At 42.5% G+C, this 57671-nt stretch carries 55 protein-coding genes, 1 tRNA gene and 1 pseudogene (1 of these 57 running past the window's edge); 10 read left to right on the top strand and 47 right to left on the bottom strand.

What is annotated here, in order from left to right; translation table 11 throughout:
- From ACTNBF_RS06565 to rplM, 11 genes are all read right to left on the bottom strand, one after another.
- Positions 1–849, bottom strand: partial view of a M20/M25/M40 family metallo-hydrolase gene (locus ACTNBF_RS06565; RefSeq protein WP_441088918.1) — the 5' portion only. 234 nt of this gene lie to the left of the window's left edge; the window shows 849 of its 1083 coding nt (coding positions 1–849); its start codon is at positions 847–849; its stop codon lies off the left edge, out of view.
- A 24-nt stretch (positions 850–873) separates the two neighbouring features.
- Positions 874–1329, bottom strand: coding sequence for an amino acid ABC transporter ATP-binding protein (locus tag ACTNBF_RS06560; RefSeq protein ID WP_441088917.1), 456 nt, complete (start codon positions 1327–1329; stop codon positions 874–876).
- Entirely contained in the window at positions 1298–1453 is a 156-nt protein-coding gene (locus ACTNBF_RS06555; protein WP_441088916.1) for a hypothetical protein, read from the bottom strand. Before ACTNBF_RS06555 ends, ACTNBF_RS06560 begins: the two co-directional genes overlap by 32 nt.
- Entirely contained in the window at positions 1440–2195 is a 756-nt protein-coding gene (locus ACTNBF_RS06550) for an amino acid ABC transporter permease (protein ID WP_427806974.1), read from the bottom strand. Before ACTNBF_RS06550 ends, ACTNBF_RS06555 begins: the two co-directional genes overlap by 14 nt.
- Before the next feature lie 16 nt (positions 2196–2211).
- A complete protein-coding gene (locus tag ACTNBF_RS06545; protein ID WP_441088915.1) occupies positions 2212–2715 on the bottom strand; it encodes a GNAT family N-acetyltransferase in 504 nt (167 codons plus the stop codon).
- Between the two features lie 12 nt (positions 2716–2727).
- Positions 2728–3618: a transporter substrate-binding domain-containing protein gene (locus ACTNBF_RS06540; protein ID WP_441088914.1), complete on the bottom strand. Its 891-nt coding sequence runs from the start codon at positions 3616–3618 to the stop codon at positions 2728–2730.
- 21 nt (positions 3619–3639) lie between these two features.
- Complete coding sequence (locus tag ACTNBF_RS06535) at positions 3640–4869, bottom strand: glutathione S-transferase C-terminal domain-containing protein (protein WP_441024953.1); 1230 nt, start codon at positions 4867–4869, stop codon at positions 3640–3642.
- Between the two features lie 202 nt (positions 4870–5071).
- Positions 5072–6430, bottom strand: coding sequence for a DUF389 domain-containing protein (locus ACTNBF_RS06530; protein WP_441019109.1), 1359 nt, complete (start codon positions 6428–6430; stop codon positions 5072–5074).
- A 186-nt stretch (positions 6431–6616) separates the two neighbouring features.
- A complete protein-coding gene (locus ACTNBF_RS06525; protein WP_427806970.1) occupies positions 6617–7408 on the bottom strand; it encodes a hypothetical protein in 792 nt (263 codons plus the stop codon).
- A gap of 481 nt (positions 7409–7889) precedes the next feature.
- Positions 7890–8282, bottom strand: a complete 393-nt coding sequence (rpsI, locus tag ACTNBF_RS06520; RefSeq protein WP_427806969.1) for a 30S ribosomal protein S9 — start codon at positions 8280–8282, stop codon at positions 7890–7892.
- A 27-nt stretch (positions 8283–8309) separates the two neighbouring features.
- The gene (rplM, locus tag ACTNBF_RS06515; RefSeq protein WP_427806968.1) at positions 8310–8738 is read right to left on the bottom strand and encodes a 50S ribosomal protein L13; all 429 of its coding nucleotides are present in this window, start codon (positions 8736–8738) and stop codon (positions 8310–8312) included.
- A gap of 306 nt (positions 8739–9044) precedes the next feature.
- On the opposite strand from rplM, the gene ACTNBF_RS06510 reads away from it, so the two are divergent.
- A complete protein-coding gene (locus ACTNBF_RS06510; protein ID WP_427806967.1) occupies positions 9045–10349 on the top strand; it encodes an alpha-amylase family glycosyl hydrolase in 1305 nt (434 codons plus the stop codon).
- 148 nt (positions 10350–10497) lie between these two features.
- On the opposite strand, the gene ACTNBF_RS06505 is transcribed toward ACTNBF_RS06510, so the two are convergent.
- Genes ACTNBF_RS06505 through tyrS form a run of 4 tightly spaced genes read right to left on the bottom strand, consistent with a single transcriptional unit; the run spans position 10498 to position 14610 of the window.
- Positions 10498–12192, bottom strand: a complete 1695-nt coding sequence (locus ACTNBF_RS06505; protein ID WP_441088913.1) for a glycoside hydrolase family 13 protein — start codon at positions 12190–12192, stop codon at positions 10498–10500.
- A gap of 45 nt (positions 12193–12237) precedes the next feature.
- The gene (locus ACTNBF_RS06500) at positions 12238–12843 is read right to left on the bottom strand and encodes a Maf family protein (protein WP_427806965.1); all 606 of its coding nucleotides are present in this window, start codon (positions 12841–12843) and stop codon (positions 12238–12240) included.
- Between the two features lie 4 nt (positions 12844–12847).
- A complete protein-coding gene (locus ACTNBF_RS06495; protein ID WP_441024912.1) occupies positions 12848–13357 on the bottom strand; it encodes a flavin reductase in 510 nt (169 codons plus the stop codon).
- A 26-nt stretch (positions 13358–13383) separates the two neighbouring features.
- Entirely contained in the window at positions 13384–14610 is a 1227-nt protein-coding gene (gene tyrS / locus ACTNBF_RS06490; RefSeq protein WP_441088912.1) for a tyrosine--tRNA ligase, read from the bottom strand.
- 489 nt (positions 14611–15099) lie between these two features.
- Between tyrS and ACTNBF_RS06485 the strand changes: the two genes are divergently transcribed.
- Both ACTNBF_RS06485 and ACTNBF_RS06480 read left to right on the top strand, forming a co-directional pair.
- Positions 15100–16326: a permease gene (locus ACTNBF_RS06485; RefSeq protein ID WP_441088911.1), complete on the top strand. Its 1227-nt coding sequence runs from the start codon at positions 15100–15102 to the stop codon at positions 16324–16326.
- A gap of 19 nt (positions 16327–16345) precedes the next feature.
- A complete protein-coding gene (locus tag ACTNBF_RS06480; protein ID WP_441049426.1) occupies positions 16346–17473 on the top strand; it encodes an ATP-NAD kinase family protein in 1128 nt (375 codons plus the stop codon).
- A 76-nt stretch (positions 17474–17549) separates the two neighbouring features.
- Here ACTNBF_RS06480 and ACTNBF_RS06475 read toward each other — a convergent pair whose 3' ends face one another.
- The 21 genes and pseudogenes from ACTNBF_RS06475 to proC all read right to left on the bottom strand — a co-directional run bounded on the left by ACTNBF_RS06475 (position 17550) and on the right by proC (position 39538).
- Positions 17550–18428: a MerR family transcriptional regulator gene (locus ACTNBF_RS06475; protein WP_441024907.1), complete on the bottom strand. Its 879-nt coding sequence runs from the start codon at positions 18426–18428 to the stop codon at positions 17550–17552.
- Positions 18429–18526: 98 nt separating this feature from the next.
- Entirely contained in the window at positions 18527–19735 is a 1209-nt protein-coding gene (locus ACTNBF_RS06470; RefSeq protein ID WP_441024906.1) for a DUF819 family protein, read from the bottom strand.
- A gap of 28 nt (positions 19736–19763) precedes the next feature.
- A complete protein-coding gene (locus ACTNBF_RS06465; RefSeq protein WP_441024905.1) occupies positions 19764–20747 on the bottom strand; it encodes a dipeptidase in 984 nt (327 codons plus the stop codon).
- A gap of 16 nt (positions 20748–20763) precedes the next feature.
- The gene (gene gcvPB / locus ACTNBF_RS06460; RefSeq protein WP_441024903.1) at positions 20764–22320 is read right to left on the bottom strand and encodes an aminomethyl-transferring glycine dehydrogenase subunit GcvPB; all 1557 of its coding nucleotides are present in this window, start codon (positions 22318–22320) and stop codon (positions 20764–20766) included.
- A complete protein-coding gene (gene gcvPA / locus ACTNBF_RS06455; protein ID WP_441024902.1) occupies positions 22307–23743 on the bottom strand; it encodes an aminomethyl-transferring glycine dehydrogenase subunit GcvPA in 1437 nt (478 codons plus the stop codon). The genes gcvPB and gcvPA overlap by 14 nt, the downstream gene beginning before the upstream one ends.
- Positions 23744–24076: 333 nt before the next feature.
- Positions 24077–24523, bottom strand: a pseudogene (locus ACTNBF_RS06450) (tyrosine-type recombinase/integrase).
- A gap of 174 nt (positions 24524–24697) precedes the next feature.
- Complete coding sequence (locus tag ACTNBF_RS06445; protein ID WP_427806962.1) at positions 24698–25540, bottom strand: carbohydrate ABC transporter permease; 843 nt, start codon at positions 25538–25540, stop codon at positions 24698–24700.
- Positions 25540–26391: a carbohydrate ABC transporter permease gene (locus ACTNBF_RS06440; protein ID WP_427806961.1), complete on the bottom strand. Its 852-nt coding sequence runs from the start codon at positions 26389–26391 to the stop codon at positions 25540–25542. Before ACTNBF_RS06440 ends, ACTNBF_RS06445 begins: the two co-directional genes overlap by 1 nt.
- Positions 26392–26515: 124 nt before the next feature.
- A complete protein-coding gene (locus ACTNBF_RS06435) occupies positions 26516–27829 on the bottom strand; it encodes an ABC transporter substrate-binding protein (protein ID WP_427806960.1) in 1314 nt (437 codons plus the stop codon).
- Between the two features lie 143 nt (positions 27830–27972).
- The gene (locus ACTNBF_RS06430) at positions 27973–29310 is read right to left on the bottom strand and encodes an ABC transporter substrate-binding protein (RefSeq protein WP_441088910.1); all 1338 of its coding nucleotides are present in this window, start codon (positions 29308–29310) and stop codon (positions 27973–27975) included.
- Positions 29249–31030, bottom strand: a complete 1782-nt coding sequence (locus ACTNBF_RS06425; protein WP_441018369.1) for a sensor histidine kinase — start codon at positions 31028–31030, stop codon at positions 29249–29251. Before ACTNBF_RS06425 ends, ACTNBF_RS06430 begins: the two co-directional genes overlap by 62 nt.
- A gap of 9 nt (positions 31031–31039) precedes the next feature.
- Positions 31040–32635 carry a response regulator gene (locus tag ACTNBF_RS06420; RefSeq protein ID WP_427806957.1) on the bottom strand — a complete coding sequence of 532 codons (1596 nt, stop codon included), beginning with the start codon at positions 32633–32635 and terminating at the stop codon, positions 31040–31042.
- Positions 32632–33192: a GNAT family N-acetyltransferase gene (locus tag ACTNBF_RS06415; RefSeq protein WP_427806956.1), complete on the bottom strand. Its 561-nt coding sequence runs from the start codon at positions 33190–33192 to the stop codon at positions 32632–32634. The genes ACTNBF_RS06420 and ACTNBF_RS06415 overlap by 4 nt, the downstream gene beginning before the upstream one ends.
- Entirely contained in the window at positions 33152–33931 is a 780-nt protein-coding gene (gene truA, locus ACTNBF_RS06410; protein ID WP_427819611.1) for a tRNA pseudouridine(38-40) synthase TruA, read from the bottom strand. Before truA ends, ACTNBF_RS06415 begins: the two co-directional genes overlap by 41 nt.
- A gap of 26 nt (positions 33932–33957) precedes the next feature.
- Positions 33958–34782, bottom strand: coding sequence for an energy-coupling factor transporter transmembrane component T family protein (locus tag ACTNBF_RS06405; protein ID WP_441018367.1), 825 nt, complete (start codon positions 34780–34782; stop codon positions 33958–33960).
- Complete coding sequence (locus ACTNBF_RS06400) at positions 34779–35642, bottom strand: energy-coupling factor transporter ATPase (RefSeq protein ID WP_427806952.1); 864 nt, start codon at positions 35640–35642, stop codon at positions 34779–34781. The genes ACTNBF_RS06405 and ACTNBF_RS06400 overlap by 4 nt, the downstream gene beginning before the upstream one ends.
- Positions 35633–36478, bottom strand: coding sequence for an energy-coupling factor transporter ATPase (locus ACTNBF_RS06395; protein ID WP_427819609.1), 846 nt, complete (start codon positions 36476–36478; stop codon positions 35633–35635). The genes ACTNBF_RS06400 and ACTNBF_RS06395 overlap by 10 nt, the downstream gene beginning before the upstream one ends.
- A gap of 63 nt (positions 36479–36541) precedes the next feature.
- Complete coding sequence (locus tag ACTNBF_RS06390; RefSeq protein ID WP_427806950.1) at positions 36542–37060, bottom strand: peptidylprolyl isomerase; 519 nt, start codon at positions 37058–37060, stop codon at positions 36542–36544.
- A 96-nt stretch (positions 37061–37156) separates the two neighbouring features.
- On the bottom strand, positions 37157–38014 hold the full coding sequence (locus tag ACTNBF_RS06385) for a DMT family transporter (protein ID WP_441018365.1): 858 nt from the start codon (positions 38012–38014) through the stop codon (positions 37157–37159).
- Positions 38015–38032: 18 nt separating this feature from the next.
- Positions 38033–38617 carry a TetR/AcrR family transcriptional regulator gene (locus ACTNBF_RS06380; RefSeq protein ID WP_427806948.1) on the bottom strand — a complete coding sequence of 195 codons (585 nt, stop codon included), beginning with the start codon at positions 38615–38617 and terminating at the stop codon, positions 38033–38035.
- 126 nt (positions 38618–38743) lie between these two features.
- The gene (gene proC / locus ACTNBF_RS06375) at positions 38744–39538 is read right to left on the bottom strand and encodes a pyrroline-5-carboxylate reductase (protein ID WP_427806947.1); all 795 of its coding nucleotides are present in this window, start codon (positions 39536–39538) and stop codon (positions 38744–38746) included.
- Positions 39539–39813: 275 nt separating this feature from the next.
- Between proC and ACTNBF_RS06370 the strand changes: the two genes are divergently transcribed.
- Complete coding sequence (locus ACTNBF_RS06370; RefSeq protein ID WP_427806946.1) at positions 39814–40467, top strand: GntR family transcriptional regulator; 654 nt, start codon at positions 39814–39816, stop codon at positions 40465–40467.
- A gap of 104 nt (positions 40468–40571) precedes the next feature.
- Positions 40572–41465, top strand: a complete 894-nt coding sequence (locus ACTNBF_RS06365) for a YitT family protein (RefSeq protein WP_441088909.1) — start codon at positions 40572–40574, stop codon at positions 41463–41465.
- Positions 41466–41536: 71 nt separating this feature from the next.
- Here ACTNBF_RS06365 and ACTNBF_RS06360 read toward each other — a convergent pair whose 3' ends face one another.
- From ACTNBF_RS06360 to ACTNBF_RS06330, 7 genes are all read right to left on the bottom strand, one after another.
- Positions 41537–42784 (bottom strand): aminopeptidase P N-terminal domain-containing protein, encoded by a 1248-nt coding sequence (locus tag ACTNBF_RS06360; protein ID WP_427806944.1) that lies wholly within the window; start codon positions 42782–42784, stop codon positions 41537–41539.
- 108 nt (positions 42785–42892) lie between these two features.
- Entirely contained in the window at positions 42893–45268 is a 2376-nt protein-coding gene (gene hypD / locus ACTNBF_RS06355) for a trans-4-hydroxy-L-proline dehydratase (RefSeq protein ID WP_427806943.1), read from the bottom strand.
- A 4-nt stretch (positions 45269–45272) separates the two neighbouring features.
- Positions 45273–46190, bottom strand: a complete 918-nt coding sequence (locus ACTNBF_RS06350; RefSeq protein WP_427806941.1) for a trans-4-hydroxy-L-proline dehydratase activase — start codon at positions 46188–46190, stop codon at positions 45273–45275.
- Positions 46191–46338: 148 nt separating this feature from the next.
- Entirely contained in the window at positions 46339–46686 is a 348-nt protein-coding gene (locus ACTNBF_RS06345) for a P-II family nitrogen regulator (RefSeq protein WP_441018359.1), read from the bottom strand.
- Positions 46687–47230: 544 nt separating this feature from the next.
- The gene (locus ACTNBF_RS06340) at positions 47231–49111 is read right to left on the bottom strand and encodes a hypothetical protein (RefSeq protein WP_441024896.1); all 1881 of its coding nucleotides are present in this window, start codon (positions 49109–49111) and stop codon (positions 47231–47233) included.
- Positions 49096–50664 carry a tetratricopeptide repeat protein gene (locus ACTNBF_RS06335; protein ID WP_441024895.1) on the bottom strand — a complete coding sequence of 523 codons (1569 nt, stop codon included), beginning with the start codon at positions 50662–50664 and terminating at the stop codon, positions 49096–49098. Before ACTNBF_RS06335 ends, ACTNBF_RS06340 begins: the two co-directional genes overlap by 16 nt.
- Positions 50665–51033: 369 nt before the next feature.
- The gene (locus ACTNBF_RS06330) at positions 51034–52278 is read right to left on the bottom strand and encodes a 6-phosphofructokinase (protein ID WP_427808824.1); all 1245 of its coding nucleotides are present in this window, start codon (positions 52276–52278) and stop codon (positions 51034–51036) included.
- Between the two features lie 204 nt (positions 52279–52482).
- Here ACTNBF_RS06330 and ACTNBF_RS06325 point away from each other — a divergent pair, with 204 nt between their 5' ends.
- The 3 genes from ACTNBF_RS06325 to ACTNBF_RS06315 all read left to right on the top strand — a co-directional run bounded on the left by ACTNBF_RS06325 (position 52483) and on the right by ACTNBF_RS06315 (position 53694).
- A complete protein-coding gene (locus ACTNBF_RS06325) occupies positions 52483–52977 on the top strand; it encodes a DNA-deoxyinosine glycosylase (protein WP_427808823.1) in 495 nt (164 codons plus the stop codon).
- Positions 52978–53093: 116 nt separating this feature from the next.
- Positions 53094–53167 (top strand) — tRNA-Arg (locus ACTNBF_RS06320).
- Positions 53168–53319: 152 nt separating this feature from the next.
- A complete protein-coding gene (locus ACTNBF_RS06315) occupies positions 53320–53694 on the top strand; it encodes a metal-dependent transcriptional regulator (RefSeq protein ID WP_427820864.1) in 375 nt (124 codons plus the stop codon).
- 13 nt (positions 53695–53707) lie between these two features.
- Here the strand turns inward: ACTNBF_RS06315 and ACTNBF_RS06310 are convergent, their stop codons facing one another.
- The 4 genes from ACTNBF_RS06310 to ACTNBF_RS06295 form a co-directional block, all read right to left on the bottom strand.
- A complete protein-coding gene (locus ACTNBF_RS06310) occupies positions 53708–53941 on the bottom strand; it encodes a hypothetical protein (RefSeq protein ID WP_427808821.1) in 234 nt (77 codons plus the stop codon).
- Between the two features lie 128 nt (positions 53942–54069).
- A complete protein-coding gene (locus ACTNBF_RS06305; protein WP_441024894.1) occupies positions 54070–54987 on the bottom strand; it encodes a SufB/SufD family protein in 918 nt (305 codons plus the stop codon).
- A gap of 2 nt (positions 54988–54989) precedes the next feature.
- On the bottom strand, positions 54990–55715 hold the full coding sequence (locus ACTNBF_RS06300; RefSeq protein ID WP_427820863.1) for an ABC transporter ATP-binding protein: 726 nt from the start codon (positions 55713–55715) through the stop codon (positions 54990–54992).
- Between the two features lie 188 nt (positions 55716–55903).
- Entirely contained in the window at positions 55904–56680 is a 777-nt protein-coding gene (locus ACTNBF_RS06295) for a ZIP family metal transporter (RefSeq protein ID WP_441019103.1), read from the bottom strand.
- Positions 56681–56917: 237 nt separating this feature from the next.
- Between ACTNBF_RS06295 and ACTNBF_RS06290 the strand changes: the two genes are divergently transcribed.
- Positions 56918–57253 carry an LPS biosynthesis protein gene (locus tag ACTNBF_RS06290; RefSeq protein ID WP_441024893.1) on the top strand — a complete coding sequence of 112 codons (336 nt, stop codon included), beginning with the start codon at positions 56918–56920 and terminating at the stop codon, positions 57251–57253.
- A 12-nt stretch (positions 57254–57265) separates the two neighbouring features.
- A complete protein-coding gene (locus ACTNBF_RS06285; RefSeq protein WP_427820861.1) occupies positions 57266–57484 on the top strand; it encodes a hypothetical protein in 219 nt (72 codons plus the stop codon).
- The last annotated feature ends 187 nt before the right edge of the window (positions 57485–57671 follow it).

Raw genomic sequence — 57671 nt, 5'->3', positions numbered from 1 at the left:
TTCTAATAAAGTCTCATAGGCCTGAATATGAATTTCCTCCTCCCATGACACAGTTGCTCCAGAAGCGGCTGATTCCTCTTCAAAAATGCATCTGTATTCATCCGCAAGTCTAATTGCATCCTCATGTTGCATACTTCTTATTTCTCCCTGAATCCTTACTTCATCAGGGACAATATTGGTCCCTTTTCCACCTTGTATGATGCCCACATTTCCCGTCACACCTTCCTTCACTTTTCCAAGCTGCAGTTTTCCGATCGCCCTCGACGCAGCCTGAATTGCATGAATTCCTTCTTCCGGATTAAATCCTGCATGTGCCGCTTTTCCGCGAACTACAGCTTCAAACGATAAAATTGTAGGTGCTGCATACGCTGCCCTTCCGACCGGACCACTCAAATCCAGCACATATGCTGTTTTTGCTTTTACCTTACGAAAATCAAATTTCTTAGCACCAACACAGTACCGTTCTTCACCCGTAGTAAATAGAAGTTCTATTGCTTTATGTGGGATATGATTGTCCATAACATATTTTGCCACTTCATAAATTTCCACCAGTCCGGAATAGTCATCAGCGCCCAGAATCGTTGTTCCATCACTGGAAATTATACCGTCTGCGTTTACAACAGCCTTTTTCCCCTTCCCTGGATTCACAGTGTCCATGTGAGCAGACAGCAAAAGGTAATCCCCTTTGCCTTCAATTTCAGCATAGAGATTACCCGAATTGTCTTCTTGAAGATGAATACCTATTTCCTCATATTTTTTCTTTAAAAACTTTATAATCCCATTTTCTTCTCCTGAAGGAGAATCAATTTCAACCAGTTGTAATAATAACTTCTTTATTTCTTCAATCATCGACACATACTCTCTCTTTCCTCATCAAATTACATAATCCGGTTCATTCATCAGATTCATTTTGCGGAAGAATTCTATTGTACGTTCATTCTTTGGATTATCAAACACTTCTTTCGGAGTTCCATCCTCCACAATATGCCCTTTATCCAGGAAAATCACTCGATTAGACACATGTCGCACAAAATTCATTTCATGCGAAACCAGAATCATCGTGTAACCTTTCTCTGCCACCCTCTTGATTACATCCAGGACTTCACCAACAAGCTCGGGATCCAGCGCTGATGTAGGCTCATCAAGAAGAAGAACCTGCGGTTTCATAGCCAGAGCACGTGCAAGAGCCACCCTTTGCTGCTGTCCTCCTGACAAATGTTTTGGATAATGATTTGCCCATTGCGCCATTCCCACATTTACCAATTCCTGCATCGCAATTTTTCTTGCCTCATCTTTTTTAATCTTCTTTACCGTAACAAGACCTTCCATTACATTTTCCAGTTCCCGATGGGCCGATCACTCCCACAACATCACCCTTGTGGATTTCCAGATTCATATCGTCCAACACCACATTATCATGATACTTCTTTGATAAATGTTCAATCTTTATCATATATGCACTCCTTTATACGCGCCGGTGACACCATCGCAACTTGCTCCGGTATACGTATTCGTTTCTCAATAAACTTAATCAATTGTTCAATTATAATCGTAATGACCCAATATATGATAGCAAGTGAGACATATACTTCAAAATAACGATATGTCCTTCCTCCGATGATTTTACCCTGGGCAGTAATCTCTACAACTGCGCAGGTAAATGCCAACGATGTCCCCTTGATAATACTGATCAACGAGTTACCCAATGTAGGAAGCGCCACCTCGAACGCTTCCGGGATAATAATTCTTCTCAAAGCCTGTCCATAGGTCATACCAAGCGCACTGGCGGCCTCTATCTGTCCCGAATTTACTGACTGCAGGGCAGAACGTATTATTTCAGCCATAAACGCCGCCTGATTCAAGCCCAATGCAATCATCGCATACACAAACCCGGGAATATCAGCCACAGCAAGATCAGTTCCCCAGCTGTTGTTGATTGCCGTAAATATCATCGGTATCCCGAAAAATGCGACATAGAGTTGAACAATGACAGGCGTTCCTCGAAGCATTGATATGATAATATTCACAATCTGTGTCAGCACTTTTATATTTTTCATCTTAATAATAGCCATTATGAGCCCTATAACAAGTGCAAGCACCATCGCCAGCAATGCCAGTTCCAGAGTTATAGGAAGCTTTTCCAACAATTCAGGTATTGATGAAAATACCAGTGAAACATCAAATAATTTACCCATTCCCTTTTCCCTTCTATTACACGTATTTTTCTACCAGAACAGTCGAAAATCCCAGATTTATCTTTGGCAGGGAGGCTTCATCTGCCGCCTTTTTCCTCTTTCTTTTCTTATCATACGCATGAGGATCAACTGTAGGATTTGTGATGTATCCCAACTTATGATAGAAACCGGCCGCTCTGTCCTGACTGTTAATAACAATATGTCTGACACCATTCTCAATCAACCATTTTTCCGCTTCCCTGATGAGTATACTGCCATATCCTCCCTTTTGCTTTTCACGAACCACACAGACACGTTCAATTTTCCCGATTCCATCTGCCGGATATGAAATCCGGCATCCGGCAACCGGCTTATGATCTTCCAGTATCACAACACCTTCTAAATCATCTTGAGCTTCTTCCCCCGCAAATTCTAATTCCACAGGGATATTCTGACCAAAGCAGAAGGCATTCGTTCTTACATAATCATATGCTTTCTTTAACCATTCATCCGTTTCTTTATTAATACGATATATTTGCATACCCGTTTCCTCTTAATTAATTGTTTCTTCCAGGTATTTCGGATCTACTGAAGTATCAACTCCCAGATATTTCTTTGTAATTTCCGCAATAGTTCCATCTTCTTTCATTTCCTTCAGAACCTTATCTAAATCCTCACGAATCTGAGCTCCTTTTTCATTTTTTGCGAGAAGGAAATATGTATTATTCTGCGGGAACAGGAAATCTTCTGTCTCTGCATCAATGTCATTGGCCACAAGCTGACCTTCCATTCCAAATTTTGGAAGCAGATTCTCTATGATTGGTCCGTCATCAATCGCAAAATCTGTCGTTCCGTCTACGATATGCTGATAACGAACTTGAAAATCTGTCTCAGAATAAATGATATTGATTTGTTTCTCAGGATGATCTTTATTCCATTTTTCTAATGCATTTCCTGTAAGACTTCCCGCAGGCAGTTCAATCTTGTAGCCTCTTTCAGCCGCATCTTCAAGAGACTCTAACGGCTGATCATCCGCTCTTTGAATATATTTATTAAAGCTTGTCTTGTATGAATATGAAAAATAATAAGATTCGGCTCTCTCATCGGTATATCCATAATTATTAATTGCAATATCATATTGCCCGGAAAGTACACCCTGAAGTGCATCAGCCACCTCGATCTCGAGTTCATACTGTGGGAGTCTGCTAAATGCCTCTTCGGCAATTTCAATATCTACACCGGTAAGTTTGTTATTTTCATCCATATAGAAATAGGGAGCCAGCGAACCACCCGTTACGCCTTTCACCACCGTTACTTCATTTTCCGTCGGTTCTGAACTGTTCTTGTCAGTGTTCTTGCCAGACGATCCACAGCCTGCCAGACTGACCGCCACTACTGTAATACCTAATACTGCTGATAAAAACTTATATCTTAATTTATTCATTTTTGTTTTTTCTCCTTCCTATTATAAAAGTCCCTGAATCGGATTAATTGATGCGTCCACCGAAAGGGTTCCATTCTTCGGATTTCTATCTTCCCAACTTGGGCTGTTCCAGATTGTAGTAGAAATCTCCGATGCATATTCTTCATAGGTTTCTCCCTTTGGATGACGAAGATATACTTCATCCGGGTTCTTGCTAAGTGCTGCTCGTTCTCCGTCATATTTCCAGAATGCATCGAAATCTAATTTTGAAAGAATTCTTTCGTTAAATCCTCTGAAAAGTTTTTCTTTTTTATCTCTCTTTGGTCCTGATAATGCCAGTTCTTTCGCATTGCAATTGTTATGGAATGCAGGAATAGTATTTAATTCTCTAATATATCCCCATAGATTCTTATATTCATATATCGGTTTATGAACTGGACCAATATTATGGTAGTAATTAACATCCCAGCGAACCAGTGTCACATACAGACGAACATCTGCATCCGTGATATAATCACCGAATATAAAACGGTTGGTTTCAAGACGTTTCTCCAGTTTGTCAAGTGATTCATAAAAATCTTCATACGCCTCAAAATATGCTTCCGGCGACTGACAGAAAGCCATTCTGTAATGGGAATTATTGATATGCGGAAATAACCAGTCGTTAAACTCATCGATCTCTTTTCTGAATTTCTTTGGATAAAGATCCGGTGCATCCTCGGGCTGGAATGGTCTGAACTGTACCTCGATGTAATTTGTGAGACGGTGGTAATCATTATTCACTGCCGTTTTATTCACAACATCTACCAGCGTTGGAGTTGTCGCTCTGCCTTTAAAATCCGGATTTGCTCTCTTGTAAAACTCACTTAAGAAATACGCCCCCGTCACCGGATCCCGGTGATCAGGCTGATTTCCAAACCCATGCCCATATACATTCGTTTCCCCAGAGTGAGATACTTTAATATCAGAAATAACATCCTGCAGACCCAGAATATCTCTCACAATTACCGGTCTGTTTGACCAATGGCATCCTGTTGCCCAGTAAATACGATATCTTCCCGCCTCCGCTTTATTGTCACCAGGCTTATCTCCGAATGGTTTTATAAATGCATTAGGCTGTCTGATAAACGCTCCCCTCTCATCAATTTCAACCAATGTTTCATTTGGCCTGGGATCAACACCCACTTCTTTTGCATGAAGCTCTGCCTCAGCGTCTGTGTAAGTGATCCCCTTCTCCTCTTCCTTAGATATATTATTAAATTCACAGCTCATAATACCCTTCCTTTCTTATCTTATAATTCCTATATGTTTGATATGCATTATCTACATAGGCTATTATATAACAAAATGCCGAAAATGCAACCCTTTCATCTATAACAGTTTTTTAGAGCCAATTATAAATACAAACTATGATATTCTGTCAAAAAAAGTCGGGACGCTTTTAGCTTCCCGACGTTTACAATCAATACTAATTCTATTTTTGTTCAATAAACAGCCTTGCCTGTTCTACTTTGCTTTCTTCTTTGAGCCAATTCTCGATCACAGAGATCTCTGAATCAGTCAAATCCTTTTCCGCATCTGCAACAAGAATAATATATTCTCCCGTTTCATCTGCAATAATACCACATTTGCAGTCCGATAAACTTGAAAAAATGCTTTCTGCTTTATTTGACATCTGTTCCAGATCCAGTTTTGCAGTCGCTTTGCTCTCCATTTCCGCCAGCTGCTCCCGCTTCGCTTCCAGTTCTTCCTGAAGCTTGGCAATTGCTTTTTCCTGAACCGCAATAGTCACTTTGTCTGTATTCTCGCTTTCGCTTGCAGAACTAACCGTATTCTGCGTAACATGCAGCGTATATTCCTCCAGATCATATTTCTCCATTTCTCTTTCCAGAAATGAAATCGTCTCCTGATCGATCGGTGTGCCGACCAGCGATACAGAAATCATTTTCGCTGATTGATCGTAACTACTCTGCACCAACTGCGTATCACTGAAAACAAACTCTTCTTTCAAATAATCGGATATTTGGTTTTCTATGTAAGAACTGTACACTGTATATGCTCCGATCAACAAACTCGGAATCACGGTAACCACTGTAATAACTGCCACGATCCGGTTTATTCTCTTCTGTCTGCGTTCATCCATGCTCTGATGTGCAGGGACTCCAAGGAGAACCGTCACGAGTGCTGCCGAAAGTGCAATAAACAATGTATTAATAAAGAACAGATAAAATGCCCCGAGGAGAAATTTCGCCTGCATTGTGGCAATTCCGTAACCAGCGGTACAAAGCGGTGGCATCAGTGCAGTCGCAATCGCTACTCCCGGAATTACATTGCTTTTCTTCTGCCTTGTATTTCCGATAATCCCGGCTATACCACCGAACAAAGCAATCAGTACATCCCAGATTGTGGGGCTTGTACGCGCAATCATCTCTGCCGTAGGCTCTCCAAGCGGAGAAATAGAAAAATAAATTGAAGACGTAATCAAACTGATCACCATCTGTACTCCAAAACTGAGAAGCGCACGCCGCATCAGTTTGAGATCCCTTACAGCAAGAGAATATCCCATCGTCAGTATTCCACTCATAAGAGGGGAAATCAGCATGGCTCCGATAATCACCGCAGTGGAATTGACATTCAGACCGATTGATGCAATCATGATAGCCATCATCAGTATCCACATATTAGAACCGTGAATGTCCGTGTTCTCCTCCATCATCGCATCGATATCCTCATAGCTCATCATATCACCGCGGATATCAAATAAATTTATTAAAAATCTTTTTAGTGAATTCATTTTTCCCTGCTTCTGTTCGTTTATATTATCCTGTATCATATTATTTACTCCAACTTTCTTTTCCCGAATCAATCAAATCACCTCTCTGGCAGCACAAACATTATCAGGAATAATTATAGCATATATCATCGAATCATGACATTTTTCTGAGAAAAAATATGCATAAAATATGCATATCTCAATTCTGTGATTATTCAGTACACCAAAAATAGTCAATTATTATTCTCAAAATTGCAAATATCTGTTTACCAATCCTTCTATCGTTTTTGAATTCAAAATACTCTGTTCTGTTTCAAAAGTGAGAATCAGACGATCCCCCGGATAAATATCATTCTTTTGATAGGACTCTATTTTTCGGACCGCACTTCTTGCATATTCCTGCTTATCCACCATGCCTTCATGTTCCCAGTATATCTCCTTCCCTATTTTCTTCGACAAAAATGTAAAATCAGGATATACAGTACCATATCCTTTCAGATATAAAGGTTTTTCATATTTGTAAAGTATGTTTCTTCGATAAAAGTAATCTGCAAGAATTTTCTCTGACTTCGATCTCACGCGTTCCCCTTTTTCACTCAGAATCACCACAGTTCCTTCCTGAAATCCTTTCCCCTGATATTCTTCCGTATACCATTCATTAAGAAGTTGCTTCCATGTTGCTTCCACAGGCGTAACTAAAGCTTGTCTGTCTGCATGCAAAGATGTAAAAAGTTCCTCGATCTCATCATCTGAATAATCTCTCGTAATTTTCTTAATCTGTTTTAGTCTCGATTCTGCCTTTTTTATCACCGACAAGTTGTAAGTCTTTTGCGCAAGCTTTTGGGGTAAAGATTTGTCTGATTTCGGAATATAGATTCCACTATTATCCTCTGTACAATGGTAATATCTGATTTTATTTTTATCTTTTGAGATTCTTAGATGTCCATCCGGTGCTGTAGACAATCCTTCTTTTGCTTTATTTACAATGTTTTCCAGATATTTCTGCTCCTGTAAAAGCATTTGTTTTAGACCTTGCATATCTTTTCTCCTACTATTGACTTATATCTGATTTCTTGGAATTACAGTCATCCTTCATCGACATCGGAGGTGACTTGTTTTTGATTTCTTAGAATTGCGGTCATCCTTCTTCGACGTCGAGGGTGACTTGTTTTTGATTTCTTGGAATTACAGTCATCCTTCTTCGACGTCGAGGGTGACTTGTTTTTGATTTCTTAGAATTGCGGTCATCCTTCATCGACGTCGGGGGGTGACTTGTTTTTGATTTTTTGAAGTTAAGGTCATTCTGCGACACGGACCGAAGTGACCTGTTTGAAGAATAATTGAATCTACGGTCAATGATCTGACCAAATATGAAGAAATCCCGGAAGCACAATTGCTTCCGGGACAAAATTCTTTTGATATCTTTGAAACAAACTCGAGAAAACTTTGTTTTCTCTTGTTGTCGCTTGAAACAAACTCGAGAAAACTTTGTTTTCTCTCGTTGTCGCTTCGTTCCAAATTAACGCTTGCTGAACTGCGGAGCGCGACGGGCAGCCTTGAGGCCGTATTTCTTACGTTCTTTCATACGTGGATCACGTGTTAAGTATCCAGCTGCTTTCAGAACCGGTCTGTAATCAGCATCTGCTTCAAGCAGAGCTCTTGAAATACCGTGACGGATTGCACCAGCCTGTCCTGTATATCCACCACCGTGTACATTTACTAATACATCAAATTTATCAGCTGTCTCAGTTGCAACCAGCGGCTGACGAACTACAACTTTTAAAGTTTCCAGTCCGAAATATTCGTCGATGTCTCTTTTATTGATTGTGATCTTACCTGTACCCGGTACAAGGTATACTCTTGCGATAGATTTTTTTCTTCTTCCTGTTCCGTAGAATTTAGCATTAGCCATTGTAATATCCTCCTTTCACACCTTCAACTAAAATGTTAAAACTTCCGGCTTCTGTGCCTGCTGTTCATGCTCTGGTCCTGCATATACATGAAGTTTCTTAATCATAGTTCTTCCTAAAGGTCCCTTCGGGAGCATTCCCTTAACAGCCATCTCAATAACTGCTTCCGGCTTCTTAGCCATCATTTCTCTTAATGTAGTTTCTTTCATTCCACCTACATAGTCTGAATGATGATAGTATACTTTCTGGTCTAATTTCTTACCAGTTACTTTTACTTTTGCAGCGTTTACAACTACTACGTAATCGCCTGTATCAATGTGCGGTGTGAATACCGGTTTATTTTTTCCTCTTAAAACTTTTGCGATCTCTGCAGAAAGACGTCCGAGTGTCTGTCCTTCAGCGTCAACTACATACCATTTTCTCTCAATCTTATCTGGATTAGCCATGTAAGTTTTCATTGGTTGACCTCCTATGAATTTCCATTTTTACTAATTATTTTCATTGTAGATTCTATTGGAAAACAATCCACTCCGGGGCTTTGGTGTAAATTGTCTCTTCCTCGTGTCATACTTTATTATTATATTATGGTGCCTTTTCCATGTCAACTGTTTTTTTGATTTATTCCTTATTTTTTTCGACTCCCCGCACAATTCGTTATCGTATATACAATCACAGAAATTTTACGGTAGCCCGGCCATCTGTTCCTATGGTATAATAAGCACATATGAAACCACACAAAAATACAAGAAACGAGGTACTGACACATGTGGGCTTATGAAGGCATTTTTTATCAAATCTATCCGATTGGATTTACCGGAGCGCCGACTTCCAATGACGGCAACGTAGTTCCGAGAATTTTGAAGTTGAAGGAATGGAGCAGTTATCTGCAGGAACTTGGTGTTTCTTCTATATTATTGAACCCGATATTTGAATCGGACAATCATGGATATGATACCCGCGATTTCAAAAAAATCGACTGTCGCCTTGGGACAAACGAGGATTTCGCAGAGGTCTGCAAGGATCTGCATGCACATAATGTGAAGATTGTTCTGGACGGTGTATTCAACCATGTAGGGCGCGGTTTCTGGGCTTTTAAGGATGTGCAGGAGAAGAAATGGGATTCTCCCTACAAAGACTGGTTCTGCATCAATTTTGACGGTAATTCCGCCTATAATGACGGCTTCTGGTATGAAGGCTGGGAAGGGCACTATGAACTGGTCAAACTGAATCTCTACAATCCGGCTGTTGTCGATTACCTTCTGGAATGCGTGAAGGGCTGGGTGGAAGAATTCGATATCGACGGACTGCGGCTCGATGTTGCCTACAGTCTGGAGCGCAATTTTATGAAACGCCTGCGCAGCTTCTGCCAGGAACTGAAACCGGATTTTGCTCTGATCGGCGAGGTATTGTTCGGCGATTATAATCTGATCGTAAATGATGAAATGCTCCACAGTTGTACGAATTATGAGTGCTACAAAGGAATCTACTCCAGTTTCAACAGTATGAATATGTTCGAGATCGCTCATTCTCTGAATCGCCAGTACGGTCCGGAACAGTGGTGCATTTACCGCGGAAAGCATCTGATGTCCTTTGTCGATAATCATGATGTAACACGAATCGCCAGCATTCTGACCAATAAGAACCATCTTCCGCTGGCTTACGGTCTTCTCCTCGGAATGCCTGGAGTTCCGTGTATTTATTATGGCAGCGAATGGGGAGAAGAGGGCGTCAAGGCTCCGAATAATGATTATGCACTTCGTCCATGTTTTGAAGAGCCGAAGCCGAATGAACTGACGGAATTGATCAAGGAATTGATTCATATTCGCACAGGCAGTGATGCGCTTTGTAACGGAACCTATCGCAATGTTGTCCTTACCAACCACCAGCTTGTTTTTGAACGCAAAACGGATTCCGAACGCATGCTGGTTGCAATCAACGCCTCCGATGCACCGTACACCGCACAGAATGGGGAGCTTGGCGGAACGATGACCGATCTGCTGACCGGCGAAGTCATTGAGATGAACGGACATCTGGAGATGCCTCCTTACAGCGTTAAATATCTAAAATAACGAATCCCTTCTTAGCAAAATAGGAATTCAACTCCAAAAGATTCAACAGATCATTTTTGAATATGCATGACAAGATAAAAGGACAGTTGGTGCAAAAACCTTCTGTCCTTCTGTCTGTATTATGTTTTTATAGTCAGCTATTTTCCGGTCAGAGTTCTGCCACAATGAACTGATACGGCTTCAGTGTCAGCAGCCAGCCGTCTTTCACCTTCAGGACTCTTTTCTCGATATTATCCTCCGGATAATTATTGACCAGGATTTTTTTGCTGTCAAACTCCATCGGTATGGTCCGCTCTTCGTTCTGATAGTTGGAAGCTACCAGCAATGTATGGTCTTCATCCTTTCTATAGAAAGCAAAAAGTCTCTTTTCGCCTTCATATGCAGGTATCATCTCTCCATACACAACGGTATTACCATATTCCGGATCTTTGCGGAGACGAATCATTTCTTTATAAAATTCGAGAACAGATCCTTCTCTTCCTTCCTGGTCGGCCACATTGATTTCCTTATAATTCGGATTTTCTTTAAGCCACGGCGTACCATCGGTAAATCCTGCGTGCTCAGTGTCATCCCACTGCATCGGTGTGCGGGCATTATCGCGACTGAATTTCGCAACGATATCCAGTGCTTCCCGCTCGTCATAGCCCTGCTCTCTGGCAAGGCGATATTCTTCGATCGTGCTGATATCATTGATATCGGAAATGCTTTCGAAACGGGTATTTGTCATACCGATTTCCTGTCCCTGATAGAGAAACGGAAGGCCATAAGTCATCATCATAAGTCCTGCCAGCATTTTCTTGCTGATTTCCGTCACTTCTCCTTCCGGAATATAACGGCTTACCCCGCGAGGCTCATCATGATTCTCGATGATATTCGCCATCAGTCCTGTTTTTTGCGACGTAAGTTTACTTCTCATCACCGTATCCCGGTATGCATCCGGGTCCACCGGCTCACAGGCATACCATCCCTTTTGATTTCCGCCAATTAAATGCGGCGCAAAATCAAATATGGATTCAAAACAGCCGTTCTCTCCGATATATTTCTCCATTTCTTCCTCGCGAAAATCAAAAAGCTCTCCTATCGTGAATGCCTGATACGGCGCAAAGGCTTTTTCTTTCATCTCCTGAAGAAATTCATGAACCCCCTGCGCATTTTGGAGCATCAGCGCTGCGCTGCACATTCCTTCTTCACGGTCAGCCGGGAAATCCTGGAAACGAAGATCTTTCTTAATATTGATAATTGCATCCAACCGGAAACCGGCCAAGCCTTTTTCCATCCACCAGCGGATCATTTTATAGATTTCTTCCCGCAGCTTCGGGTTCTCCCAGTTCAGATCCGGCTGTTCTTTCGCGAACATATGAAGATAAAACAGATTCTCATATCCCGGAAGTTTTTCCCAGACACTGCCTCCGAAATAGGAGCGCCAGTTGCAGGGCGGTTGCCCGTCTTTTCCTTCTCTGATATAGAAATATTTTCCGTATTCTCCATACGGATCCTGAAGTGCCTTTTGAAACCATTCATGCTGATCTGAGCAATGATTTACAACCAGATCCATGACGATGTATATATCGCGTTTTTTTGCTTCCTCAAGCAGTTCGTCCATGTCTTCCATCGTTCCAAATGCCGGGTCAATAGCATAATAATCGGATATGTCATATCCCTGATCTACAAACGGAGACTGATAGATCGGGGACAGCCAGATGATATCCACGCCCAGATCTTTCAGATAGTCCAGTTTACCGATAATTCCCCGGATGTCACCGATCCCGTCTCCGTTGCTGTCCATAAAGCTTTTCGGGTAAATCTGATATGCTGTTTTTCCATGCCACCATTTCTTCTTCATCGTATTTTTCTCCTTGTTGCTTACATTTTTCATCCAGTCATACGATCATATTTCCATTTTTTTCAGTTCCTGATACACTCTGGCGATCGGAAGTCCGACAATATTGTTGTAGTCCCCCTCTATTCCCCGAATGTAGATTGCGAAACCGCCCTGAATCCCATACGCGCCTGCTTTATCCATAGGTTCTCCGGTTCCAATATAGTCACGGATTTCTTCCTCCTCCATCGGATACACCGCCACGTGACTGCATTCAAAAAATGTATTCTTCTTCTGTCCTTCATTCGTTTTCGCCAGAAGTGTCACTCCGGTATATACCTGATGCGTCCGGTTCTGGAGCAGGGAGATCATGTGGTATGCGTCTTCCTCACTTTTCGGCTTGCCAAGGATCTCTTTACCGGATGCCACAACGGTATCCGCACCAATCACGACAAATTCTTCATCCGGATGCTCTTTCTCATAGCCTGCGTAGACGTCTTCTGCTTTCTGCGCAGAGAGCTCCATGACAACCTCTTCCGGCACCACAGAGCTGATCGTCTCCTCACAGCTTGATGGGATGACTACATGACGAATCCCCGCCTGTCCCAGAAGTTCCGTTCTTCTGGGTGAAGCAGATGCAAGAACGACCGTGATGTTCTGCTTCCATCTACCCATAGCATTAATCCTCTTTTACGAGTACTTTGACAATTTCGCCCATATACATCGTATGCATATCGCGATCCGGATACCATTTTTCCAGATTCTTGCGATCATCAAAGTTTTCTTCTCCCATTCTCTGATGGAACACCTTACGGCAGACAAAGATCAGACGTGCCTCCGCAATCGCTGACGTTCCGTCTATATAGTACGGAGTCAGTCCCGCATCTTTCATCTTGTCCGTATCTCTTCCGGAAACCTTTCCGCAGAGATTCAGTGCCGGCCTGTATGTTTCCTCAAAAAATGATAAGGTGTAATACTCGCTTCCATCCACAAATTCTTTGGTAAAACGGGAATCACGGATATAGGCTGTCGCAGTCGGTTTTCCCCACATGATTCCGACGCCTCCCCAGCTTGCAGTCATCGTATTGCATTTCGTCTCATCGCCCGCCGTGATCAGCATCCACTGTTTTCCGATCAGATCGAATGGATTTTCTTTCAGTTCTTCCGGTTTTATTTCTCTAAAACTCATCACGTATGCCTCCAGTCCGATATTACTTACGCTTTGTTCACTACTTTACGGAAATTCTTTTTACCGCGTCTCAAGACTTTTCCGTCTCCGTCAAATTCTTCTCTGGCAAATGTTGCTGCGATGTCTGTAACTTTCTCACCGTCCACCGCTGCACCGCCCTGCTGAACGGCACGGCGCGCCTCAGATTTGGAAGGGACCAAACCGCTCTTATGAAGGAGGGTCAGGATGTCGATCTTCCCGTCTGTAAAATCTTCCTCAGTCAGCTCTGCTGTCGGCATATCTGCTGCATTTCCGGAGCTGAACAGCGCACGTGCTCCCTGCTGTGCCTTCTCGGCTTCTTCTTCGCCATGAACCAGTTTTGTCAGTTCATAAGCAAGGATTTCTTTGGCCTTATTCAGCTGGGCGCCTTCCCATTTGTCCATCTCATCAATCTGCTCCAGCGGAAGGAACGTAAGCATACGCAGGCATTTTAACACATCCGCGTCTGCCACATTTCTCCAGTACTGGTAGAATTCAAACGGAGAAGTCTTATTCGGGTCAAGCCAGACTGCACCGGACTGTGTCTTGCCCATCTTCTTGCCTTCGGAATTCAGAAGAAGCGTGATTGTCATGGCGCTTGCATCTTTTCCGAGTTTACGGCGGATCAGCTCCGTACCGCCGAGCATGTTGCTCCACTGGTCATCTCCTCCGAACTGAAGATTACATCCGTATTTCTGGAACAGCATGTAGAAATCATAACTCTGCATGATCATGTAGTTAAATTCCAGGAAGCTCAGTCCGCGTTCCATTCTCTGCTTATAGCATTCCGCAGAAAGCATACGGTTTACGGAGAAATGCGCACCGACTTCACGCAGCACTTCTACATAATTCAGATTCAGAAGCCAGTCCGCATTATTTACCATCAATGCCTTTCCATCCGAGAAATCGATAAAACGGCTCATCTGTTTCTTGAAGCATTCACAATTATGCTGAATCGTTTCCTCCGTCATCATCTGACGCATATCCGTACGTCCTGACGGATCTCCGATCATAGCTGTACCGCCTCCGATCAGAGCGATCGGTCTGTTACCGGCTTCCTGCAGACGTTTCATCAGGCAGAGCGCCATGAAATGCCCTACATGCAGACTGTCTGCAGTCGGATCAAATCCGATGTAAAATGTTGCCTTTCCGTTATTTACCAAATCGCGGATCAGCGGTTCATCAGTTACCTGGGCGATTAGTCCTCTCGCCTGAAGTTCTTCATAAATTCCCATTTTCGTTATCCTCTCTTTCAAAAATTATTTAATCAATTTTTGTTTTTGCGAAAAAAAGCCCCGTCCTTACTTTTTTTCTGTAAGGGCGGGGAATAATCCCGTGGTACCACCTTATTTCACATGCAGCTCGCGCTGTATGCCTCCGTGAGTGACTCTGCCATCGCATCCATCACTGCAGCGGTATAACGTCCGCCATTCCGTCACAGCCTACTTACCTGTTCTCTTCTCTCTGCGTTCGGTGTGATGCTCCAGGATGTATTCATCTCTGACTCTTCCTGCACCTCTCATCAACCGGTAACTTTCTGTTTGAGTCTTGTCAGAAACTACTTCTTCCTATCACAGCATTTAAATATTTCGTCATGGAGTAATACTAACTTATATTTACGGATTTGTCAAGGCGGGTACAATTTCTTTTAGTTATTTTCAAATTATCTATTGACATTCCTCTTCGGGCACCCTTTACCATAAAAAGAAAAGGGGAAATAAGCAATGAATTACCTGAATGCAATTCTTGTTTCTTGCTGCAGCAACTCACTATTTATTGTGTTCGCCATTGCATTCGCCGGATTTATGATCGGCAACATTAAAATAAAAGGAGTTGGTCTGGGTGCTGCCGGTGTTTTCCTTGCAGCCCTCGTATTTGGTCATTTCGGATATGCAGATCAGTCTCTTCTTCATGAAATCGGTCTTATTACTATTGATAATGCAGCCCTGAAGCTCACTATGTCCATGGTCCAGAATATGGGGCTTCTCTGCTTTGTGACTTCAGTCGGCTTCATAGCCGGTCCAAACTTTTTCTGCAATCTGAAGAGAAATGCCAAATCCTATGTTTGTCTCGCCTTTGTGGTCATAGGGATCGGCAGCATCATCTGTATTGCAGTTATCTCTTTGACAAATATTGATTCTGCTATGGCTGTAGGTATTCTTTCTGGTGCTTTAACGACAACACCCGGTTTTGCAGCAGCGCAGGATGTTGTCAGAGCCAATGAAGTGCTTCTGAATGAAGTTACCGTAGGCTATGCCATCGGATATCCTTTTGGAGTAGTTGGTGTTGTCCTTTTTGTCCAACTCATCCCCAAAATTTTGAGGGTAAATCTGGTGGAGGAAAGAGCAAAATTAATTGTCAACTCAGCGAAAGAAAAAGGAAAGGAAAAAAAGAAATACACCGAAATAGACTCTCTCGGTCTATGCGCGTTTACCCTTGCTATTATTTGTGGCATTCTTCTTGGGAAAATCTCCATTCCACTTCCGGGAGGTGCCACCTTCTCACTCGGTAATACCGGCGGTGCTCTTCTTATGGGATTGCTCTTTGGACATTTCGGCCATGCAGGTTCGCTGAGCATGAAGCTTTCTCATGGTTTTTTAGAATCATTTCGTGAATTCGGATTGATGATGTTCCTGATCGGTGCCGGTGTACCCGGTGGTTCCGGATTTGTAGATATCATTCACAAATATGGAATGATATTGTTTATTTACGGAGCACTTATGACGCTTCTGCCTCTCATCATCGGATTTTTATTTGCGAAACATGTTGTAAACTTGTGTCTCCTGGACAATCTGGGTTCTCTCACAGGCGGGATGACAAGCACGCCTGCACTTGGTGTACTGATACGCTCCTCCGGTACGGATGATGTGGCTTCTTCATATGCATCAACCTATCCAGTAGCACTCGTACTAATTGTCCTGGCATCACAGTTCATCGTCACATTCTTATGATAAAAGGAGATTGCGATCTATGAAAGCGAAAATTGGACTTATCATAAATCCAATTGCAGGTCTTGGAGGAAAGGCCGGTTACAAAGGCAGTGACTGCAGGGAGCATTTGGAACACGCACTGCAAAATGGTTATCAAAAATGCTCTGCCATAAGAGCGAGAGAATGTCTGCGGCATATTCTTGATATCAAGCAAGATTGTATACTGTATGCACCGGCAGGAGAAATGGGTGGAAATATTCTTACAGAACTTGGAATCCCATATCAGGAAATCTGTTCTGCAAAACTTATCACTTCACGTTCAGACACACTGGACTGCCTGAAGCTTTTTCTGGAAAATGATGTGGATTTAATCATATTTTGTGGCGGAGATGGCACCGCCAGAGATCTTTGCAATGTGATTGGGCTACAGAAACCGGTAATCGGGATCCCCGCCGGTGTCAAAATGTATTCCGGATGTTTTGCAGTTAATCCTTCTATTGCAGGAGGACTTCTTAGGAACTATATTATAGGGAAACCTTTGAGACAAGAACTGAGAGAAGTTATGGATATTGATGAAATTTTGCTCGGACAACCTCACATCAGCCCTCATCTTTATGGATATCTTCAAATGATTAATGAAGGCCAAAAACTTCAGGGTCCTAAAGCTGCTTTTGTTTCTTTACCTGAAGAAGCAGAAATCCTAGCCGATTATTTTGCCTCTTCAGTAGCCAAAGATACTCTATACATAATAGGTCCGGGAAGTACAACCTACCAAATCAAACAAAGATTATGCGGTGCTGGAACACTTATCGGTGTAGATGCCATTTTGAACGGAAAACTCATCCATAAAGATGCCGATGAAAATGCACTAAAAGATCTCACAGAACATACAGAAAAAATCAGGATTATCGTTACCTGTATCGGTGGTGCCGGTTTTGTATTCGGACGTGGGAACCAACAGATCAGTCCTGTAATTCTTTCCCGCGTGAGAAAAGAGAATATTTGTCTGGCAGTCACCAAGAGTAAACTCATTAGTCTCAAAGGGCGCGCAATGCTAGTGGATACCGGCGATCAGGAAACGGATCACTATCTCTGTGGATATTATAAGATCCACTTCAGCGACACAGAATCCACTGTTTATCGTATTGAAAATATGCCGAACAACTAACCCTCTATAGATCAAAATTTGACACATGGTAGTTTTTAATGTACCATGTGTCAAATTTTATGTTCTTATAGATATATTAAATGATGCTTCCTTTAAGCGGAACATAAACCCGTGTTACATATTTTCTCTGATCATTCGTCATTGTCACTCCGCATATATAATCTTCAAATGAACACTTCTCTACCTCATATCCATTGTCTTTCGCCCATATTTCCAATTCTTCATAGCATTCTTTCAGGCTCGGATAACATCCCACATGCAGTGTTGTAATAGCCTGAAATTCTGGTATATATCTGCAAGATACACAATCTTTGCTGTCAGCGATTCCAAAGAAGACTTCCAGATCTCCATTCATGTCCTCCTCTTTCTCGCTAAACTGTTTCATATAACCGCCATGGAAGATTGCAGTCAAGTTCCCCGTTGTTGTCAGCCGATACTCATCAATCATTCGATACAATTCCGCCCGTCTTCCAATAAACAAGCTGTTCGCATTCCAATAACTGACATATCTTGTATAAGCTACTTTTGTTTTTGGAAATGTCACAACTTCAAACTTGTGCAAATTTTGTTTCGTATAATTCATCCGATCAAGTGCCTCAACCGTTTCGCTTGCCCTCATGAATGTCTGAACCGTCTGATCATATCTGTTCATTGCCTCTAATAAATCTAGCTTTGCCAACTCCATTTGCCGCTCCATCTTTTTCCGGAGCAATGGAATATTTCGTTCTTTTAGAATTTCTGCAATATCAACCAAAGGCAAATCTGTCTTCTTCAGCTCTTTAATCAGTAGAATTTCTTCAATCTGTGTTTCACTGTAATAGCGGTAACCGGTCTGTTCGTCTTTATAGAAAGGGCTCACGATGTCTTTTTCATCGTAATAGCGCAATTGTTTCTTTGTCACATTACATATTTTTGCTATTTCGCCAATACTATATTTACTTTCGTCTCTATCCAATAAGTCATTCTCCTCTTTCTAAGCGGACAATAAACGCACCCCCAAAGCTGTGTTTATTGTCCTTAAGTAACACTATATATCTATTTTTCTACACCCAATTACCTTCCAAGGAAAGTCCCAACAAAAATTCCATAGTAATTACCAATTACGTATCCAAGCGTACCGACCAGAAGAGACGGAACCACCATAGACTGCCATCCTTTTGCAATTGCATAGGCAGCTGCCGTTGTAGGGCCTCCGACATTGGCATTAGAAGCAACACAGATTTCCTCAATACTGAACTTGAAGATCTTACCAAATACAAGTGAGAAAATCATGTTCATACCTACGATGATTGCGCAGAATACAAGCAGCAATGGAGCTTCTGTAATAATAAGATAAATAGAAGCCGGGACTCCGATAACTGTAAAGAAAATATGGATCAGGAATGTACCAATTTCCTGTGCTCCTGCGATTTCTCCGATGAAATCCGGCATTGCAGTTGCCACTATCATTGTAAGAGTTGTCATGATCAGGTATTTATTACCAATTAGCCCATTCAGCAATGCAAGTGCAAAATTTGTTGTCGGGATAACTGAAGAGATAAAATCAGCAAGTGCTGTTGATACTGCAACGATTGCAAATGATACTGCCAGGGCTTCCGCAATATCAAGAAGTGCAACCGGTTTCGCCTTCCAGAAGTTGGCTGCCTGATTCTCATTATCACCTTTCTGAGTTCTTGCTTCAATCTCGTCAATATATGGATGTTTGTATTTCTTCAGGAAGAACTGCATCGTAGGAATTGCAATCAATACAAAGAAATACAATGCCATTAAAAGGTTGTCCGCAACAACTGCTGCTGCAGATGTTGTATCGCTTGCACTAAATGCTGCTTTCATTGCTGCCAGGTTAACACTTCCTCCCGTGTAAGTACCAACCATCATAGCTGCAATTGCATGCAATTCGTCAATTTTCCCTTTGAAAATATAATATGCGAGGAATCCGCCTATAACAGTACCTACACCACTAATCAAATAAATTGCTAGCATTCTTCCGCTTTCTTTCCAGATTTTCTTAATATTTGCTTTGAAAAGAAGCAGTGGTACTGCCAATGGCACTACATAAGACCATACAAAATCATAAGCCGGTGCGTCTACCGGAATAATTCTGAAGTTTGAAAGAATCATCGCTCCAATCAAAGCAATCACACATCCTGTCACTTTAGATGCCCATTTAAATCTCTGTTCCATCCAGATTGCCAACGCTGCGATTACTACTAAAATTGCAAACAGCGCCCATGTATTATCCGCACTAATTAATGTACTCATAAACCTCTACCTTCCTTTTTCCTCTATCCTATTTCCATACTTCTTTGAAAACACGATAAAAATTCTTGTAAGCAACTGCTTCGAGCTGTTCCTGACTATATCCACGTTTTCTCAATACTTCCAGTATGTTCTTTGCTTCAGCCTCATTGGAAATACCTTTTCCGCTTGGTGAATCAAGATGTCCGCTGAAAGAACTAAGCGTTTCTCCGCCAAGATAATCGTCAAAATCAAACCCAAGTCCAATATGCTCAATACCAATCAGATCCGCGATATACTCTATATGATCAGCCAAATGCTCAACATCCTGCTTCTCATACTCTTCTGCAATGAACTCTCTCATACTGTTCATGCCAACCAGTCCGTTCGTGCCAGCAATTGCTTTTAACATGTCATCTGTTAGATTTCTCATAGCAGGGCATACTGCTCGTGCATTAGAATGTGATGCAATAATCGGTCCCTGCGCCAGATCAATAACTCCCCAGAAACATTTGTCATTCAGATGTGATACATCCATGACCATACCCAGATCCTGGATTCTTTTTACTGCTTTCTTACCAACATCGGTAAGTCCCCGATTCACATCAACCGGCCATCCTGTAGCCAGAGCATTTGCTTCATTCCACGTCAGCATAGCATGTCTTACACCGACTTCATGATAGAAGTAGTCAATTTGATCAATATCTTCCCCAATCTGACTCAATCCTTCCATACCGGTAACCACATTAATCTTTCCTGCCTTTGTTCCTTTTTCAAAATCTTCAAATTTTGTGACAAAGTTCAGAATATCTGCCGCATCAACCATTTCCTGTTTGATACTGGTTACAATCTGTTTTGATCTTGCTGCCGGATCTTTGTCATTTGGCGGATCGATCCAAATCACAAAAATCCCTCCTGTTACATGTCCTTCCCGGAACTTGTTTAAGTGATATTTACGAAAAATATCCCTTTCTCCATGATCCATAACATGGCAGGTAACGTCTGTCCATATATCACCATGTCCATCAAAAATCATTTTTCTCCCTCCTTCCTTATTTTTTTATGTACTTGACATATGCACGCCAAGTTGTTGCAAATTTTCCCCATTCAGTCAGATATTCTTCATGAATCTGATCACTAAGAGCGGCCTTATGCGGAGCTGTCTTCACAAGTTCCGGTTCCTCATAAGCCTCCTTTGCAATTGAAGCAAATGCTTCTACAAATTCATCTATATCATCTTTTGAATAGGTTTCAACTGGTTCCGGAGTAAATGGTTCCGGAATAATTCTCGGATGATGACTTGCAAAATAATCCTGAAAACCATAATCTACAATTCTTCTGCAAATATCATCGGTTGTAACTCCTGTATCCTTTGTCAACTGTTCCCAGCTCAATCTGGCCTGCTCCACACGGAATTTTCCTTCCGCAAACGGCATTGATAACCCGTCGATTTTTAAAAGCTTCTTTAGCATATAGTTATTATTCAAAATAGCCAGTTCTCCAATCTGTTTTATTCCATCCGGGCCCAGCGTTCTTATATAAGCATATGTACGAACCAAAACTGCCGGAACGCCAAAGTATTTCCTCAACTTTCCTATGCTTTCCGGTCTCTGATAATCGAAATAGTATCTTTCTCCATCATATTCTACAGTCGGGGTTGCTACGAACTTAGCCAGCTTTTCACAGACACATTGCGCTCCTGCTGCAGGCCCCTGGCAGCCATGTGGAGAAGAAAAGGACTTATGCAAGTTATAATGGCACATATCAAATCCGGCATCCCGCGCTCTTGTAATACCAAACAATCCATTTAAGTTCGCCTGGTCATAAACACACAATCCTCCTACGCTATGAACAATATCCACAAACTCTCTAATTTTATCGTTAAAAATACCTGTATCCTCTGGATTTGTAATCATCAGTGCCGCTGTATGTTCTGACACTGCAGCCTTTAAAGCTTCAATATCCGGTACTCCATTCTCATCCGGATAAAGTGTAATGACTTTATATCCTAATGTTGCCGCAGCTCCTGGATTTCCCGGATGTGATAAGATGGTTGTAATAATCTCGTTTCTCTGTTCCCCTTCACCGTTGGCTTCATGAAATGCACGGATTGTTTCTACATTGGCAAAAATCGCCTGCGTTCCCCCTCCTGGCTGAAGGCTTACTCTATCCATTCCTGAAATTGCTTTCAAGTACTGTTCATCCTTGTACATGATTTCAAGAATTCCTTGAATCGTACTTTCATCCTGATATGGATGGACCTCAGTCAGTTTTTCCGAGCGCACAAACTGTTCATTAATCTTGGGACTATACTTCATGGTGCATGTCCCCAACCCGATATCGATATTAATATCTGTACCAATTGTTTCCTGTGAGAGTCTCATATAATGGCGCAGCACTTGCATTTGTGACATTTCAGGCAGCTTTGGTGCTTTCTTTCTCTTAAGATTCGCCGGAAGAAGGTTCTCCACAGTTCCTGTTACCTGTACCACACGTTCAGAAGCTTTCGGCACAAGCACACCTCGTTCTCCCGGATTTCCAAGCTCCATAATAATAGGCTCATCCCATCGTGCTTCGTGAAAATCTCTATTTTTCTTAAACCTTCCCATGTTCTGACCCTCCTGCTACAATCGTTCTCAGTGCTTCTGCCAGATGCTCAATCTCATCTGCTGTTGTCAGTTCAGATACACAGTACAATGCACTCTGTCCTAATTCTTCAAAATCCTGGCTTAAATCCTTTCCTCCAAAAATATGTTCCTCAAGCAGAGTCTTATTGATTTCTTTTACTGTTTTTCCTGTCTCGGTAAAATCTATAACAAATTCCTGGAAATTGCTTCCTCCAAATACATTTGCTTTAATACCAGGGATATCTGATAATTTCAAGACAGCATAATTCACATTCTGTATAATCGTTTCTCCCAATTCATACATTCCTTGCGGTCCCATGCTTGCAAGATAAATGCCTGCTGTTATGCCCCACAGACCTGTCTCTGTTCCAAAGTACTCTTTTGCTTTTTCGCGACTTCCATGGGAGCTTCGATAATTCATCGCACGTCCCCAACCAAAAGTATCCACTTTGTCTGTTTCTGCTATTCCATACATATATGTTGGGAATTGCTGCAGAAGCTCCACATCCTGCCGACATGCAATAAATCCTGCCTGACCGCCACCAAACTGTATGTGCATTCCCAAAGGCTGTATATCACCACATACAAGGTCTGCTCCCTGGTTCATGGGACTTTCCATAATACCAAGGGCCGACACCTCCGGCTGCGCTATACAAAGCGCTCCGTATTCATGCGCCAGCTCTGCAATCTCCTGTCCCTGTGTCTCAAAGAATCCAAGATAGGAAGGATTTTCATAAAACACAGCTCCAACATTGCCCTCTTTCAGCTTGTCTTCAAGATTCCTCATATCCATGAGTCCCGTTGCCGGATCATATGCAACTTTTCTGATCTGCGCAACATTTCTGCAATACTCCTTTGCCTGTGACAGAATTTCAGGATTCATTGTAGCTGGAACCAACACCACATCTTTCGGAGTGTTTCGTGCCTCCTGCACACGAAGTGCAATTCGCATAGACGAGACAACTGACTGTCCCGCATCATAGGTTGTATAGCTTACCGCATCTGCATCCAACAGTTCTCCCATCATACTCGCATATTCGAAAATTGCCTGCATCTTGCCATGATCCGAATACGTATCGCCGCAGTAAGCAGTCAGGAATTCTCCCCGCGAGTTTAATTCATCACAAATTGCCGGAATTTGATGTTTATAGCATCCCGCACCGAGAAAACTGGTGTACTCTTCTGTCGTTGCATTCTTATTAAGAATACCAAGCACATGTCTTTTCAGTTCATACTCACTTTGAATCGGTTCAGGTAAATCCAATCTTCCTTTGTAAATAAGTTCATTAGGGATAATGCTCCTGTATATATCCTCGATTTTCTCTACACCAATTTCCTTCAACATTTCCTCTTTGATCTCAGGAACACTATTCGGCATATACGGATGAACAAATGTATTGTCCATGGCATCACTCCCTTTCCAGTTTTTGCATTTTCTATAAACACGCTCTATCTATATAATGTCTCTATATCCCATACTAAACCTTTCCCTTACGGCAATGTCAATTGTTTTTGTTCATTTTATATATTTTTTTCGGATATATCAATTTTTTTTGTGACATTTTAACATTTTACCGCATTAAATTTTCACATTGTAATACAATCGAGTAGGAGGAATTTCTCTTATTTGAGATATTCCGACCTCTCACACCACTTATCCCGACTTTCTATTTATTCCGATAAACCATCTGAAATGCCGTATTTTAAAAGATACTAAAGTAAAAAGTCGGGATAATAATTACTTTAAGCCATAAAGCTTTTTCATGAGGTCTTCATCATCTTCCCAGTCAACGTCATATTCATTGGAGAAGAGAGGATAAAAGTCTGATGTCGCCTTTTCAATAGCCTCTTTTTTCATCGTGGTATCAGCATTTGCATAAAAACGCCTTGTTGTATCCATTTTTGCATGTTCAAGCCATTCGGCCACCAATGGGAGTGGCATACCATTCCTATACAAATGCATCGCACGTGAATGTCTCCACATATGGGGATATAAATGCTCTGGCACATCTGTTGAAGTCTCTTATGCCTTTTTTCCATAACGTGCAACAAATTTCTCCACGTTGTCGATTGACATTTGTGACCGTATTCCTTTGCGATCTATATAAAAAAGAAATTCTTCCGGATTATCTTCTGTATGGAATTTATGAAGGTAGGATTTCAGGTGTTTGCACGTTTTTTCCATGATCGGAACATTTCTTGTTTTAGCGCCCTTGCCTTCGGCTATATCCTTCCCACTGCCGGGCGGATTCGGGACTTTCACCCGTTAGAAACGTGCGCCGCCAGGCGCACAACAAAAAGAAAGCGGTTCCCGTTTCCAGAAACCGCTTTCTTTTCGATTTATAATATGTTAGCCTGATTAGCCTTTTACCGCACCGGCAGCAACACCTTTGATGATATACTTCTGTCCTGCCAGGTATACAATGATGATCGGAATGACAGTAAGCATGATACTTGCCATCATCGGTCCCATTTCCACTTTACCGTAACTTCCTCTGAAGTACTGGATCAGCATCGGAATAGTCTTATATTTCTTGATATCAAGAACCAATGTCGGAAGCAAATAATCATTCCATACCCACATAGCTTCCAGAATACCAACAGAGATCATCGTCGGTTTCAGTATATGTACGTCGATCAGGAAGAAGGTCTGAAGCGGATTGCATCCGTCGATCATAGCAGCCTCTTCTACTTCGATCGGGATTGATTTTACAAATCCACAGAACATGAATACTGCAAGTCCTGCACCAAATCCCAGATAAATAATCCAGATATTCCACGGAGTGTTCAGCTTCAGTTTATCTGCTGTCTGAGACAGTGTAAACATAACCATCTGGAACGGGACTACCATTGAGAATACGAACAGGTAATATAATACCTGTGAAATCACGCCTTTTACACGGGTGATATACCATGCACACATAGAACAGCAGATCAGAATTGCCGTAACAGAGGTGATGGTGATAAATGTACTGAATCCCAAACTGCTCAGGAATCCCTTGGATGCAATCGCATCAATATAGTTTGCAATACCTGTAAAAGAGTCTGCCGTAGGGAGTTTGAACGCAGCAGCTGTACTGATTGCAGATTCTTTTTTCAGAGAATTTAAAAGAATCATGACAACAGGATATATCCAGAGAACAGAAGCGATTCCCAAAATAATGGTCCATATCATACTACCCGGCTTTCTTTTTTTATCCATTACTGCTGCACCTCCTTTGAACGGGTTGCTCTAAGCTGAGCAAACGAAATAACAATTACGATAAGACAGAAAATAACTGCCTTTGCCTGTCCATAACCCTTCCACTGCATACCGGAACGCGCATAGAAAGTCTGGTAAATGTTGAGTGCCAACATTTCTGTTGTATGGTTCGGATCACCGCCGGTGAGTGCGAGGTTCTGGTCGAACAATTTGAATGAGTTTGTCAATGTCAGGAATACACAAATAGTAATGGATGACATAACCATCGGTACTTTGATCTTAATCAGTGTCTGAAGGTTCGTAGCACCATCGATCTTAGCCGCCTCAATCAAAGAATCCGGCACATTCTGCAGTCCTGCAATATAGATGATCATCATATATCCAATCTGCTGCCAGCACATCAGGATGATCATGCCCCAGTATCCGGCTTTGCTGTTCAGTGCAAGCAGCGGCTGAGCAGTAAGTGACAGCACACAGTTGATCAAGATCTGCCAGATATATCCAAGAACGATACCGCCGATCAGGTTCGGCATAAAGAATACTGTTCTGAAAATGTTGGTTCCTCTCAGATTCTGTGTCAACAGAAGTGCAAGTCCGAATGCAAGCACATTGATAGTCAGAATAGAGACAACCGAGAACATAACTGAAAATTTAAAGGAATCAGTAAATGATGTATCTTTGATTGCTGCAATATAGTTTGTAAGTCCTACCCATGTTGCATTGTCTACCGTCGTAAATTTACAGAATGAAAGATATAAGCCTTCTATAAACGGTACGATAAATCCAATTACAAATGCAAGAAAGGTTGGAAGAATAAAAATCGGTGCGTAACGCTTTAACGCTTTTTCCATAGAGCTCCTCCTCACTCATAACCAGATCTGACAAGGCAGATAACCGTTTGCCTTTCAAATCCTCACATAATAAGGACAGGCAGGAACGCTGCCTGTCCTTTTTCATGTTTACTCCAGTTCCTTATTACTGCTGATTTGCCAGCTCGTATTCTGTTTTCCATCCATCTACGAAAGCGGATACAACACCAGCCCACTGTTCATCAGTCTGATCTGCTGCATATGCTGTAAGAGCCTGGCCTACACCATTCTTCCACTCTTCTGACGGCATTGTCGGGAAGTTCCAAGATACAGGTGTTTTTCCTGCTTCTGTCATTTCTTTATCCTGTTTTACGAACAGGTTCTGAGATTCTACTGCATTCTTGAACGGAATAACGAATCCCATATCTTCGCCCATAGCTTTTGTTCCTTTTTCAGAAGTTACACACCAGTTCATGAAATCCAGAGTAGCCTGAATATCAGCTTCGTCTGCTTCTGAGTTTACACACCAGTAGTTTTCAGTACCGGTACACAGTCCCTGATTTGCCTCATCGCCTGCGCCGATGTAGATTGGGATCATAGCAAGGTCATCATCTGTAAATGTTCCGTCTGCTGTAAGGTTGCCGTATTCCCATGAACCATTCTGGAAGAATACTGCCTGACCTGCCAGGAATTCGTTACGGGAGTCATCACCTGTCTTGGCAGCCAGTTCAGCCGGTGCGCAGGTACTGTTGTTGATGTACAGATCCCAGATATTACGATAGTTGTCAAGGTATGTTCCCTTGATTGCATCAGTTGTTCCGATTCCGTCCTCCTGATATTCGAAATAGATCGGAAGGTTTGCAAGATGTGTCTTAAATCTCCAGTCAGAAGATCCATCCATACCTGCTGATGTAAATGCTGCAAATCCGAGTTCAGAAGAACGTGCTGTGATATCTTCTGCAACTTTCTTCAAATCTGCGAAAGACTGAATATCGTCAATTGTGTAGCCAGCTTTTGCAAGCAGCGTTTTATTCACAATCAGGCCATAAGATTCAATAACGTAAGCGATACCAGCTACTTTGTCGCCATCTTTCAGTGCATAATCTTCGCTTGTCAGCTGTTTGTAAACATCTGAATCTGAAAGGTCATAGCAGTAATCTTTCCAGTTAGCAAGTCCAACCGGTCCGTTTACCTGGAACAGTGTCGGAGCACCGCTCTTACCCATTTCACTCATCAGTGTGGTTTCATACTCTCCGGATGCAGCTGTAACAACTTCAACTTTTACTCCGGTTTCTTCCGTGTAAGCTTTTGCAAGTTCCTGCCACTGTTCATCCTGTTCTGGTTTGAAGTTCAGATAATATACAGAACCTGTTGCTTCTCCGTCGCCACCTTCTTCTTTCTTTCCGCCACAGCCTGCAAGTGTTCCTACTGCCATTGCTGCAACCAGTCCCAGTGCGATCCATCTTTTTTTGTTTTTCATAACAAATTCTCCCTCTTTTCTGAAAACTTGGTTTTCTTTTTTCTGTAATAATCATAGCAGAGAAATATTCCTGTCCGTTATCAAGAAAAAAACCTGAACTATCAAAAAACATACCTTTATTTTTAATAGTTCAGGTTTACACTTTACTGTTCAGCCTCATATTCCCGGATACTCTCATCCGCTTTTTTCAGGAATTCTTCTACTGTAATCTTCCCTTTAACCAGTTCCGGAAGACACTCTTCCAAAGTTTCTTCCTGTAAGATGGAATTCCATTTCACCTGGTAATTCGGAACGATCTGTGGGTCCGCCGAAAAAGCGTCAATATAATCACTCAGTGCAGGCACATTCCATCCCTCACCGGATTTCATCAGGCGTTCCCTTTCTTCCCTATTATACTTTGTGCGGAATTTCAAGAATTCCACAGCCCCCTTCTTCACTTCATCACTATAATCAGAAACCACCGCCCATCCGAATGTCTCAGGAGACGAGATCAGTTTATTTCCCGGGAATGCCGAAAAGCGAGTCTTCCCCCGCCATCCATCAGGTATCTGTTCGATCATCCAATATCCATTCGGGATCATGGCCGCCTCTCCCGAAAAGAAATTGGTAAATGAAACATCGAAATCGGCATGCATTGCATCATCTGTTGTATAAGAAAACAGTTTCTTAAGCGTTTCTGCCAGCATAACACCGCTTTCATTCTGATATGTATCCGGGAAAAGCTCTTTCATAAATTCAGCACCATCCGATGTATCAGCAATTACCGCTGTTGCAATCAACATGGGAGCCCATCCTGTTCCTTCCGTATGCAATGCAAGTGGTGTAATACCGCAACTCTGCAGCCTGTCGCAGCATTCCCAGAATTCTTCCCAGGTCTCCGGGAATCGCTCTATCCCTGCCTTTTCAAACAATTCTTTATTCCAGAACATACCGGAGCAGGAAAATGCCGCCGTACTGATCGGTGCCAAGTACACTGCACCATCCTCTTCCATACACGCTTCCATTACCGCAGGCTCAACCATATTTCTCCATTCTTCATCCGCTTCCAGATACGGTGCAAGATCTTCCAGACGGCCATCTTCGATCATCATCTGATAAAATGACGGCAGCATCCGCAGATCTGTGATTACCGCAGGAAGCGAATCCGTCACATTCTGCCGTTTCAGATTCTGCCGGTATTCCTCTTCTGTCTCCAACACCCACTCTACATCAACCTGATAGATTCCGTCATATTCCTCATTGAAAGCTTCTGTAAGCTGTTGGTTACTCTTTTTACCATTCGTAGGATTTACAGTAAAGATTACAGGAATGTGGATTTCTCCCCGTTCTTCTTCCTTGGTCTGTGTCTGTTCGCTCTTTTGGCATCCACAGGCAACCCCTGCCAGCATCACAACACAGAGCAATACTGATAACAGTCTTCTATAATTCTCTATTTTCTTTCCCATCATCCGGAATCCGGATAATACATCTGGTTCCGTCATTTTCTGCTTGATATTCAAAATGTACATCCTCTCCATATTTCAGACGCAGCCTCGTAATAACATTAGTCACGCCGTATCCATGTTTTTTGTCCGGGAAACACTCCCGGAGATCCTTAAGCGGCGCCCCGTTAAGCGCATTGATCTTATCTGCCATTTTACCGTCAATCGGCTTTCCGCTGTTGTAGACTTCCAGACTCAGCTGCCCCGCATCTTCTTTTACCGTAATCCGAATAAATCCCCCTTCGTAGATTTCACAAAAGCCATACTTAATTGCGTTTTCTACAAGCGGCTGCAAAATCAATTTCAAAATCCAGGTCCTCTTTGCATCCACCTGACATTCAATCTCATATCGGAACAGATTTTCATTTCGGATCTGCTGGATCTCCATATAACTCTTTACATTTTCCAGTTCATCTTCCACTGTAACGATATCATTACCCTTGCTGAGTGACAAACGGAGATATTTTGACAATGCCTGTATCATTTTCATTGTCGTTTCCTCACCATTGATTCTTGCCAGCATGTAGATCGTATCCAGAGTGTTATACATAAAATGGGGATTGATCTGACTGATCAGCATATTCATTTCACTAGTCCTCAGTTCACGTTCCTGTAATTTGATCTCATCCAAAAGATTTTCAATATTTACAAGCATCTGATTATAGGATTGTCCGATCTGATCCAGTTCTGTATTCGTGTTCAGTTCAACTTTCCTGCTAAAATCATTTCCGTCAAATCCCGTCATCGCTTCACTGATTGTCTGGATCGGTCTCGTAAATCGTTTGGAAAAATAGATACTTAAATTCAACGCAACGGCAATGACGAGAAGATAGATCCCGGACAAAATGATCAGAATTTTTCCCAAATCCTTAGAAATCACACTATTTGGTACGATCGTGTAAACGATAAGTCCTGTCTCCTTCTGCCGGTAAGCCGACAGAAGGCCACTGTGAATTTTCTCTCCGTTGGCGATCATACCTTCTCCGTCTGTTCTCGCTATTTCTTTCATGATCTTCTGATCTGCATCCGGCAGATCGTATCCGTCCGGATGCCACATTTTCCAAAACTGTCCATTCCCATCCATGATTCCAACCGCAGCATCTGATATGGAAGCCGGATTGCTGCCCAGAATGTCATCCAGAAATTCTTCTTCCATTTTCAGGAACAGCATTCCGGGTTCATGTGCATATTCCATACTGTGCACATACCGCCCGATAAATACCGCCTGCTTTCCTTCTCCGAATAACGTATCCGGGGCAAGAAACCATTTCGTCTTTGCGTACGAATCCCCGAGCCGAGCAGACATTTTACTCTTTTTAAAATCCTCGTAATCAATCTTGGAATATGAACGCGTATATACATTCTGTTTATTATCAACATAACAGTATTCCGATACATGTTCCATGTCAATGTAAGCAAAGTATTTACTGATCGTCGTCTTCTCAACCTCTTCCAGATTTCCCGTTCTGAGGCTGTCCTGCACGTCTGTATTGAGGATACACTCTGCCAGGACTTCATCACTTTTCTGAAACAGAGAATCCAGTGCAATCCCCATTTTCTCATCGAGAGAAGTGTATTTATCCACAATTGCCGAGCTAAGACGACGATAAGTGAACATCCACACACCTATGCTTGACATTAAGAGTGCCAGAATCAAAAGTGCTATGGTGTATTTTAAATATTTTTTTTGAATTCCGGACTTCATTTTCCCGATCTTCATCTCTGGCCGTTACCCTTTCTCACAATTCCGTTTATATTCACTGGGAAGCATTCCCGTGGATTCTTTGAACAAATGAGAGAAATAGGAAGGATTGCTTATTCCCACCTGCTCGCAGATACTTCCTATGCTCTCATCCCCCTCAGACAGCAGTTTCTTTGCCCGCTCAATCCTCTGCTGGAGCAAATATTTCTTAAATGTCATATGAAATGTATTTTTGAAAACTCTGCCAAAATAAACCGGATTCAAATAAATATGAGTTGCTACGGAAACGATGGATAAATTCTCATCATTCAAGTGTTCTTCAATATATCCGACTGCAACAGACATATACTCTTTGAAGTACCGGGTCTCATCTTTACCTGCATGCTTCTTTCTTTCTTCAATGACACTGCCGAGAATCCGATAACATACATCTACCGATTTTGCCGCACTGAGATTCTGGATATTCGAATAATAATTGCGAAACTGCTCTCGTAGACTGTCCACCATTCCATAGGAATCCTTAAGCAAAAATTCCACTCTCAGCATCAATTTGTGCAGGAGCTGGCATTGCATTTCTTCCGCTTCGGGCAAATTGTAGATAAAATGCACAAAAGCCTTTTTCAGCTCTTTTTCATCATTTTTCCGAATAGCATTGACAATCAGAAGTTCGGCATCCTCAAAATCCGTACGTTCCTCACTTTCCTCAATCTCCTCAGGCATAGTAAATGCGCTTGCACCGGACGCACTCGCAAGACCGAATAATTTTTCAGCCTCTTCATAGCTCCGTCCAATCCCTTTCATGCCTTTATAAGGTTTTGAAATTGATGCCACGACCGGACAATTCTGTTCTTCTTTAATATGTTCCATCAGAAGTTTCAATTCTTTGACGGTATCATTCTTACTTGTTTTCACCAGAAAAACAAAATATCCTTCCTCGCTTTCAAAATGCCAGAAGAAATATTTTCCATTCATCACCTGTTCCAGATACCGAATCAGCGACAACTTTGTTGCTTCATAATCAAGCGAATTCGTAATCTTATATGTAAGATCTATATCTACACACAATGTAATAAAACGATCCCCATCCCGGATCACATCATCGACCGTTGCAAAGACCTGTTCCATCTTTTCATATGTAATTTTCTTTTGAAGGTATTTCTGTACAATGACTTGCAGGAAACTGTCAGAATCTTTTTTCACCATCTTCTCCCAACTCTCAATACGCTGTACATTTTCAATCTGTGCCATGCAGTTTTTGTATGCATTCTCCATGGTTTCCTGCAATTTATCGTCCTCAATCGGTTTCAAAAGATAGGCAAAAGCCCCGAGCTCACATGCCTGGCGTGCATATTCGAAATCCCTGTACGCACTCAGCACGATAAAAAGGCAATCCATGTCCTCTTTCTGAATCTCCTCCATGACCATCAGACCAGAAATCTGTTTCATACGGATATCCGTCAGAACCACATGCGGTTTCTTCTCCTTGATCACCTGAATCGCCTGTTCCCCACTCTGTGCAGTTCCCACCACTTCAAACCCCATGCTTCCCCAGTCATAAGTTTTAAGCAGCCCCTGCAGCAGGATTGGTTCATCATCTACTACAACCAGCTTCAGTAATTTCATTTTCCTTCCTCATATTCATCATCCAAATTCTTCCACATAACAAATCGCCGTTTTCCGCCATATTTCTTGACATCAGCAGCGATTTTCATTCCAAACCGTTCTACATTTCGAAGACTGTACACATTTTCCGGATGAACAGTTGCCATCAAGTATCGGATTTCAAGCTCGTTCCATCCATTTTTCAATATCCGCTGTGCCTCCACCAGAAGTTTATATTGCAGGGAATTTCCTCGAAACTCCGGAGAGACTACCGCGATCTCCAAATGTGCGACCTTCTGCATTTCTTCCTCTGAAAGTTCCAGATATTCTCCCAGATTATCTTCTTCACGTTTCGGGAAACGTACAATAAGCAATGCTGCCGTATTTGTCCGGTCGATCTCAGGCTGCGCCAGAATGATAAACCCTTCTTCCGAAATATGCCTGCGTACAAATTCCATATCTTCCGCTTCAAACCAGTCCGGATCCGTGATACCTGACTTCGCCTGCCTGATCATCTTATCTATGGCAGGCACATCCTCAGCTCCTGCTATTCGAAACACAAAATCCATCGTTTTCATATACTATCTCCATTAGACACAATCCCTGAGGAGGTGCAGTGACTGCCTCCTTTTTTCGTTCCCTACCTTCAAGAAGCTCCAAAACCTTCTCCGGTTCATAAAACCCTCTCCCGACGCGAATCAGCACTCCTGCGATGATCCGCACCATATTGTACAGAAATCCATTTCCTGTAATCCGGATTGTAATTTCTTCCGGTTTCAGCGGATTCTGCTGAATTTGAAGATCTGTGACCGTCCGCACTGTTGTCTTTGCGTTGGTCCGGATGCAGCAGAATGCAGCGAAATCATGTTCCCCCAACAGATACTGGGCTCCCTGTCTCATGCGGTTCACATCGAGGTCAAAACTGACGAAGCAGTTATAAAGCCGCTTCGTCGGAACAGGAGTCTTCGTATTCAGAATATGGTATTCATAAGTTTTCAGACTGTTTTGATATCTGGGATGCCAGTCCAGTGAAACCTCCTCTGACTTCGTCACCACAATATCTTCCGGAAGTCTCTGATTCAGCGCATAGGAGAAGCGTTCTGCCGGTATTCTGCTCCCGGTGTCAAACACAGCAATATTCCCCATTGCATGAACCCCTGAATCAGTCCGGCTGGCACCGATTACTGCAATCTCTTCACCGGTAAGTGTGCAAATTGCTTTATTCAGCACTTCCTCTATCGTAATTCCATTCGGCTGCACCTGCCATCCACAATAATTCGTGCCATCATATGCAACTGTCAATTTAATTCTTCTCATTATCTGCTCCGTTTCTGATTACATTATTAGAAGATCCAGATTTTAAACGGAATATATCTTCCTGCCACAAAGGAGATTGCAACATAAGCAATCGTCACCGCATAAGCTGCATAATCCCTGCCTTTATAGATCAGTGGCTTCATTTTTGTTCTTCCTTCACCGCCATGATAACATCTCGCCTCCATCGCCATTGCAAGATCATTCGCTCTCCGGAATGCAGATACAAACAGCGGTACAAGAATCGGTACCAGAGCCTTAGCTTTCTGAATGATATTTCCGCTCTCCAGATCAGCGCCGCGCGCAATCTGCGCTTTCATGATCTTGTCCGTTTCTTCCAACAGAATTGGTATGAAACGAAGAGCGATCGACATCATCATCGCAATCTCATGCACCGGAACATTCAGATGTCCCAGCGGCTTAAGAAGACTTTCCAGACCATCTGTAAGGGCATTCGGCGTCGTAGTAAGCGTCATAAGCGAAGATCCCATAATCAGATAGATCAGCCGGATTGCCATATATACAGCTGTATTTAAACCCTGTTCTGTAATCTTGAGCGGTCCGAAATGAAAAAGCAGCCTTCCTCCCGGCGTCAAAAAGAGATTAAACAAAACTGTAATCATAAGAAGCATTATGATCGGTTTTAGTCCTTTCAGGATATACTTCACCGGAACAGTCGACAATCTGACCACACATACAAGAAACAAGGTCGCCAGAAGATAACCGATAATACTTTTAAACATAAAAAGCGAAATAAGGTACAAAAGTGTACACACAATTTTCACCCTCGGATCCAGGCGGTGAATCCTGCTGTTCGCCGGATAATATTGTCCTATTGTAATATCTCGAATCATTCCGTCTTCTCCTTCTTAGTCACAGCAGCCATGATCTCATCCGCCGCTTCTTCAATCGTTGTCGCATGGACGGACACATCCAATCCGTTCTCCTTCAGTTCGTGCATGATGTAAGTCACCTGTGGAGCCGCCAGTCCAACGGATTCCAGTTCCTTATAATGTGAGAACACGCGCTTCGGCACATCATCAAACATAACTTCCCCATGGTTCATCACAATGATACGATCCACATATTTTGCGATATCCTCCATACTATGAGAAACCAGGATCACCGTCATATCACTCGTCTTATGCAGATATGCGATCTGATCCAGGATCTCATCTCTGCCTTTCGGGTCAAGTCCTGCTGTCGGTTCATCCAGAACCAACACTTTCGGACACATGGCAAGCACTCCGGCTATTGCCACTCTTCTCTTCTGTCCACCGGAAAGTTCAAACGGAGACTGCTCATAGTATTTCTCCTTGAGTCCTACCAACTTCAAAGCTTCCCGGGCACGTTCTTCACACTCTTTCTCCGAGAATCCCTGATTTTTCGGTCCGAAACATACATCTTTGAGCACATCCACTTCAAAAAGCTGATGCTCCGGATATTGGAACACCAATCCCACCTGGCTACGCAGTTCTTTCATATTATAACCGTCTGCGTAAATGTTTTCTCCGTTATAATAAACCGTTCCGCTCGTCGCTCTGATCAGGCCATTGAGATGCTGGATCAGAGTAGATTTTCCCGAACCGGTATGCCCGATAATTCCGACAAACTGTCCATGCGGGATCTCCAGACAGATATCTTTTAAAGCCTGTTTTTCATAAGCAGTATCTGCGCTGTAAATATAATTCACATGTTCTAATTTTATCGACATAATATTTCCACCAATTCTTCTTTTTTCAAAATACCTGCAGGAATATCAAGCCCTCTCTTGCGAAGCTCATCCGCAAGGATCGTAACCTGCGGCACGTCCAGTCTGTACTCTTTCAGCAAATCAACCTGTGAAAAGATCTCTCTCGGAGTTCCCTGCATCACAACATGTCCATGATCCATCACGATCACCTGATCCGCGTCCACAACTTCTTCCATATAATGCGTAATCAGAATGACCGTAATATGTTCTCTCTTTCTCAATTCCTGTACACTTTCCAATACTTCCTTGCGTCCGTTGGGATCGAGCATTGCAGTCGGTTCATCCAGTACAATACACTTCGGGCGCATAGCCATAACTCCTGCGATTGCCACCCTCTGTTTCTGCCCTCCTGACAGCTTATTGGGAGAGTGATGCCGATACTCGATCATCCCGACCGCCTTCAGGCTTTCCTCCACTCTCTTCCAGATCTGTTCCGTCGGCACTCCGAGATTCTCCGGGCCAAATCCGACATCTTCTTCCACCACTGTACCGATGATCTGATTATCTGGATTCTGAAAAACCATCCCCGCACTCTGCCGGATATCCCATAAATACTCTTCTTCTTTTGTATCTTTTCCGTCCACCCACATCGTTCCTTCTGTGGGTACCAGAATCGCATTCATATGCTTTGCCAGCGTAGATTTTCCCGAACCGTTATGCCCAAGAATTGCTATAAACTGCCCAGGCTCAATATCCAGATCCACCTCATCCACAGCACGGCTCATTCCGATGATATTGCCTTCCTCGTCACGTTTTGCATATTCAAATACCAGCTTATCTGTCTTAATCATCTTCATGCCATTTCCTCATATTTATCAAGGCAGCGCCTATATCAAACGCTGCCTTTCCCGTTTTTCTTATTAGCACTTCTCCGGTTCCGGATATTCTGTACCAAATGTTTCAACCGTCACCTTTTTCATCTTCTGATCTGTAATCGGTTTATCTCTGAAATCAGTGTCCGTCTCAGCAATCTTATTTACCACATCCATGCCTTCGATGATCTTACCAAATGCTGCATAAGCACCGTCCAGATGTGGAGAATTCTTATGCATAATAAAGAACTGTGATCCCGCTGAATCCGGATTCATTGCCCGAGCCATGGAAATCACACCCGGTTCGTGTTTCAGTTGATTGTCGAAGCCATTCTGAGCAAACTCTCCTGCAATAGAATACCCCGGTCCGCCCATACCGGTTCCATTCGGGCATCCGCCCTGAATCATAAATCCATTGATGACACGATGGAAGATCAGCCCATCATAGAATCCTTTATTTACCAGTGAAATAAAGTTATTAACTGTATTCGGTGCAACTTCCGGATACAATTCCACCTTCATTACATCACCATTTTCCATCTCAAATGTTACGATTGGATTTGCCATATTATCAATCTCCTTTTTTTCTTATTACTGTACCCTATTTTAACGAAACTCTCCCGGTTCGTAAATAGTTTTCTTCCAATTCTCTTATATTTCCGCTCATTCAGCCACTTTTTGTGTAGAATAAAAAACAACTGCAAGGATCAGAGCACCGCCTGCGATCTCCCTGATTCCGGGGATCTCTCCGAGAAAAATCAAAGCACTTACGATTCCGTAAACTGATTCCAGTCCGGAAATAATGCCGGCCGTCTGCACGCGTACCGTGCGAAGTCCATTTATAAAAAGGGAATGAGCAACGGCAGTAAACACAACGCCGAGAAGCATCAGCACACCCACATCTTTCAATGTGACTTGCGGTCTCAAAATCAACAACATCGGGAACAACACGACCGCTGCCGTTACCTGTTCATAGAACGATACGACCGTTGCCGGGTAACTCCCCGAAAACTTCCGATTCATCAACGACAGCACTGCATAAGTCACTGCACTTAAAAGTCCCCACAGAACACCCCTTGTCATCGTATTCTGAAGCGTAAATTCCGGAACGATCAGAAATACACCTGCCAGCATGACAACTGCACAGACAACATCCGATGCTTTGAGTTTCTCATGAAATACATATGGTTCCATAATTGTAACGAAAAGGGGAAATGTAGAAAATGCCAAAGTTCCAACTGCCACCGTGGAACTCTGAATCGCCTGCATGAAACTGCTCCAGTGTACCGCAAGAATCACACCGGCTGCGATCATCCACAGATAATCCGCTCGCCTCTTTAATCGGATTCTCTGTCTTCGTACCAACAAAAAGCCCCATAAAAACACCGACGAGAAAAGCACTCTTCCCAAAACAATAATAACCGCAGGGAGATCCACCAGCTTGGCAAAAAGCCCGACCACTCCGAACAAAAATACGGCCAGATGCACTGACAAAAGTCCTTTATTGTCACTTTTTTCCATGCCCTCGTTCCTTTCCGCCTATTGTTTAACCCGGAAATGCTCCATCAAAATCGGCATATATTCCTTACTGTATTCCGCAAGCGAATAGCTTCCTCTGTTCAGGCACCAGTCTGAAACAAGCGCGCGTTCACAAAGCGAATAATACTTTGTGATTTCCTGGATCGACTTTTCCCTGCTGATCTGGTTTCTCACATGCCCTTCTTCCACAATTCTGCTGATCAGGCGATAATATGTCCGGTTCTGATCCAGAAGATTACGTTCTCCTTTTGCGATCAGCTGTGTGGAATACAAAGATGCCAGAAGCGTCACATCAATCTTCGTCTCCATAAACAAATGCGACTTATAATTCAAAAACATCAGCTTATCAAAGCTGTTCATATTTTCATCAAGCTCTTCCTCCAGATTTGCATAATACTCATCCAGAATTGTCGAAAGCGTGTCCAGCAACGCATCTTTTCCAGAAAAATAATAATAAAACGATCCTTTAGAAGTATCAGATAATCGAATGATATCATCCACAGTTGTATCGTCATATCCTTTTTCATAAAACAATTCCCACGCTGCATCTACGATTCGACGCTTAACATTTTGCTTTGATGCCACTTACCTAACCTCCTCAAACTGCCTGCATCCAGCCGGCAGACGTTCTGGAACTCCAACATTTCAGAACATATATAGAAATGACCGGATGCACAAGTACACCCGGCCTCTTTCATTATTGTATCATAATTATAAGTTTTTTGCAACCTCTGCACAAGCTTCCATCGCCTCAAAAACAGCACTTCTAAGCCCTCTCTCTTCAAGAACACGAACCGCTTCAATCGTTGTTCCTCCTGGTGAGCATACCATATCTTTAAGTACACCCGGATGCTCGCCTGTCTGAAGAATCATTTTTGCACTTCCCAGCACTGCCTGTGCAGCAAATTTATACGCCTGATTTCTCGGCATTCCTTCTTTCACCGCTGCATCGGCCATTGCTTCAATAAAGATAAAGATATATGCCGGTGAGCTTCCGCTTACAGCGACAACCACATCCATAAGGTTTTCTGTAATCACTTCTGTCTTTCCAAATCCCTGAAGAATCCGACATACATAATCCAGTTCTTCCTTCGTCACATTTTTATTCGGAGTCACTCCAGTCATACCTTCCCCTACCATCGCCGGAGTATTTGGCATTGTACGGATAATTTTTACAGTATCACCAAACTGCTCTCCCAACCATTCAAGTGTCTTTCCCGGAGCAATCGTAACGATCAGCTGTTCCGGCCTTACCAGAGATTTTATTTCTCCAATCACGCTTTCATAAAACTGTGGTTTAATGGATAAGATCACAACCTCAGATTTCTCCACAACTTCCTTATTATCGTCTGTCACATGAATTCCATACTGCTCTTTCAAACGTTCTCTTCCCGGAGCAAATAAATCGGAACCAATTATTTCATCTGGTTTAAAAATATGATTCTCAATGATTCCTTTCATCATAGCTCCTGCCATGTTTCCACACCCAATAAATCCTAATTTCATACCCTTCTCCTCCTGAAATATCCTGCATACGGCTTTTGACCGCTTGTGCTTCTTTAATTCTGTTGGCTGTTTTTTGCGTTGTTTCATTGTATACAATCATTCAATTTGTATACAATTTCCTCATTTGCATACAATTTACCATTTCTTATCGCAAAAGTCAATACTGCTGCGTCACAAAAATATCCATAAGACAATTTTCTACAAAACCTTGAATTTCCCTTCTCTTTTTTATACAATATATACAATACTTTTTTTAAAAACAGAAAGGGAAAATCATGGTTGCTCCAAGAAAATCACTTGCCGATCAGGCTTATGAAAAAATCAAGAACAACATACTGAATCTCACTTATGCCCCCGGTATGACACTCACGGAATCAATGTTGACTCAGGAACTGGGCATGAGCCGTAATCCGATTCGGACTGCACTCAAAATGTTGCAGTCAGAAGGACTGATTGTGACGGATTACTACAAATCCATGCGTGTAAAAGAGATCAGTTACCAAGCCGTCACAGAAATCTATCAGATTCGTGAACTGTTCGAAGGTGCTGCTTTCAAGCTGATTTTTGACAGCGGTCGTGCAGAAGAATTCTCCTATAAAATAGAGGCCCGTGTTGTTCGCATGTGTGCTGTGGCCGCCGACCCTTTTGAATGGGAACTTGCAGATACCCAAATGCACCTGGAAATCATCAGCATTTTTGAAAACGAACGTATTACCCGTTTTTACGAATCGAATCTTGCAGAATTGGTTCGTATCGGACTCTATTCAGTCCGAAACGGTATGCAGATTGACGCTACAAATACAAATCTAAAAAAAATGATCACATATATGCGCGAGAATGATTATGAACACGCTTTCAGCATTCTCCATGATGATCACTTTACACTGGGGAAGGATAATGCACTCGAAAATCTTCTTTCCACAAGCTAGTACGAATTATTTTTCATTTTTAAAAAAGATCATTGATTTTCTCCTTACTTTTCTCTATACTCTAAATGTTAGATGAATATATTTCCAAACAAGGGGGAAACAGTATGTCATTCAATTTACCAATTTCAAAAGAGCAGCGCCATGCGATTACATCTCTTGGCACTGCTGTTTTCGGTGCTGTCATGTTTGCCTTTGGGTTGAATGTGATGATCATTCCGCTTTCATTATATAACGGCGGTTTTATGGGTATTGCACAGTTAATCCGTACCCTGCTCATCGCAATCACCGGTATTTCATTCGGGCAAACAGATATTGCCGGTATTATTTACTTTCTGCTCAACCTGCCACTCATCTATCTGGCATGGTCAAAAATGGGGAAAGGCTTTTTTGTGCGGTCCATGATCGTAATCGTAGTTCAGACTGCGGCACTTACCTTGATTCCGATTCCATCCACACCGCTCATCGAGGACTATCTGACCGCATGTATCATCGGTGGCATTATTGCAGGTGCAGGTTCCGGACTTATTCTTCGCGGAGAGAGTTCAGGCGGTGGGCAGGACATTCTGGGGATCTATATGACCCAGCGCTTTCCAGGCTTTAGTGTAGGAAAAGTAGGACTGTTGATTAACTTTTTTGTGTACAGTATCTGCTTTTTCATGTTCAACATCGAAATCGTAATCTACTCATTGATCTATGGCGTTGTGTACGCAACAGCATGTGACCACATACATATTCAGAATATCAATGTCAGCGTTATGATTTTCACTAAGAAAGCGGGTATTGCTGAAGCAATCATGGAGCAGACGCGGCGTGGTGTTACGAACTGGGATGGAGAGGGCGCATACACACATGCAGATTCCTCTATCCTGATGGTTGTCGTTTCAAAATACGAAGTCAACGAGTTGAAACGCATTGTAAAATCTATTGATCCGAACGCATTTATGATTTTCACCGAAGGATGCGATATAGACGGTAATTTCGAAAAAAGACTTACATAAGCTTGACAAAAAGGACAGTCCGATTGGAACTGTCCTTTTTTCTATGCTTCTTTTCCATCACAATTTGCAAACTAATGTCCCATGATCCCTTCAATCTGCTCGATTGTTCTCGGGATTGCATGAGAAAGATTCTCACATCCATTTTCTGTAATCAGGCAGTTATCCTCCAGACGGAAGCCGATTCCCCACTCTTCGTGATATATTCCGACATCCACACAGAATACCATGTTCGGTGCGGTCAATCTTTCTTTCGCATCTACCACATCATGTACATCGAATCCGACATGATGCGCTCCACCATGCCACATATAAGTACCGATATCTTCATAATTGCTGCACACTCCGGCCTGTTTCAACTGCTCAAAGTTGTATTTACGAACCATATTGTCTACTTCCTTCATCGGAATTCCCGGTTTCAGTGTACGGAACATATATTCAGATGTATTATATGCACACTGATACAGCAATTTCTGACGCTCAGAGAATTTTCCGTTACACGGCCATCCTCTGGAAACATCATTGATTTCATAATCCCAGACAGCGCCCACGTCATTCAGAATCATATCTCCATCCTTTGACTGTCCGCGATAGTCATAATAATGGATACAGAAGTTATTATTTCCCGCTGAGATAATAGACGGAAATCCCGGTGCAAGGACCCCTCTCTGTGCCAGCGCATAATCAAACTCTGCTTTATACTGATATTCATACATACCCGGTTTGGACGCACGCATCATGGCTTCGATTCCGGCACCGGTAATGATCTCGGCCTTTCTCATCGCTTCAATTTCACATGGCTTTTTAATCGTACGCTGACGTTTCAACTGTGGATGAATATTTTCAAGCGCAATATACGGTGCAGTTTCCTTCAGTTCTCTTGCAAGTGCAAATGCTTCATTACCCCCATCATTCTGGAAGGCTTCATCAAAGTCAAGGCATACACGTTTCACATTGCCTGAACGGATATTTTTTTCCATATCTTCTTTAAAAGTTCCCACATAACCAAACGCATGAACTCCAGATAACTCCTCCGCTTCCGCCTCTTTGATTCTTCGTCCTGTCCATCTTTCTTTCATGGCATCCGGTGGCAGAATATACAGTTTTTCTTCATATTCCCCTTCTTTGCCTGTCACTGCCATAAGAACGGTATCAGCCTGTTCAACACCTGTTAAGTACAGGAAATTACGATTTGTAAAAAACGGGTAGTCTTCATCATTTGTTTTGCGTGGTGCATGTCCCGCAAACATAATGACAAGCGACTGCGGTTCCAGACTCTTATACAATTCTTTTCTGTTTTCTTCGAAAAACTCTCTCTTCATTTTTCCATTGCCTCCTGAAGTTGTATTATAAAATGTTCGTAACTGTGCATGAAAGGGACGTAACACAATACAATGTTACGTCCCTGCCTTATGCATTTTTAATTAAGATTAATTAAAGCTCTGCTCTGTACGATTGATAATTTCATCCTGGAGCGCTTTACTCAGGTTTCTGAAATGATCACTGTATCCGGCAACACGAACGATCAGGTCTTTGTATTCCTCTGGATTCTTCTGTGCTGCGATCAGAGTCTCACGGTCGATAACATTGAACTGGATATGATGTCCATCCATATTAAAGTATGAGCGGATCAGGTTTGCCATCTGATCAAGTCCTTCTTCTCCGGCTACTACACTTGGAGTAAACTTCTGATTAAGAAGCGTTCCTCCGGTCATCAAATGATCCATCTTTGCACATGATTTGATAACTGCAGTCGGTCCATTTGTATCTGCACCCTTTTCCGGAGAGATTCCTTCTGAAACCGGAACATGAGCAAGACGTCCGTTCGCACTGGCCATCATAACATCTCCGAAGTAAACATGGCAGGTAGTCGGAAGCATGTTCACGCGATATGTTCCGCCCAGCATATTCTTTCTTCCGGTTACTTCTCCCTGATAATATCCGAATACGCTCTTCATGATATCATCTGCATAATCATCATCATTTCCGTACTTCGGTGTATGATTCTTCACCAGATTCAGAATTCTCTCATGTCCTTCAAAGTTGTCATCCAGAGCCTGCATCAATTCTTCCATGGTAAATGTCTTCTTATCGTATACATTATATTTTACAGCTGCCAGACAGTCTGTGATAGTTCCGATACCAACGCCCTGAAGATACTTGGTATTGTATCTTGCTCCGCCTGCATTGTAGTCCTTTCCTTTGGAAATACAGTCATTTGTAATAATAGAAAGGAACGGTGCCGGCATATATTCTGCGAAAATCTTTTCGATTACATTACTTCCTTCGATCTTGATATCGATGAGATACTTCATCTGCTTCTTAAATGCATCAAACAGCTCATCATATGTCTTAAAATCCGTTGCATATCCCAGCTTTAATCCAAGCTGTTTGCCGCTCATCTTATCAAATCCGTTGTTCAGTGTCAGTTCAAATACTTTCGGAATATTGAAATATCCGGTCAGGATATATGCTTCATTTCCAAACGCTCCGGTCTCAACACACCCGCTGGTACCACCGCGTCTTGCATCCTCCAGCGACTTTCCTGCATTCAGGAGCTCCTGAATAATTGCTTCCGTATTATAGAATGCCGGCTGTCCCCATCCTTTACGAGAAATCTCACATGCTCTCTTAAGGAATTTCTGTGGCGTCTTGCGGCTGATCTGAACATTGGAGCTTGGCTGAAGCAGTTTCATTTCATCCATGCAGTCCAGAATCAAATAACTTACATCATTTACACCGTTCTCTCCGTCCGGCGTAATCCCACCTGTATTAATATTTGCGAAATCAGTATAGGTGGAGCTCTCTTTCAAAGTAATTCCAACTTTCGGCGGTGCCGGCTGATTATTAAATTTCACCCACAGACATTCCAGAAGTTCCAGTGCTTTCTTTTCATCCAGAATTCCTGCCTCTGTATCCTTTACATAGAATGGATTCAGGTGCTGATCAAGACGTCCCGGCGAATAAGCATCCCATGGATTTAACTCTGTAGTAACTCCCAGATGAACGAACCAGTACATCTGAATTGCCTGCCAGAATGTCTCCGGTTTGTGTGCCGGAACAACATCACAGTTTGCTGCAATCTGAAGCAATTCTGCTTTTCTCTGTTCATCCGTCTCTTTTTCTGCCAGTTCTCTTGCATATGCCGCATAACGTTCACCAAGTTTCATAATGGCATCACATGCTTTAGACATACCGCGAAGCTGGTTTCTCTTATCAAATGCTTCCGGATCATTCTGGAAATCCAGTGCCTCGATAGACTTCTGAATATCTTCTTTATAATCAAGGAATCCTTTTTCATAGATCTTCACAGATCCTACCGTATGTCCCGGTCCTCTCTGCTCCATGAATTCTGTAAAGATACCTGCTTCGTAACAATCCTTCCACTCCGGTGTCATATTTGCAATGATCTTGGAACGGGTAGAACGGTTATCCCAATACGGAATAACAACTTTCTCCTGATAGTCATAATCTTCTTCCTTTACAGAAAAATTGATCAGTTCACGATCATTCATTACATGCATATCTTCTACAGTATGGCAGCAAAGCTCCGGAAATGTCGGTGCCGCCTGCGGGCTGTCACCTTTCTCACCAACAATTAATTCTCCTTCTCCAATGTAAAGAGTCTTGGTTGAGAAATAGTCATAGAGAACCTGTCCACGAAGTTCCGGAATAGACAGCTGTCCTTCATATTTCTTATAAGTCTCCGTTTCACTCTTTGCACGTTCCAGGTCAATGTGCGGCTGAGTGCTCACACTCAATTCACGAAGTGCCTGAACTCTTGCATTCATACCTCTTTTTTCCATAGCTTTACCCTCCTATTTTTGTGTTTTGAAATCCTGCTTTTTTAAACAGTTCTGTAAAATGTTCCATTTCTTCCTTGGCAGGTGTCTGTAGTGCTTCCCCCGGATAATCCGTCTCCAGCCGTCCGTACTTACTGCTTCCAGTATTATGGTAAGGCAGGAGGTTCACCTGCGCCACCTGTATATGATGAGCTTTCAGCCAGTCGATGACCGCCTGCATACTCGCATCATCTGCATTTACCCCCTTGATTGTAGGAATACGAATATAGATTTTTGCTTTCCGTGCCGGATCAGCGCTCAGTTTTTCAAGATTCTCCAGAATCAGCTGATTGCTGACTCCGATATATTTCTGATGTACTTCATCGTCCATCACTTTTATATCATAGAGAAACGTATTGATATATGGAAGAATCTTTTCAAAATTCTCATAAGGCGCATAGCCGCATGTATCAATCGTAACCGTGATTCCATGCCGATCCAATTCCTTTACAAGCGGAAGAATATAGTCCATATCCATGCACATCACTTCTCCGCCGGACAGGGTTACTCCTCCTCCAGATTCTTCATAGAACATTTCATCTTTCTTCAGCTCTTTTACGAGCTCTTTTATCGCATATTCCTTTCCCGCGACTTCCCGGATGTTAGCCAGGCAATACTCTGTACATTTTCCACAACCATCGCATTTATTGTGATCAGTAACCGCTTTACCGTCCTCTATCCGAATCGCTCCATTCGGGCAGGCCTGCACGCAGGCTCCGCATCCGGTACATTTCTCCCGATTCGTCAGAATCTGTTTCTTAAAATTCTGTGTTTCCGGATTGTGGCACCATGCACATTTAAGCGGGCAACCTTTAAAAAAAACACTGGTTCGAATTCCATCTCCGTCATGTATGGAATACTTTTGTATATTCGTAATTAACGTCATAAGTTCTATCTCCCTTGAACGCTTTAGACCATTGTTTGAACTTTAGTCTAATTTTACCATTCTTCCCTATTGCTGTCAATAGCTTTTCACGTTTAAAGGAGGCATACGCAAAACCGCATACCTCCTTTATGAGTAGTATATCAAAATTTTACAAAGCGTCTTTTCCTCGTTCGCCGGTCCTGATACGAACAATATCTGCCACATCTGTAATGAAAATCTTTCCATCTCCATACACACCTGTTCGTATTTCCCGACAAACCTTTCGAATAATCGGTTCAGATTCCTCTGCAGTAACAACACATTCCACCTTCAGTTTCGGGATTGTATTGCCCGACTTGGGCATCACTCCACGCCACATGTGCTGATCTGTGACTCCCTTCTGATTACCATATCCCATAATATTCGTAATCATAATTCCATGATATTCGCATACTTCCAGCAATTCTCGTAAATCATCCAATTTACCTGGTCTGATGATAATTTCTATTTTTTTCATTTCTCCTCTCCTATGCTCTACCTGCCCTTTGCCAGCAATACGACTGCTCCGGACAGTATATTTAGAAAACACAAAAGCGCACTACATGTTACTGTAATGCGCCCTTACATTTCCGTCAGATAAAATTTAGAGTCCCGGGATAAAAACAAAGGCATTGCACGATGAATGCAACGCCTTTGTTCGCTTCGTTCTTTATGAACTTGTGATTATTCTACCCTAAAGTACACGTCTGGTCAATCCCGAAATATTTCCTAAATTTGGCTGACATCTTTTCATAATATGGTCCTTTTTCACAATTTTATGCACAAACACCTCTTTTTAATGCATTTTATCCATGTTCACAATTTGTTCATTTATCTTTCAAAATTCTTTCATTTGTTAATCATTCTTTCTTCACATCTCTTCTGTATACTAAAACCATCAAATAAATGAAATGCATAAAGACGATAAGAAGTAATCATACTATTGAGATAAACTTTTTCATAATACATGCCGGGAACTGCGTAAGCGGTTACCCGGCATCCTCCCTTTTTCAGGCCTTTATTCACTTCCTTTTTTTCCAAAACAGCAGTAATATTATTCCGCCCATCATAACGAAGCAAGCAGCAAAGATTCCTGTTGATTCATTCTTCCGCATTCCATCTTCAATTTTCTCTTCATCCGATTTCTTTCTTTCCAATGCTTTCTTTATCGGCCATACTACATCCTTAAACGAATTTTCCTGCTTCATAATCTCCAGATTGACCGTTCTTTGGATATAATTTCCGGCAATATCCTGTGCTTCAATCACAATTTCATATGTTTTTTCTGCACAGAGTCCAAGCTGTACATTTTTATGTGATGTAAGCATCTGCGATTTTCCATTGATCATGACGTTCTGAATCCAATCCCTGTATTTCTCCGGATAAATCTCTATTTTGATGCTTTGATCAAATTGGCTTCCGCTTTCAATTTCTTCCTTTGTATCGGCATTTCTAATGATAATTCTGGGCGAAGTCCGGTCAATTTCAAATTCTGCACATTCTTCTGCTTCATTCCCGGCTGCATCCACCGCTTTGATTACAAATCTGTGGATTCCTTCCCGCCAAATCCGTTCTCCCGAATGATACAACATTCCATCCAATTCCATTTTGCAGGTATATGTTGTGAAATCCAGTATTTGCGACTTTTCGTCAAAGCTCCAGACAAATTCTTTCATACATTTTCCATCAATATCAGACAAAACCGGAAGTTCCGGCGGCGTACTGTCAACTGCAAATGTCCTCCGCATCGAATTGGTATTCCCTGCCATATCAACAGCTTCTATCTGAATTATGTAAATTCCTTCCTTCTCACAAAGCAGCTCTGCTTCCATTCCCTCTTTTTCATTCCAGTTGTCCACCTGAAGGGTTTCTTTCTCTCCTGCGGGATTTTCTCTTTCTACATATGCTGTGAGCTTTTGCATCAGATTTTCCTCACATGCTTGAAATTTTAATGTAACTGGGCGATCAGAGACTGCATAATTTTCCACTCCTTCGATCCGAAGCAGCGGAGCGTGAGTGTCAATCCGTATTTCAAAAGAAACTGCATTTTTATTTCCGGCAAAATCCTCCGCTTCGGCAGTAACAACAATGCCTTTTCCCTGTTTTGCCTCCTCTCTTACTTGAAAATTCAGGTGCTCTTTATCGTCGGAAATATATTTCTTTCCGTTTGCACTTCCTTCAAAATCAGCCACCTTGCTAAAATCATCGCCGCACTGCATCTCCACTGCAACCGATGCCAGATACCATATCCCGGTTTTCACGGGCTTAATGATCCGAATCTTCGGAGGGATTGAATCTACCTTCCACTCCCATACTTTCTTCCAGCTTTCCAAATCTTCTTCCGGATTCTGGGGTTCATTCGGACTTTCTCCATTCATAGTCGTATCGGTTTCTTCTTCATTTTCTGTATCGCACTCAGATTCCTGTTTGAAAGTTTCTTCTGTCTTCAGATCATATGAATATTCATCCGCTTCTCCCATCCCCGGTTTTTCCTCTTCTTTTCTGTCCGGATCAGCTTCTTCCTTCTCAGCTTCGTCTCCTCTCTCTTCTCTGATCAGTTCCGTTTCCAGTTTATAAACGCCGTCACCCGATTCTATATTCCAGACTTTTTCCTTGTTTTCCAGATTCAATTCGCCTTCTTCGATTGTCCCGTCCGCATAATAGAACTTGTATTTTGTCACGAACCCTTCATCCTGATGGAGAATCCGTATTTTCGGTAATTTGTGATAATATCCATTCTTTCCGTCCGGCTCATCATATTGAACCTGATAGCCTTTTATCACCGGAGTTTCTCCCGGAAGCTCCTCTTTTTCATTTTCCAATATGCCTGCATACACATATTGGCTTACGAACGCCATAGCCACGATTAGGAAAGCCATTCCTGCCTTTATTTTCCCACCCATACTTCTTCTCCTTTCATTGTAATTTCGTATTGTTTCTGCAATTTTTGAAATTCTATATTTGTCGTCAGATTCGGCAGGGTATCCACCGCTTTTTTTACAAGTTGGGCACATACCTGACGCTCGATTCCCGCATCTTTCAGATGCTTTTCCAGATATGCCAGCCATAATTTTTCAGAGTCGGGAATACGTTCCATGGACTCGCGGCATATCGCCCAGGATTGTTCCAGATTTCCTTCTTCCTCATAGAGTTTTTCCAAACGCAGGTAAATTTCTTCCAATCCTTCCCTGCTGTCTTCCAACTCTTTCACCCTCTCATATTCTGCAGCTGCTTTTTCGTTTTCTCCTTCCGTTTCATACGCTTTTGCCAGATACTTTCTGAGTGTTTTTTCCTGCTCACGATTTGTTTCATTCCACAGAACTTCCTGTTCCATTTCTTCTCCCAACCACATGGCTTCGTCCCAGGCTTCCTGTGTCCCCAGCATCCCATATGTCATCATAAAAGGAATTTTATACCAGTATTCTTTTCCTCGGATCCACACTCCGTTTTCTTGTTCTTTCAATAATTTTCTTCCCGTTTCCAATGTATCTGCCAATTCATTTTTCACAAAATTCTCCGATCCGCCTTTTTGTATATATTCAAAAATCGTCAGATATATCCCGGCAAATGGCAGCTGTTCCGAAGCTTTTTCGAGACATTTTCTCCCTTGTTCAAAATTATTCATCTCGACACAATATATAATGCCAAGTTCAAGGTAAGCTCTTCCCTCCTCTTCCGTGTCCTTCTCCTGATCCATCGTAATATTCTTCTCTGATGGACTGTCCTCTTTTTCCCCGGACGCAGCTTCCGAGTTCACCATTTTCTGCTGCTCCTTTTCCCAAATCACTCCTGCGGTCACCAGTATGACAAGTGCGGCACACACGAAGGCTTTCCGCCTCATCCCTCTTCCATTTCTCTTTCTTTGCGTCGTATTCTCTCTCTTTCCTGTATTTCCAAATGGAGCAAGCATCCGCAGATCGGTCTGTATTTCTGCCATCATACGGATTCCGTCCTTTTTCCCGGAAAGACATTTTTCAATTATTTTTCTTATCAGACGTTTTTCACGCCTGGTACACAGTTCTGTCAGATGACATTTCTCCAGCATAAACTGATATGTTTTTCCAAGTCCGTAACAGTCATCTTCCAACTCCGCATTCTGCGTCAATATATGCTCCTCTTTTACGAACAGCATCCGCACTTTTTTCTTCTGCATTCTGCGAATCTGATCTTCATTTCCCGGATCCATAATATCCAGAAGCATGATTTCGGAGTCTTCCCCGATAATCACAGCATATGGATTCACAAAGCCATATGCCTTTCCATTCTCCCATTTATAATACTGCTCCAGTCGCTGTGCGATCTCTGCCATCCAGTGCCACAGACATTCTCTCGAAACAGGATACTCTTCCTTCACATATTGCATGATGGAAATCCCCTTCACATAGTCACTGATCATATGGCAATAGCCATTTTGCTCCAGAAACCGGAACACTGCATATTCCGATCTTTCTGCCACGATATCCCTCCCGCTTTCTATTATTTTCGCTTTGGATTCTTACCTGAAATTAAAATTGAAATACTGTTACTTAGAAGTTCTCATGAAATAGAGAATTGAATTAGAGTGATTCATATATTAACCGCTTTCCTTGGAATTTGCAACAGAAAAATGAAGGTAATGTTTCACAAAATTTCTGTCCTATTTTGTCGAGAAAGATCCCTTTCACCTATTTATCTTCCCTTAGCTACGCCGTTTTTCTGCTTTGTGAAATCTGCTGCCCGCACCCAAATCAAGCAAAAATTCTTCTTACTGACCCAGAGAAAAAAGACGTACCCAAATGGATACGTCTTTCATATAATTATTTCAAAAAATCAACGTGTCAGTGCACTAACCCATTAAATGCCCCGGTTTGTAAAGGTGTCTCGGAATACCATCAACCATAACCGGAGAAACATCTCCCTGGATCAGAGGTCTTACATAAGTAACGAAATCTTCTGTTACGTAGGTTCCCTCTTCGTTTACCCATTCTCTCGGTACCAGACGTTCGTCGTTGGCAATCTTATGCACATCTTTCACCTCTGTTCCACACTGATACGGATCGTCAGAATGACGTACCAGTACAACCATCTTTCCGCTGTCGCCTTCGTCAGCAGCCTTAACTGCGGCACCACCTACCTGATAAGCTTCCAGAATATCTACACGGGAACTGCAGTGAGATGCTGAACGCTGCAGCGTGCTGAGCTCAATTGCACGAGTCTTGCATCCGACCTCTGCTGCTACATAATTTGCCAGATAGGATGCGGTTCCTGTCAGCTGTTTGTGACCAAATGCATCAACGAAATCAGCACTCTGTCCTAATTCGCATACATAGCGTCCATCTGCAAGTTTGATTCCTTCTGATACAGCTACTACAACAGATGTCTTTGTCTCCAGAAGTTTGTGGATACGAGCCATAAAATCGTCCAGATCGAATGTTAATTCCGGAAGATAGATCATATCCGGTCCCTGACAGTCTTCCCCCTGTGCAAGTGCAGCGGCTCCTGTCAACCATCCTGCGTTACGTCCCATGATCTCAACGATCGTAACAAGTCCCTTGCTGTATTCCAGGCAGAAACTGTCGCGAATGATCTCTTTTACAGATGTTCCGATGTATTTTGCGGCACTTCCGAATCCCGGTGTATGGTCTGTCAGAGCGAGATCATTGTCAATGGTCTTCGGGCAGCCGATGAATTTCTGCGGATGTCCTTTGATAATCGCATAATCAGACAGTTTCTTGATCGTATCCATGGAATCATTTCCACCGATATAAATAAATGCTTCAATATCCAGCTTGTACAAGATTTCAAAAATCTTGTCATATAAAGCCATATTCTCATGAATTTCCGGCAATTTGTAACGGCATGACCCAAGATATGCAGCCGGTGTTCTCTTTAAAAGTTCAGCATCAAGTTCGTTTGTAATATGTTCAGAAAGATCAATATATTTCTCCTCTAATAATCCCTGGATACCATGAAGCATACCATAAACCTTATTCGCTCCACGGTCTTTTGCTGTACGGTAAACACCCGCCAGACTTGAGTTGATTGCTGCAGTAGGCCCCCCTGACTGTCCTACGATTACATTTCCTTTCATAAATAGCTACCTCCGTTTAGTATACATTTACTGTCAATATCCCTATTTTAGTGCATTGTGACGATTTTGTCCAGTGAAAACGTTATAATTTTGACAGTTTATCGAATTTATTTGCATTTCTGTCGAAATTTATGCTATGCTATGATCGTATAAAACGCCGTCAGGCAATCACCAGACAATACCGAAAGGAGAATGAATGTAACTATGTCAGAACAACATTACGTCCGGCATGAAATTGATCCGATATATGATTCAAATTCCCGGATCCTAATTCTTGGGAGTTTTCCTTCCGTCAAATCCCGTGAAAGCAACTTTTTCTACGGACATCCCCAGAATCGTTTCTGGCGATTACTCTCTGCTCTTTTTGAATGCCCGCTTCCACAGACAACAGAAGAGAAAAAAGTTCTTCTGCTTTCCAACCGAATTGCGATCTGGGATGTGATCGCCTCCTGTGAGATTACCGGTTCTTCTGACAGCAGCATTAGAAATGTCGTTCCGGCTGATCTGTGTCGCATAACCGACACTTCGCCTATCGAAAAAATCTTTACAAACGGTGGTACTGCAGATAAACTCTACCGGAAATACTGCCGTCCTCAGACACAGATGGATGCCATCCGGCTGCCTTCCACCAGCCCGGCAAATGCGGCATGGTCATTTGAGCGCCTGCTCACAGAATGGGAACAAATCCGGATCCAGTAACAGCGGCACAAATAGCAATAAATTTTTTGATTAATTTTTTTATTTTTTCGCTTGACAATCTGTATTTCCTGATATATAATATGTTTTGTTGTGAAGCAGTGATGTTTTACAAGGATGTGCGCTTAGCTCAGCTGGATAGAGCGTTTGGCTACGGACCAAAAGGTCGGGGGTTCGAATCCTCTAGCGCACGTTATTCAATCCCTTACAGTAATGTAAGGGATTTTTTGTTATCCTGCAGTTATGACTCGGCCACGTCGGAAAGTTCAATTGTAATTTCCTTGTAAATGTGATATTCTTTTATATAATACAGTCGTCCATGATTTATTGATAGGAGAAATAACTATGAAAATACAAGAATCTGCTGAAAATTACCTGGAAACCATCCTGATCATTGGAAATCGTCAGGGCTATGTCCGCTCCATCGACATTGCAAATGAACTCGGTTTTTCCAAGCCAAGTGTCAGTGTCGCCATGAAGAATCTTCGGCTGAATGGATATATTATCGTTGATGCAAATGGACATATCACTTTATCAGATACAGGACGGGAAGTGGCCGAAACGATCTATGAGCGCCACACGCTACTGACAAGCTGGCTCGTTAGCCTTGGGGTGGATGAGAAGATTGCAGCCGAGGATGCCTGCCGTATGGAACACGTAATCAGCGCTCCCAGTTTTGATGCTATCAGAAAGCATGTCAAAAATCACCAGAAGAAATAAATACTGCGCAGATTCAATCTGCGCAGATATATGGTGCAATTTCTTTTACAAGTTCACCTGCACGCGGTGAATAAATACGAAGTTTAGCTTTTTTCCCAAGTCCCATTCCCAAAACGCACAATACGGATTTCGCGTCAATTGCAAAAGATCCAAGATCCATTCTTATATCACCAAAATATTTGGAGACTTTCGCCGTAAAATCAACTGCGTCTTGTTCAGTCTGAAGAAAAACACTTTGTTCAATCATCCTATGCGCCTCCATTCATAAAAAAGTATAAAAAGCAACAGAACCATTCAGCTCCATTGCTTTTCAAGAATTATATCACCTTTTTTCGACAGATACAAGAAAATAGTTTTTAAGATTTTGTAAAGTTTTTATTTCAAAAATCCATTTACGATTTCTTCTTCTGCCTCTTTTTCTGTGAGCCCCAGAGTCATCAGCTTGATGATCTGTTCCCCTGCTATTTTACCGATCGCTGCCTCATGGATCAAGGCTGCATCCGGATTATTTGCAGTAATCTCTGGAATCGCACTGATATTTGCATTGTCCATGATAATAGCGTCACATTCTGTATGACCGCTGCATTTTGCGTTGCCGTTGATCACGGATTTGAATATCTGAACCGAATTATCTCTTGCAACCGCACGGGAAATGATATTCGCGCTGGAATCCACTCCGTTCAGATCTACATCGAATTTACTCTCCGCCCTCTGATTTCCATGCGTCATCAGTCTCTCTGTGACAACCAGTTTTGCGCCTTTTTTAAGACTTGCCTTCGTCGTGCGAACCGTAGAATCTACACCTTTGATCTGGACCATTTCCATTTCCATCTCACTGTTTTCATCGAGATCCACTTCCGTCTGCGGATTCATGATACGTTCTCCTTTGCCGTCTCCGCTTCCATAGTGTTTCTCAACATATTTCACATGTGCATTCTTTCCGACAAAGAAACGATGGATTCCATCATGACGGCTGGCTGCATCTCCGCCGTTATGGATTCCGCAGCCTGCAACAATCACGACATCGCAGTCATCTCCGATATAAAAATCATTATAAACCATTTCCTCAAGTCCGCTCTGGCTGAGAAGCACCGGAATGTGCACGCTCTCTTTCTTCGTTCCGGCCTTGATCTTAATATCGATGCCGGAAACATCCGTTTTCGAAACAATGTCAATGTTGGCTGTCGTATTTCTGGCTGCACTCTCACCGTTTGCACGGATATTGTATGCTCCTGCCGGGATTTCATGAAGCCCGGCTACAGCTTCCAAAAGTTCTTTCTGTATGCTGTCCATGCCTATCTCCTCCCATCACATACATTTACTGCACTGGAGCTTCCCAGAAGCTTCGGCAGGATCTCTTCTTTGACTCCATGATCTGTTACCTCGCCATCACCGATGACCAGAATCTCATCTGCAATATTCAGGATCCTCTCCTGATGGGAAATGATCAGAATCGAACCGTGAATCTCCCGATGCATCTTCTCAAATACCTGAATCAGATTCTGAAAACTCCATAGATCAATACCGGCTTCCGGTTCATCAAACACGGACAGCTTGGTACCTCTTGCTAAGACCGTTGCGATCTCGATTCTTTTCAGTTCCCCTCCGGAAAGGCTGGCATTCACTTCACGATTAATATAATCCTTTGCGCAGAGTCCCACCTGCGATAAATATTCACAGGCGCCGCTGATTGAGATTTCTTCCCCTTTTGCGAGTCGGATCAAATCCAGAACCGTTATCCCCTTAAATCGTACCGGCTGCTGAAATGCATAACTGATTCCCATTCTCGCACGATCCGTAATACTCATCTCTGTGATATCCTGCCCATCCCAAAGAATCTGACCTGATGTCGGCTTCTGAATTCCTGCGATCAGCTTCGCAAGTGTAGATTTGCCTCCCCCGTTCGGTCCGGTAATGACTGTAAATTTCCCATCGGGAATCACAAAACTGATATCCTTTATAATCTCTTTATCCACACCGTCCTCCGGCACTTCAAAAGATATGTGCTTTAATTCTAACATGGTGTTTCCTCCGTTTTTAATATCGCATGTTCACACATTCCCCTGCTGTCGCTGACCGCTCGCCTTTCGGTCATAACAACCGATTCCATGCTGTGCTAGTCATCATCGTACCAATAATTTCCGGATTTTACAAGCTTTATTAGCATTTCTGCCACTATGTGCGTAAAAAAATCCATTCGAAAACCATTTTACCCAAGTGCAACATCCAAAATCATCATCAATACAAATCCGATTGCAAAACCTACCGTTGCGATATTCGAATGTTCTCCCTCCGATGCCTCCGGAATCAACTCTTCTACTACTACATACAGCATTGCTCCCGCCGCAAAGGCCAAAAGATACGGAAGAACCGGTTCAATATATGAAGCCAGCCAGATTGTCAGCAGAGCACCCAAAGGTTCCACGATTCCGGACGCAGCTCCATAGAGGAACGCCTTACCGCGGCTGATTCCCGTACCTTTCAGCGGCATGGAAATAATGGCACCCTCCGGGAAATTCTGGATTGCAATCCCGATTGCAAGTGCAAATGCTCCCGCCAGCGTGATCCCGGCACTTCCCTCCAGCATCCCGGCAAACACAACACCAACCGCCATACCTTCCGGAAAATTATGAAGTGTCACGGCAAAAATCAACATCATTGATTTCGAAAGACTACTGTGCGCCCCTTCCGGCTCATCACTTCCCAGATGCAAATGCGGTATCACCCGATCCATCAAAAGCAAAAATGCCATTCCCAGAAGCAATCCGACCGCAGCCGGAATGAACGCAAGTCTTCCCATTCCTTCTGACATATTCATGGCCGGAATCAGAAGCGACCACACCGAAGCAGCCACCATGACACCTGACGCAAATCCCAGCAGAATCTTCTGCAAAAGCGGCTTCATTTCATGTTTCAAGAAAAATACACAGGCAGATCCCAGCGCCGTACCAACAAACGGAATCATAATTCCTATCAATAAGTTCATAACTTTTTTCCTCCATCTTTTTTTACGTCACTCAAAGATGCCGGGAGTGAGAACTTCTCACCCTGACAACATTCTATGATTATACCACAGAAATGATGAATGGGGAATAATGGCTTGCGTTATCTTATTGCTCTTTACATATCTGATTATAAAAGATTTACAAGCCTTCCTGCCCGTGATAAAATACATTCGTATACCAGTCACTATTCACCAGATATATATTTCTTGGAGTACAATATGAAAATCGAAGGAAATGAAACAGAAATAAAAGCAATGCAAGAATTTCACAAAGGGAACCGTGCAGAAGGTCTTCGGATTCAAGAAGAATTTGCCAGTGCATTCCGGGAAGAATACAAGAATAAAGATCACTGCCCTTGTAAAAAAGCATGCAGATATCACGGAAATTGTAAAGAGTGCGTTGCGATCCATCGGGCTCATCAGGAACATGTTCCTAACTGTATGCGGCCTATTATCAATGCTAAGATCAAAATTTTATCCGAACTCACCGAACATACGATTGCAAATGAAATCGAAGCGCCACATGAAATATTAAGAAAAGCTTCCCAAGAATAAGGAGAACATACCATGTTTATAAATGAAGATACCACCTACAATGATATTCGTGAACGATCACTTTTACAATGGCTTGATGAAATGGAACACCACGAGGATGTTGCCGTTCGGGGTGGCGTGAAGCTCTGCCGGGAATATATCCAGTATCTCAAGCAAAGAAATACAAAGCTGGAAGAAGAAAATGAACTCAAAAGTACCTATCTGAAAAAATATTCCAAACGGAACCTCTAAGATATTTGAATCGTCTCGATTTTCTTTACGAATAAGATTTCTCCATCAATTTGTGCTACAAAGGTTTAAGTAAATAACTAAGACTTCCCATACCCAAAATGGGCTTCGTACCTTGAAAACTCAATATTTCAGCTAACAAAATAGCGATTTATGCTTTAGCTGCCCACGAATCAAGTGCATTTTGCAG

It is taken from the genome of Bariatricus sp. HCP28S3_A4 (assembly GCF_052066395.1).
GTDB lineage: Bacteria > Bacillota > Clostridia > Lachnospirales > Lachnospiraceae > Allocoprococcus.
Note: the sequence above shows the minus strand (reverse complement) of the source record. Positions and strands in the feature narration are given on the sequence as shown.

Bases quoted from the DNA above. Each gene is read 5' to 3' on its own strand.
- ACTNBF_RS06560 (WP_441088917.1), bottom strand. From the start codon at position 1,329: ATGGAAGGTCTTGTTACGGTAAAGAAGATTAAAAAAGATGAGGCAAGA.
- ACTNBF_RS06555 (WP_441088916.1), bottom strand. From the start codon at position 1,453: ATGATAAAGATTGAACATTTATCAAAGAAGTATCATGATAATGTGGTG.
- ACTNBF_RS06550 (WP_427806974.1), bottom strand. From the start codon at position 2,195: ATGGGTAAATTATTTGATGTTTCACTGGTATTTTCATCAATACCTGAA.
- ACTNBF_RS06545 (WP_441088915.1), bottom strand. From the start codon at position 2,715: ATGCAAATATATCGTATTAATAAAGAAACGGATGAATGGTTAAAGAAA.
- ACTNBF_RS06540 (WP_441088914.1), bottom strand. From the start codon at position 3,618: ATGAATAAATTAAGATATAAGTTTTTATCAGCAGTATTAGGTATTACA.
- ACTNBF_RS06535 (WP_441024953.1), bottom strand. From the start codon at position 4,869: ATGAGCTGTGAATTTAATAATATATCTAAGGAAGAGGAGAAGGGGATC.
- ACTNBF_RS06530 (WP_441019109.1), bottom strand. From the start codon at position 6,430: ATGATACAGGATAATATAAACGAACAGAAGCAGGGAAAAATGAATTCA.
- ACTNBF_RS06525 (WP_427806970.1), bottom strand. From the start codon at position 7,408: ATGCAAGGTCTAAAACAAATGCTTTTACAGGAGCAGAAATATCTGGAA.
- rpsI (WP_427806969.1), bottom strand. From the start codon at position 8,282: ATGGCTAATGCTAAATTCTACGGAACAGGAAGAAGAAAAAAATCTATC.
- rplM (WP_427806968.1), bottom strand. From the start codon at position 8,738: ATGAAAACTTACATGGCTAATCCAGATAAGATTGAGAGAAAATGGTAT.
- ACTNBF_RS06510 (WP_427806967.1), top strand. From the start codon at position 9,045: ATGTGGGCTTATGAAGGCATTTTTTATCAAATCTATCCGATTGGATTT.
- ACTNBF_RS06505 (WP_441088913.1), bottom strand. From the start codon at position 12,192: ATGAAGAAGAAATGGTGGCATGGAAAAACAGCATATCAGATTTACCCG.
- ACTNBF_RS06500 (WP_427806965.1), bottom strand. From the start codon at position 12,843: ATGGGTAGATGGAAGCAGAACATCACGGTCGTTCTTGCATCTGCTTCA.
- ACTNBF_RS06495 (WP_441024912.1), bottom strand. From the start codon at position 13,357: ATGAGTTTTAGAGAAATAAAACCGGAAGAACTGAAAGAAAATCCATTC.
- tyrS (WP_441088912.1), bottom strand. From the start codon at position 14,610: ATGGGAATTTATGAAGAACTTCAGGCGAGAGGACTAATCGCCCAGGTA.
- ACTNBF_RS06485 (WP_441088911.1), top strand. From the start codon at position 15,100: ATGAATTACCTGAATGCAATTCTTGTTTCTTGCTGCAGCAACTCACTA.
- ACTNBF_RS06480 (WP_441049426.1), top strand. From the start codon at position 16,346: ATGAAAGCGAAAATTGGACTTATCATAAATCCAATTGCAGGTCTTGGA.
- ACTNBF_RS06470 (WP_441024906.1), bottom strand. From the start codon at position 19,735: ATGAGTACATTAATTAGTGCGGATAATACATGGGCGCTGTTTGCAATT.
- ACTNBF_RS06465 (WP_441024905.1), bottom strand. From the start codon at position 20,747: ATGATTTTTGATGGACATGGTGATATATGGACAGACGTTACCTGCCAT.
- gcvPB (WP_441024903.1), bottom strand. From the start codon at position 22,320: ATGGGAAGGTTTAAGAAAAATAGAGATTTTCACGAAGCACGATGGGAT.
- gcvPA (WP_441024902.1), bottom strand. From the start codon at position 23,743: ATGGACAATACATTTGTTCATCCGTATATGCCGAATAGTGTTCCTGAG.
- ACTNBF_RS06445 (WP_427806962.1), bottom strand. From the start codon at position 25,540: ATGGATAAAAAAAGAAAGCCGGGTAGTATGATATGGACCATTATTTTG.
- ACTNBF_RS06440 (WP_427806961.1), bottom strand. From the start codon at position 26,391: ATGGAAAAAGCGTTAAAGCGTTACGCACCGATTTTTATTCTTCCAACC.
- ACTNBF_RS06435 (WP_427806960.1), bottom strand. From the start codon at position 27,829: ATGAAAAACAAAAAAAGATGGATCGCACTGGGACTGGTTGCAGCAATG.
- ACTNBF_RS06430 (WP_441088910.1), bottom strand. From the start codon at position 29,310: ATGACGGAACCAGATGTATTATCCGGATTCCGGATGATGGGAAAGAAA.
- ACTNBF_RS06425 (WP_441018369.1), bottom strand. From the start codon at position 31,030: ATGAAGATCGGGAAAATGAAGTCCGGAATTCAAAAAAAATATTTAAAA.
- ACTNBF_RS06420 (WP_427806957.1), bottom strand. From the start codon at position 32,635: ATGAAATTACTGAAGCTGGTTGTAGTAGATGATGAACCAATCCTGCTG.
- ACTNBF_RS06415 (WP_427806956.1), bottom strand. From the start codon at position 33,192: ATGAAAACGATGGATTTTGTGTTTCGAATAGCAGGAGCTGAGGATGTG.
- truA (WP_427819611.1), bottom strand. From the start codon at position 33,931: ATGAGAAGAATTAAATTGACAGTTGCATATGATGGCACGAATTATTGT.
- ACTNBF_RS06405 (WP_441018367.1), bottom strand. From the start codon at position 34,782: ATGATTCGAGATATTACAATAGGACAATATTATCCGGCGAACAGCAGG.
- ACTNBF_RS06400 (WP_427806952.1), bottom strand. From the start codon at position 35,642: ATGTCGATAAAATTAGAACATGTGAATTATATTTACAGCGCAGATACT.
- ACTNBF_RS06395 (WP_427819609.1), bottom strand. From the start codon at position 36,478: ATGAAGATGATTAAGACAGATAAGCTGGTATTTGAATATGCAAAACGT.
- ACTNBF_RS06390 (WP_427806950.1), bottom strand. From the start codon at position 37,060: ATGGCAAATCCAATCGTAACATTTGAGATGGAAAATGGTGATGTAATG.
- ACTNBF_RS06385 (WP_441018365.1), bottom strand. From the start codon at position 38,014: ATGGAAAAAAGTGACAATAAAGGACTTTTGTCAGTGCATCTGGCCGTA.
- proC (WP_427806947.1), bottom strand. From the start codon at position 39,538: ATGAAATTAGGATTTATTGGGTGTGGAAACATGGCAGGAGCTATGATG.
- ACTNBF_RS06370 (WP_427806946.1), top strand. From the start codon at position 39,814: ATGGTTGCTCCAAGAAAATCACTTGCCGATCAGGCTTATGAAAAAATC.
- ACTNBF_RS06365 (WP_441088909.1), top strand. From the start codon at position 40,572: ATGTCATTCAATTTACCAATTTCAAAAGAGCAGCGCCATGCGATTACA.
- ACTNBF_RS06360 (WP_427806944.1), bottom strand. From the start codon at position 42,784: ATGAAGAGAGAGTTTTTCGAAGAAAACAGAAAAGAATTGTATAAGAGT.
- hypD (WP_427806943.1), bottom strand. From the start codon at position 45,268: ATGGAAAAAAGAGGTATGAATGCAAGAGTTCAGGCACTTCGTGAATTG.
- ACTNBF_RS06350 (WP_427806941.1), bottom strand. From the start codon at position 46,190: ATGACGTTAATTACGAATATACAAAAGTATTCCATACATGACGGAGAT.
- ACTNBF_RS06345 (WP_441018359.1), bottom strand. From the start codon at position 46,686: ATGAAAAAAATAGAAATTATCATCAGACCAGGTAAATTGGATGATTTA.
- ACTNBF_RS06340 (WP_441024896.1), bottom strand. From the start codon at position 49,111: ATGGGTGGGAAAATAAAGGCAGGAATGGCTTTCCTAATCGTGGCTATG.
- ACTNBF_RS06330 (WP_427808824.1), bottom strand. From the start codon at position 52,278: ATGAAAGGAAATGTAATCGTAGGACAGTCAGGGGGGCCTACTGCAGCA.
- ACTNBF_RS06325 (WP_427808823.1), top strand. From the start codon at position 52,483: ATGTCAGAACAACATTACGTCCGGCATGAAATTGATCCGATATATGAT.
- ACTNBF_RS06315 (WP_427820864.1), top strand. From the start codon at position 53,320: ATGAAAATACAAGAATCTGCTGAAAATTACCTGGAAACCATCCTGATC.
- ACTNBF_RS06310 (WP_427808821.1), bottom strand. From the start codon at position 53,941: ATGATTGAACAAAGTGTTTTTCTTCAGACTGAACAAGACGCAGTTGAT.
- ACTNBF_RS06305 (WP_441024894.1), bottom strand. From the start codon at position 54,987: ATGGACAGCATACAGAAAGAACTTTTGGAAGCTGTAGCCGGGCTTCAT.
- ACTNBF_RS06300 (WP_427820863.1), bottom strand. From the start codon at position 55,715: ATGTTAGAATTAAAGCACATATCTTTTGAAGTGCCGGAGGACGGTGTG.
- ACTNBF_RS06295 (WP_441019103.1), bottom strand. From the start codon at position 56,680: ATGAACTTATTGATAGGAATTATGATTCCGTTTGTTGGTACGGCGCTG.
- ACTNBF_RS06290 (WP_441024893.1), top strand. From the start codon at position 56,918: ATGAAAATCGAAGGAAATGAAACAGAAATAAAAGCAATGCAAGAATTT.
- ACTNBF_RS06285 (WP_427820861.1), top strand. From the start codon at position 57,266: ATGTTTATAAATGAAGATACCACCTACAATGATATTCGTGAACGATCA.